The following is a 57,671-nucleotide window of genomic DNA, read 5'->3' as shown; positions in this document are numbered from 1 at the left end:
GCAAGGCATTCAGCAAGGTGCCATCCGCATGGCCAGCAGCCGGGTGCACGACCAAGCCTGCGGGCTTGTCGATCACCAGAATCTGCTCGTCTTCGTAGACGATATTCAGCGCGATATCCTGGGCAACCCACTCACCCTGAGCCTCCTGCTCAGCCTTGAGTAGCAGTTGCGCGCCGCCATGGACAATATCGCGCGGACGCAATACAGCTCCGTCAACCGTCAGCAGCCCCTCTTTAATCCAGGCAGACAGACGCGAACGCGAGTGCTCGGCAAACAGGAGTGCGGCGACTTGGTCGAGGCGTTGACCGCCCATTTCGTAGGGCACCTCGGCGTTCAGTTCAATGATCTGCTTATTAATAGAGGACATGCTCGGCAACAGAGGGGAGTTCAGAGAGGTCTAGCCTTTGGTTTCGGCTACACGCTTGTGGTTAAATACGGCGTCTTTGCCCCAGGGATACCGGGGGCGCTCATCATAACAGGACGGCTTTGCTCAAGACAGCCGCCGTCACAGGGACGCAAGCCGCCATGCAAGTGAAACACCTGCTGCTGATCGCAATCCTCGCCCTCACCGCCGCCTGCTCATCCAAAGAGGTGGTTGATGAAAACCTGAGCGAGACCGAACTCTACCAGCAGGCACAAGCCGACCTGGATAATAGTAGCTACACCAGCGCAGTCGCCAAGCTCAAGGCGCTGGAATCACGCTACCCGTTTGGTCGCTATGCCGAACAAGCGCAGTTGGAGCTGATCTACGCCTACTACAAGAACGTCGAGCCAGAAGCTGCCAAATCCGCAGCCGACCGATTTATCCGCCTACACCCACAGCACGCCAACGTTGACTACGCCTATTACCTCAAGGGGCTCGCATCGTTTGACCAAGATCGCGGCCTGATTGCCCGCTTCGTGCCGCTGGACATGACCAAGCGCGACCCGGGCGCTGCACGCGACTCTTACAACGAATTCGCCCAGCTCACCAGCCGCTACCCCACCAGTCGTTACGCACCAGATGCCAAGCAGCGCATGATTTACCTGCGCAACCTGCTGGCAGCCTATGAGATTCACGTGGCGCACTATTACCTGACCCGCAATGCTTACGTGGCTGCCGCCAACCGCGGCCGTTACGTGGTAGAAAACTTCCAGGAGACGCCAGCCGTAGGCGACGGCCTCGCGGTCATGACAGAAGCCTACCAGCGCCTGACCCTGGATGATCTGGCGGCCACCAGCCTGGAAACACTCAAACTGAACTACCCAGACCATCCGAGCCTGGTTGACGGCCAGTTTGTCCCGCGCGAAGAAGAAGCCGACAGCCGCTCCTGGCTGGCCAAGGCAACGCTGGGCCTGATCGAAACCGATACACCACTGCCACCGGGCGAAACTCGCGCCAGCCAGGATGTGATTCGCCAGTATGAAGATGCTGAAGAACAGATTCCCGATGAACTCAAGGCCGGCACCCAAGAGGAAGAACCAAGTCGTTCCTGGTTCAGCTACCTGACCTTTGGCCTGTTCGACTGAGCACAGGCATCATTCAGTAAGGGAGGCCAACGGCCTCCCTTTTTGTTAGGCCATTCTCGCGCGAACAAACACCTCATACAGCGGCGGCTGCCGTCCCAATGCCAGGCTTGCCCTCACAGGGCTGGGCGCACGCAGACGGCTTAGCTAAACTGCCGCCAACCGATAAAAAGAGAGCACCATGGGCCTGTTTCGCTTGCTGATCTGGATTGCCATCATTGCCGCCGCTGTCTGGCTGTGGCGCCGCTTCAACCGACCGAAAAGCACGCGCCCCACGCCGTCGCCGTCGCCGTCGCAAGCCGCACCGATGGTGCGCTGCCAGCATTGCGACGTACACGTTCCGCGCGAGCATGCGCTAGCCTCAGGCGAACACTGGTTCTGCAGCCAAGCCCACCTCGAACAAGGCCCGCGTAACAATGGGCACTGACTTCGCCCTGAGCGGAGAGCAAAGCTGGCGCATACTGCGTCTTTATCACCTCTACCGACTGATCATCGGCGCAACACTGGTCTTGCTGGTTTCCAGTGACCTGCATACCGAACTGCTGGAAATGGCCCATCCGCAGCTTTTTCATAACGGCAGCTGGCTGTATCTCGGCCTTAATATCCTCATCACTGCCACCGTGCGCCGCCCGAAGCGTCTGGCGCAAGTTTTCAGCCTGGCACTGGTCGACGTCATTCTGCTCTCCGGGCTCTTCTACGCCGGGGGCGGCACGCCCAGCGGCATCGGCAACCTGCTGATCGTTGCGGTGGCTATTGCCAACATCCTGCTGCGCGGTCGTATCGGCCTGCTGATTGCCGCCATCGCCGCCATCGGCATGATTTATCTGACCTTCTACCTCAGCCTCAGCCGTCCGGCTGCCGCCACACAATATGTTCAGGTCGGAGCTTTTGGCGCCCTGTGCTTCGCCGCAGCCCTGTTTGTTCAGGGGCTGACCCGTCGCTTACACGTCAGCGAAAGCCTCGCCGAGCAACGCGCTGCCGACGTGGCCAACCTGGAGGCGCTGAACGCCCTTATCCTTCAGCGCATGCGCACCGGCATTCTGGTACTCGATGAATTGCACCGCGTACTACTGGCCAATCAGGGGGCCAATCACCTGCTGGGACATGCTGACCTGACCGGCAAGATCCTCGATCCGCACTGCCCCGAATTGATCAAACGCATGCAGCAATGGCTGCACAACCCCAGTCTGCGGCCGGCCAGCCTGCAGGCTGCACCCGACGGTCGCGTCCTGCAGCCGAGCTTTATTGCCCTGCAGCGCGGCCCGCACAAACACACCCTGATTTTTCTCGATGACATCTCGCAGATTGCGCAACAGGCACAACAGCTCAAGCTGGCCTCCCTGGGTCGCCTGACAGCCGGTATCGCCCACGAGATTCGCAACCCACTGGGCGCCATCAGCCACGCAGCGCAGCTGCTGCAGGAGTCGGAAGAACTGGAGGGGCCGGACCTGCGCCTGGCGCAGATCATTCAGGACCACTCGCGCCGCATGAACCTGGTGATCGAAAACGTTCTGCAACTGTCGCGACGGCGCCACGCAGAACCACAACTGCTGGACCTGAAATACTGGCTGCACCGCTTCGCCAGCGAGTTCCGCAACAGTGCTGCGCCCAATCAGATTCTGCACCTGGAAACCAGCGGCGGCAGCATCCAGACCCGCATGGACCCGCACCAACTGAACCAGGTGTTAAGCAACCTGGTGGAAAACGGCCTGCGCTACAGCGCACAGAAGCACAAACTCGGGCAGGTCTGGCTGAAACTCTTCCGCGACCCGGACAGCGAACTGCCGGTGCTCGAATTGCTCGACGACGGCCCGGGCGTATCCGAAGAGCAGCTGCACCATCTGTTTGAGCCCTTCTACACCACGGAAAACAAAGGCACAGGGCTGGGCTTGTATATTTCCCGTGAACTGTGCGAAAGCAACCAGGCACGCCTCGACTATAAACTGCGCGAAGGTGGCGGCAGCTGCCTGCGTATCACCTTCGCCCACCCGCGCAAACTGAGCTGACCATGACCCGCCAGAGAGCCCTGATCGTCGATGACGAACCCGATATTCGTGAATTGCTGGAAATCACCCTGGGGCGCATGAAACTCGACACCCGCAGCGCGCGCAACGTCAAGGAAGCCCGCGAATGGCTGGCCAAGGAACCCTTCGACCTGTGCCTGACCGACATGCGCCTGCCGGACGGCACAGGCTTGGAGCTGGTACAGCACATCCTTCAGCGCCACCCGCAAGTACCCGTGGCGATGATCACCGCTTACGGCAGCCTGGACACCGCGATCAACGCGTTGAAAGCTGGCGCATTCGACTTTCTGACCAAGCCCGTAGACCTCGGTCGCCTGCGCGAACTGGTGGCTGCAGCCTTGCGCCTGCGCACTGCCGATGGTGAAGAACTGCCAGTGGACAGCCGCCTGCTCGGCGACTCACCGCCGATGAAGGCCATGCGCAAGCAAATTCTCAAACTCGCCCGCAGCCAGGCGCCGGTGTATATCAGCGGCGAATCCGGCAGTGGCAAGGAACTGGTTGCTCGCCTGATCCATGAGCAAGGCTCACGCGGCGAACAACCCTTCATCCCGGTCAACTGCGGCGCCATCCCCACCGAGCTGATGGAAAGCGAGTTCTTCGGCCACAAGAAAGGCAGCTTCACCGGCGCCATTGAGGACAAACAGGGCCTGTTTCAGGCGGCCAACGGGGGCACGCTGTTCCTCGATGAAGTCGCCGACCTGCCGCTACCGATGCAGGTCAAGCTGCTACGCGCGATTCAGGAAAAAGCCGTGCGTGCAGTCGGCGGCCAACAGGAACTGATCGTCGATGTGCGCATCCTCTGCGCCACCCACAAGGACCTGGCCGGTGAAGTCGCGGCCGGGCGCTTCCGCCAGGATTTGTACTATCGCCTCAACGTGATCGAACTGCGCGTGCCTGCCTTGCGCGAACGTCGCGAAGACATCGCCCTGCTGGCCGACATCATGCTCAAGCGCCTGGCAGACAGCACCGGCCTTAGTCCGGCCAAACTCGACGACGACGCACTGGAGAAACTCAAGAGCTACCGCTTCCCCGGTAACGTGCGCGAACTGGAGAACATGCTCGAACGCGCCTACACCCTGTGTGAAGACGATCGCATCACCGCCAGCGACCTGCGCCTAGCCGACAGCGTGCCGATCAGCGAAAACGGCGGCGCCAACCTCGCGCAGATCGACAATCTGGAAGACTACCTAGAAGCCATCGAACGCAAACTGATCATGCAAGCCCTGGAAGAAACCCGCTGGAACCGCACAGCCGCCGCACAGCGCCTGGGCCTGAGCTTTCGCTCGATGCGCTACCGCTTAAAGAAACTCGGCATCGACTAGCCGCGCACCCATTGCGGGAGGGGCTTAAGCCGCGAGCCCCTCACAAAAACGCCAACCGCCCGGCCGGCGCATAAGGCGCGGGATCAACGATCGGCTCACGGCCCGCCATCAAGTCCGCCAACAACTGACAGGATGCCGGTGCCAACACCAGCCCATTGCGGTAATGCCCGCAGTTCAGCCACAGCCCCTCATGCCCCGGCACAGGCCCGATAAACGGAATACCTTCTGGCGACCCTGGGCGCAAGCCAGCCCAATGCCCCACCACCTCGGCATCTGCCAGCGCCGGTAACAACTCGACTGCGGACGCCTTCAGGCTGGCCAACGCCTCGTCGGTGGGCGTCTTATCGAAGCCTGCATGTTCAAGCGTGCTGCCAATCAGGATATGGCCGTCACGCCGCGGAATCGCATAACGCCCTTTAGCCAAGACAATAGCCGGCAGAAAATTTTCGGCACACTTGTACAGAATCATCTGCCCCTTGACCGGCACCACTGGTAACTCAATGCCCAGGGTTTTCATCAACTCGCCACTCCAGGCACCCGCCGTGAGCACGACCCGATCAGCGAGCATTTCACCTTGCTCCGTACGAACGCCAGTAATGCGCTCCCCCTCACGAATAAATCCACTGACTGCGCAATTCTCATGCAAGGTGACATTCGGCATCTGCTCAAGCGCCGCACGCAACGCCCGGACCAAACGCGGGTTGCGCACATTAGCCACATCCGCCATGCGGACCGCACGCTCGAACCCCTCAGCCAGCGCAGGTACGGCGTACTGAACAGCCGACATATCGACCGACTGCAACGGACGCCCCGCCCGCTCCGCCCAGGCCAGAGCGTCCCCTTCATCCTCAAGGTCCAGCCAATACAAACCCGTGACATGCACTTCAGGGTCTACCTGCGTTTGCACCAACAACTGCTCACCTAGCTTCGGATAAAAATCCTGCGACCAATGCGCTAACGCCGTTACCGCCTGGCTGTAACGCCAAGGGTAAAGCGGCGAAACAATTCCACCACCGGCCCAAGAGGATTCGCGGCCCATGCTTTGGCGATCAAAAACTGAAACGTGCTGAGCAGAGAGAGCAAGTCTCATAGCAGACATCAGCCCAACAACCCCTCCCCCTAGAACCAAAATCTTCGCCGTTTGCAATGATCACGTACCTCGTCTAAATACTAAAGCTGTGCCAGGAAGGCACCTATGCCGTTAAAGGATATAACCATGCACTCCAATACTCAGCAGGCTTTCAGCCTGATGGAATTGCTAATAGTTCTAATCTTGCTGGGCTTAATGTCGCTTATGGCCCTGCCATCTTTGACCTCTTTAACGCTGCAAACGCAAGAAGACACAATCCGTCATGATTTGCATGCGGCACTAAACAATGCCCGGATACAAGCGGTTCTCAACCGAAGAGTCGTGGAGGTCTGCCCATTCGACACTGGAAACACATGTACTCACGACTGGAAAAACGGATGGCAAAGCCACTTTATAGGCAATCCACAGACACCTTTCGCACGCCATCAGCCCAAGCAGCCTTTAACGTTGCACTGGACCGGATTCAGTAAAACCATTCGCTTCAATCCAAACGGCACCAGCCCACTCAGCAATGGCCGCTTCATCCACTGCCGGGCAAGCATCGTTTCATGGCAGCTTGTCATCAATCGTCAGGGACGTATCAGAGTGGCGTCCACTGAAGAAAACCTTGACCAGCAGCAAAGGTGTACGCAGTAGCCCGATCATCGCCCCCGCACTGCCAGCCGTCCTGCTTTAAAAGACAAAAGCAGGCGCACAAGCGACTATGACAGGTATGGTTTCCATAAGGAGCACATCGTGCCTCGAAAGCTGAAGATGCGTGGCTTTACGCTAATAGAGCTGATGATTATTTTGGTTCTGCTCTCCATTGTCGCAGGGATCGCAATACCAAATCTGACTCGCTTGATCACCAACCATCAGATAGAAAACCAAGCTCAAACGCTGAATAGCCTGTTGCAGTTTGCCAGAACCGAGGCGGTTGTTCGTCGCACCTCTGTAGCCGTAGTTAATAACGGCAATGCCTGGGCGGTAAGGCTCGGAGGCCAAACGCTTATACAAGAGACATTCGATCCCGAGCGGGCATCAGTATCTACCCTGCCGAACCCAGCCAACATCACATTTAACTCTAATGGCAGTGCAAACCCTGCAACAACATTCGTTGTGTGCCATGAAGACAATCCGATATTCGCTTACCGCTTGATACTGACTGCAAGCGGCCACAGCCGTCTTTACCCCCGCGGTAAAGCTGAAGACGGCACTGATTTGGGAGACTGCAATCCATGACGTTTTTTAAGCAGCACAAGGGCTTCAGCCTGATTGAAGTCATGGTCACGCTGATCCTTCTTACTGTAGGCCTACTGGGATTGGTAGTGATGCAAAGTCGCGGCATTCAGTACACAACTGATGCCGCACAAAGAAACAACGCACTTATGCTCGCCAATGAGGCCATGGAAATGCTGCGTGTAGCAGGCCCTCAGGCTGCTCAAAATAACTACGCCTTTGTCGAGCTGCCAGAATCTCAAGACTGTGAACCTGAAGTACAGGCGACTGACGTATCTAAACAGTTGGGATGCTGGGCAAGCCGGGTACGCCTGTTATTACCTGATGCAGAAAATTTGAGCGATGAGTTTCGAATCTGCCGCTCAAACGCGCCTAGAACGTGTGCAAACAATGGATCAGCATTCATGGTACAGGTTGCATGGCGCGCCGCAGGCAATGACTGCATGGACGCAAGCCCACAAGCCGGCAATGACCCATCCATATGCCGGCTGCACCTGCAAGGAGAACTCTGATGAACACGAGACAACTAGGCATATCGATGATTGAGCTACTCGTAGCCATGCTAATCAGTAGTTTTCTTATTCTAGGTGTGACACAAGTCTATCTCGACAACAGAAGCAATACCATATTTCAGCAAAACCAAGCGGGCAATATAGAAAACTCTCGATTTACAATACTAATACTTGAGCAAGAGTTAGCTAAAGCGGGTTATAGACGCCGCGCCGACCACACAATGGAGTATGCATTCCCCGCTGAAAATGCTGGCGGCAGATGCGGAATCATGAAAGCCGGACAGGTAACTAAATTTATTAGCGCCACCGAATTTTGCATTCGCTATCAGCCGGCCTTCACTGGAGCTACCGAGTGTAACGGTAACTTAATCGCCAACATCCCAACTAAAGCCTACGGTTTTTCAGCCGACACAGGCCTTGGTTACGCAAGGTTTGCGCTCAACAACAGTGGACTTACGTGTAACGGCACAGAACTTACCACCAACATCGACGGCCTCAGGTTCAACTTTGGAGTAAACAACCTTGAGGACGAAAGAAATATAACTAGATTCACAACAACACCTAATGCCGATGAAAACATAAGAGCCATACAATTTTCAGTGTTAGCAGCGAGCACCACAGAAGTAACAAAAGAGCCTGCCAGCACTATTTATGAATACTGGTTTGATGCAGAACCCACAAACAAGAAACTTTATAGCTTATTTTCAACCAGTACCAGCATGAGGAATCAAATGCCATGAGCGCCAAAAGAATCATTCAATTCCCCCACAGGCAACACGGCGCAGCACTGGTTATTGCTTTGGTTTTTCTGCTGATCATCACCATGGTAACCATCTCTAATATGCGAGAAGTATCCCTGGAGAGCCGTATTACGGGAAACACGATCGAAAGCAAACGCCTTCTTAACGTTGCAGAATCCGCCGTACGCGATGGGGAGCGAAGCTTGCAGCTAGTAGACAGCGAAGGCGAAAAGTTCTTCTCCCCTCCCACACTTCGAGCAAACTGTAATGGCTTGAGCGATGAAAAGGCCTGCGTCCTCAGTCGTGAGCCAGGCTATAACTTAGACCTGACCGAAAAAAGAGCTTACTCGGCTGCTGGAACAAAACTGGAAGGTGAAGCGGCTTATTACGTATTACTGGCTCCAGCGGGCGAAGGCCTAGGCGAAAGTGAAAATCCAGAGTACGGGAATAGGCATTCGGGCATCGGTCCTTTTCGTTATGAGGTGAATGGCACAGCCGAAAGAAACGGCATGACTACAGCCATTCGCACCAACGTCGCTTTCAACAGCGAAGGTAAGATTGAAGAAGAATGATCCGCATTAAACTCACTGCGACGACCCCACCGAAACGCTTCGGGGAGAAAAATATGAACGCAAAAAAACAACTCAGCAAAATTATCGGCAGCATGCTGATATCTGGCTTCTACTTTTTCGGCATACACAGTGCAACAGCTGCATCACTTAACATCAGCCAAAAGCCACTTATGCTGTCTGAAAGCGTTTCGCCCAATATGCTGCTTTCAATTGATGACTCCGGCAGTATGCGCTGGGCTTTTGCACCGGACAATTTAAATGGAACAGGCCCTACACGACGCGCAAAATCCAACTCATTTAATCCAATTCACTACAACCCAAATGCAACCTATACAGCCCCTAAGGTATTTAACACTTTAGGTAGCGAAGTTCAGCTGTCTACAACTTTCAACGCTGCTTGGCACAATGGATTCTCCACCGCGCGAGGCTCCGTAAACCTGTCTAACAACTACCGAGTGCATTGGACATACGACCCTAACGCCAACGCCCCCACAACCTATGGCTATAACAATACAAATATCAGACTTGCTGAAAACCCCAGCGCTGACTTTAATGCAAGCATTGTTAGAAACTCAAACGGAGCATCAACGGTTACTTCACCCGGCGGCATTACGTTTTCAATTAGACGCATAAGTAGCACCAGCTGTTCGGCCACTGCCAGTTACCCTGGAATTTTTTCGAATTTAACTGCAAACTGCACAAACACTGCAGCAAACACCTACACTGCCGCTTTAAATCAAAGCGGGGTTCCCGCTTACTACTACGCCTATGACGCCAGTAAAAAAGTGAATTGCGTGACAGGTGACGAGGATTGCTACAACCTCAGATTTGTTACGGCCTCTGAACAACAAAACTTCGCTAACTGGTACTCTTTCTATCGCAACCGTGCGCTTGCAACTATTTCCGCAGCCTCTTTGGCCTTCTATGACTTATCTTCAGAAGTCCGCCTGAGCTGGCAGGGGCTGTCTACATGCACAACGTTCGCCAGTACAGATACCGCTGGCGCATGCCGTAGGAATTTGTTTCAACCCTACAGTGCAGCACATAAAGGTCAATTATACTCATGGCTGCAGAGCCTGACTTTTAATGGCGGGACTCCCTTACCTGACGCAATGATTCGTGCAGGTGAATTTTATCGCACGAATGCCCGGGCCTGGGAAAAGAACCCTGGCGGCACGGGCAACACCACTGCTAATACCTATGCATGCCGCCCAAGCTATCACATCATGATGACTGACGGCATTTGGGGTACAGCTGCCAGCAGCACGCCAGCAAACTTCCGCGACGATAACTCAACGTTCACGCTACCTGACAATACAAGTTACAGTGGCCGCGCGCCCTACCAAGACAGCCAGAACAATACGTTAGCGGACTTGGCCATGCACTATTGGGCAACTGATTTACGGCCAACAATGGCTGACAGTCTAAAGCCCTACACCCCCTATAAAAGCGGTAATACCACAACTGACTATTGGGACCCGCGCAACAACCCAGCCACATGGCAGCACATGAGCAACTTCATCATGGGTCTGGGGCTAACCCAATCGCTGACTAACCCTACTATTCCATGGGCTGGCGGTACTCACGATGGCAGCGGGTATCAGGCACTACTCAATGGCACAGCTACTTGGCCACCAGCAAGCGCAACAGGCGGTAATAATAACGTTTATGACCTATGGCACGCCGCTATTAACTCGCGTGGCGAGTTTTTCAGCGTTGACAGCCCTGAGGCCATGGTTCAAGCCTTTAGAGAAATCCTAAACCGCATCGCAGATCGCTCTGCAACAGCCGCTCGTCCAGCGGTATCCGCATCGTTCGTATCGGACAATATCAATCAACTGCAAAGCCGCGTCTTCGCCACTCAGTTCTCGAGTGAAGACTGGAGTGGTGAAGTAACTAAACGCACTATTACTAAAACCGGAGAGGCCATTCCGGGCCAAAGTTGGAGCACCCGCACAGCAAACGCCAACCTTGACCCAGCTCTAAGAAAAATCCTGATAAAGGACCCGAGCAACAGCACGACTGGCCTGAAGAATTTCTTATGGAGTAACTTAACTGCGGCGCAGCAAGGCTTCCTGAACGTGAACCCCGAGGGCACCGGCGTTAGCAGTGACAACCGCGGCACGGATCGCCTTAACTATATTCGTGGAGACAGAACCAATGAAGGCGAGAACTCGCCCCAGTTCCGCCAACGCAGTACTATTTTAGGCGACATCATTAACTCCAGCCCCGCACTCGTTGGCACACCAGCTTATCTAAGCTACCTTGCAGATGACATAGAAAAGCCCGATCGCGGTGCTGGCTATAAGAACTACACCGACTTCCGTGAAAACAACAAACGATCTGCACGAAAGGAAATGCTCTATGTAGGCGGCAATGACGGCATGCTGCACGGATTCGAAAGCGATACGGGCAAAGAAATCTTCGCCTTTATCCCCTCAGCGGTCATACAAAATCTTAACAAACTAAGCGGCCAAAATTATAAAGGTGGGGAACATCGCTATTTTGTTGATGGCAGCCCAATCGTACGAGATGTCTATTTTGATAATACGCTCGGCTGGCGCACAGTCCTGATCGGCACGCTACGCGCCGGCGGAAAAGCCATGTTCGCACTCGACATAACGGACCCGGACAACATTAAGCTACTGTGGGAATTTGACTCCAGCAACGACGTAGACTTGGGTTATACCTTTGCTCAGCCTGAAATTGTACGACTGCACACTGGCCAATGGGCCGTACTGCAAGGCAATGGTTATAACAGCGAAAACGATAAAGCTGCGCTTATGGTAATTGATATAAAAACCGGCGCTCTCCTCAAGAAAATTGTTGTACCGCCTGTTGTCGAAGCGAATGTTACGCTCCCTAATGGACTATCAAGTGTGCGCGCAGCTGACAATAATGGTGACGGCCTTGCCGACTATGCCTACGCTGGTGATATTCAGGGCAATATTTGGCGTTTTGATCTGGTGCCCACTACAACAGCTGCGATTGCCGCCACAGAGGATCCATTCAATCGAAATCAAAGTATCTTCAACAGTAATAGCTTCACCCCCGCTCAATTCAAATTGGCGTATAACAACGAGCCTCTTTTTGTTGCACGCGACGCTCAAGGCTTGAGACAACCAATAACAATCCAACCGTCACTCGTAAGGCATCCAACAACCCTTGGCTACCTTGTACTGGTTGGTACAGGTAAGTACTTTGAGAATGGCGATGCCAATGTTGATACAAGTCGCGCGATGAGCCTTTATGGAATATGGGATCGCAAGACACGCAGACAGACGACTCAAGCACTGCAGGCAAATACTAGAGTTCGCGCCAATCTACAGAAACAGCAATTTGAACTGCAGCAGAATTCCGTGCAGTTTGATAACAACGGGACACCAATCAGCAATGATATTCGCCTCCTCAGTCAAAACACTGTCAAGTGGTACAGAGATCTTAATAGCGGCGAAACGTTTGACCCTACAAACGATGGCTTTGTCGAGAAGTGGGGCTGGCGCTTAGATCTGGCTGTTGAAAAAAACGGCTCTCAAGCTTTAGCAGGAGAAATGATTGTTAACAGTATGGCAGCCCGTGGCTCGACATTATTGGCCAGTAGCTTGACGCCAAATGACGACCCCTGCCAGGCAGGAGCCATCACATGGTTCTATGGTATAAATGCCCATACTGGTGGTCGCACACTGAAAAACATACTTGATCTGAATAATGACCGGCGCTTTGATAGCAAAGATCAGTACAAGAACCAAGTCGTAACGGGGCGTAAATATAGTGCACCTGGCGGCTTTACAATGTCTCCTGGCGGTATATTTGGTGAGGGCGGCGAACCCCCAATGACACTACCACCCATTATCGGAGCACCTCGCCAAAGCTGGCAAATCATTCCTGAGGACTTCCAATGACCGCTCTGAAGATGAATAGCTCGGGCTTTACCCTGCTCGAGCTGATGATAGTGGTGGCTATAATGGGCCTCATAGCCGCCATTGCCATCCCTAATTATTCTGAATATTTAGGCAGGACGAAGCGATCGGAGGGTCAGGCCGTATTAGCCAATGCTGCCGCGCTTCAGGAAAGATTTTTTGCGCAAAATAACCGTTACGTGATTACGAACGCGGAGATCAACCGATTAACGAGTAATTCAGCTCAACTCGTTGGGGCCGGCGTCAATCAAAGAGTGAGATCTGAGAACGACTACTACCGCGTTTCGGTATCAACATTGGCCGGTGACGGTGGCTACACACTCACTGCGACACCCAATGAACCTACATTCAGCGACCCAACTTGCGGAGGCCTGATCTTAAATGCGATTGGCGCAAAAAACCGTACTGCGGTTGGTGCAGGTGCCAAGACTGTTAATGAGTGCTGGAAATAAAAGGTGAGCGGTGGTGGCAGCCAACTACTGCCACCCGCTACACTTTAAACCTGCCTCACCCGTAATTCCTTCGGCATCGAAAACGTCACATTCTCCGGGCGCCCCAACAACTCTTGGGCGCCCGTTGCGCCCCACTCGCTCAGTTGCTGAATAACGCCCTGCACCAGGACTTCTGGTGCAGACGCGCCAGCTGTGATGCCAATACCGGTCACGCCATCAAACCACTCACGCTTTAAATCTTCGGCACCGTCGATCAGGAACGCGGGCGTGCCCATGCGTTCAGCCAGCTCGCGCAGGCGGTTGGAGTTGGAGCTGTTAGGGCTACCGACAACCAGCAGCACATCGCACTCGGCGGCGAGTTGTTTGACTGCGTCCTGACGGTTTTGGGTGGCGTAGCAGATGTCGTCTTTGCGCGGGCCACCGATAGCGGGGAATTTAGCGCGCAGGGCGTCGATCACTTTACTGGTGTCGTCCATCGACAGCGTGGTCTGGGTGACAAAGGCCAGTGCTTCAGGATTGCGCACCTGCAGTTCGGCAACATCGGTTTCGTCCTCGACCAAGTAGATCGTGCCGCCGTTGCTGGCGTCGTACTGCCCCATGGTACCTTCAACTTCCGGGTGACCTTCATGGCCAATCAGGATGCATTCGCGGCCCTCGCGGCTGTAACGGACGACTTCCATATGCACCTTGGTCACCAGTGGACAGGTGGCATCAAAGACTTTCAGGCCGCGTCGATCAGCTTCGCTGCGCACGGCCTGAGAGACGCCGTGCGCACTGAAAATGACGATCACGTCATCCGGCACCTGATCCAGCTCCTCGACAAAAACTGCACCGCGAGAGCGCAGGTCTTCGACCACAAACTTGTTGTGCACCACTTCATGCCGCACATAGATGGGCGGGCCGAAGACTTCGAGCGCGCGATTGACGATTTCAATGGCGCGGTCAACACCGGCACAGAAGCCACGGGGATTGGCGAGTTTGATATGCATGCTGGTTATCTCGGCGCGCGTAAACGAAAGTTGCCGTCGGTTGAGTTTGCGGCACATGCGGTCTAAGCCACGAATGCCGTGTAGCCCAGCACTGTGCCCGACATAGGAATCATGGTGGGTTGCGGCGCGCCAAACAACCTGTGCAGGCTAAAGCGGCGCCTGTATGCCTAACCCACCCTACGAAAATATTGCGCTGTTCAGAGCGCTTTGACCTCAATAATCTCCACCTCGAAGCTCAGCACTTTGCCGGCCAACGGGTGGTTGAAGTCGATGGTCACCTGGTTATCATCAAAGGCTTTGACTACACCCGGCAACTCGGCGTTGGCGGCATCATTGAAGATCACCAGCAAACCTTCCGACAACTCCATATCCTGAAACTGGCTGCGCGGCATAACCTGGATATTCTGCGGATTACCCTGACCGAAGCCCTGCTCCGGACTGATCGACAGGCTGCGCTTGTCGCCCGCTTTCAAGCCATAAATGGCCTGCTCAAAGCCTGGCAGCAGGTTGCCGTCACCGACCTTGAAGGTGGCGGGCTGTTTATCGAAGGTACTGTCCACCACATCGCCGTTGTCCAATTTGAGGGCGAAATGCAGGGTCACTTCCCTGCCCGGACCGATACGCACGTCAGTCATTTGCCTGCCTCCCCGGACTTTTCACTTTTGAACATATCCAGCGCCAGCAGGATGGCACCACCGGTAATCGCCATATCGGCCACGTTGAAGGCTGGGAAGTACCACTGCTGATGCCAATGCAACAGGATGAAGTCGACCACATGACCAAATACCACGCGATCCACAAGGTTACCCAGTGCACCACCCAGAACTAATGCCAACGCCACCGCCAGCCAGGTTTCGTCTGACTTGAGGCGTTTGAGCCAGACCACCAGCACCCCGCTCACCACCACGGCAATTGCGGCAAAGAACCAGCGCTGCCAGCCGGCGGCATCGGCCAGAAAGCTGAATGCCGCGCCGGTGTTGTAAGCCAGGGTCCAGCTGAAGTAATCGGGAATTATCACGATCTGCTGGTACATGCTCAGGTTGTTGTCGAACCAGAACTTGCTCGCCTGATCGACCACAAACACCAGCAGACTCAGCCACAGCCAGGACAAACGGCCGAAACGACTGCCATTAAGCATAATGACGAACCTCACCCGCGCCTTCAATGTTGTCCACGCAGCGACCGCAGATCTCCGGGTGGGCCGGGTTGATGCCAACATCTTCACGGTGGTGCCAGCAACGTCCGCATTTGGCATGGGCGGATTTCAGCACTTTCAGCTTGAGCCCGCTCACTTCGGTGTCTACTGCGTCGCTCGGGGCACTGGCCAGCGGGGCCAGGGTGGCAGTCGAGGTGATCAGCACAAAGCGCAGCTCGTTACCCAGTTTGTTCAGATCGGCAATCAGGCTGTCTTCGGCATACAGGGTCACTTCCGCCTGCAGGTTGCCGCCAATGGCCTTGGCCGCACGGAGGTTCTCCATCTCCTTATTCACCGCGACCTTGACCGCCATCACGCGCTCCCAGAAGGCACGATCCAGCTCGAAGCCTTTCGGCAATTCACCCAGGCCCTGATACCAACCATTGAGCATCACCGACTCGTTGCGCGCACCCGGCAGGTATTCCCACAGCTCATCAGCGGTGAACGAAAGTACCGGGGCGATCCAGCGCACCAGGGCTTCGGCGATATGGAACAGCGCCGTCTGGCAGGAACGTCGCGCCACGCTGTCGGCTGCAGTGGTGTACTGGCGGTCCTTGATGATATCGAGATAGAAACCACCCAACTCCTGCACGCAGAAGTTGTGCACCTTCTGGTAGACGTTCCAGAAGCGGTAGCTGTCATAAGCTTCGACAATTTCGCGCTGCAGCAGCAGGGCGCGATCTACAGCCCAGCGGTCCAGCGCCAGCATGTCCTGAGCCGGCAGCAGGTGCTGCGCCGGATCGAAACCGCTGAGGTTGGAGAGCAGGAAACGCGCGGTGTTGCGGATGCGCCGGTAGGAATCGGCGCTGCGCTGCAGGATGACCTTGGACACGGCCATCTCGCCGGAATAGTCGGTGGACGACACCCACAGGCGCAGGATATCGGCGCCCAGGCTGTCATTCACTTCCTGCGGGGCGACTACGTTGCCCAGCGACTTGGACATTTTGCGGCCGTTCTCATCGACCACAAAGCCGTGGGTCAGCAGCTCTTTGTACGGCGCATGGCCGTCGATTGCTGCGCCTGTTAGCAGGGAGGAATGGAACCAGCCACGGTGCTGATCGGAGCCTTCCAGGTACAGATCGGCGCGCGGGCCTTCGGCATGACCGAGCGGGTGCGAACCGCGCAATACGTGCCAGTGGGTGGTGCCGGAGTCAAACCAGACGTCGAGGGTATCGCTGATCTTGTCGTAGTCGGCGGCTTCATCGCCCAGCAGCTCGGCGGCGTCCAGCTTGAACCAGGCTTCGATGCCCTCGTGCTCGACACGTTTGGCCACCTCTTCCATCAGCTCGACACTACGCGGGTGCAACTCGCCCGTGGCTTTGTGCAGGAAGAACGGGATTGGCACACCCCAGTTGCGCTGACGCGAGATGCACCAGTCCGGACGCCCGGCAATCATGCTGTGCAGGCGCGCCTGGCCCCAGGCTGGGACGAACTGCGTTTGCTCGATGGCGGCCAGCGCGCGCTCACGCAGGGTGCCGCCTTCGTTCGGCTGCTTGTCCATGCCGACGAACCACTGCGCGGTGGCGCGGTAGATCAGCGGGGTCTTGTGGCGCCAGCAATGCATGTAGCTGTGCTGGATGGCTTCGTACTTGAGCAGCGCGCCAACTTCTTCCAGCTTGGCGACGATGGCCGGGTTGGCCTTCCAGATAAACTGGCCGCCAAAGAACGGCAGATCGCTGACATACACGCCGTTGCTCTGTACCGGGCTGAGGATGTCATCGTTGCTCATGCCGTAGCCTTTGCAAGAACGGAAGTCGTCCTCGCCGTAGGCCGGGGCCGAGTGCACCACACCAGTACCGGCACCCAGCTCGACGTAGTCGGCCAGATAAACCGGTGCGAAGCGCTCATAGAACGGATGACGGAAGCGGATCAGTTCCAGCGCCGCGCCTGGCGCGGTGGCGATCACGTCGCCCTGCAGGCCATAACGGGCCAGGCAGCCTTCCACCAGCTCTTCGGCCAACAGCAGCAGGCGCTCGCCGGCATCGACCAGCGCGTAGGTAAATTCAGGATGGACGTTAAGCGCCTGGTTAGCCGGGATGGTCCAAGGCGTAGTGGTCCAGATTACGATGGAGGCTGGCTTGGGCAAGCTCGCCAAGCCGAATGCGGCGGCCAATTTTCCGGCATCTTCAACCACAAAGGCGACGTCGATGGCATCGGACTTTTTGTCCTGATATTCGACTTCCGCCTCAGCCAGCGCCGAGCCGCAATCGAAGCACCAGTTGACCGGCTTCAAGCCCTTGAACACAAACCCTTGCTTGACCATTTCAGCCAGCGCGCGGATCTCGCCGGCTTCGTTGGCAAAATCCATGGTTTTGTACGGATTATCCCAATCACCCAACACACCCAGGCGCACAAAGTCAGCCTTTTGCCCTTCAATCTGCTCTCCGGCATAGGTGCGGCAGCGCTCGCGGGTCAGGTCAGACGGCTGGTTCTTGCCGAAGGTGGTTTCCACCTTGTGCTCAATCGGCAAACCGTGACAATCCCAGCCCGGCACATAGGGCGCGTCAAAGCCGGCCAGGGTTTTCGAGCGGGTGATGATGTCCTTGAGGATCTTGTTGACCGCATGACCTATGTGGATGCTGCCGTTGGCATAGGGCGGACCGTCGTGCAGAACAAACTTCGGCCGACCTTCGCCTTGCGCGCGCAGCTTCTGATACAGGCCAATCTCGTTCCAGCGCTGCAGAATCTGCGGCTCGCGCTGCGGTAGGCCGGCCTTCATCGGAAATTGGGTGTCAGGCAGATTAAGCGTGGCTTTGTAATCGGTCATGTCAGGCTCTTCGTAAGCGATTGGCACCCAGCCAATGAAGCTGGGGGCTTAAACGCGCCAATGGGCACGGGCGGCAGCAATATCGGCAGCAATGGCCGTCTTCAATGCCTCAAGGGAGGCGAAACGCTGCTCATCGCGCAGCTTGTGGTGGAAAGCCACCGTCAAACGCCGGCCATATAAATCACCGGCAAAGTCCAGCAAATGCACTTCCAGATGAGCGCTACCATCACCGGCCACGCTCGGGCGCACACCAATGTTGGCCACACCCGGCCAGGTTTGGCCGTCAACCTCGGTGCTGACCAGGTACACGCCCTTGAGCGGCACCCGCTTGCGCTTGAGCTGCACATTGGCAGTCGGCGCATTCAGCTGACGCCCCAGCTTCTGCCCGTGCAACACCCGCCCAGCGATCTGGAAGGGGCGCCCGAGCAGGTGCTGCGCCAAGGCGAAATCACCGGCATCAAGGGCTTCACGTACGCGCGTACTGCTGACGCGAATACCGTCCAGTTCAACCGTGCTAGCAGCCTCGACGCTGAAGCCTTCGCGCTCACCGGCCTCAGCCAGAAAAGCAAAGTCACCGGCGCGGTCACAGCCAAAGCGGAAGTCGTCACCCACCTCCAAGTGCTGCACCCCTAGCCCTTCAACCAGCACCCTATGCACGAACTCGGCAGCGCTGAGTTCCCGCAGGCGCCGGTTGAAACTCAGGCACAGAACCCGATCAACACCTTCAGCCGCCAGCAATGCAACCTTGTCACGTAACCGCGCCAGGCGCGCCGGCGCAACCTCAGGGGCAAAAAACTCGCGCGGCTGCGGCTCGAAAATCAACACGCAACTGGGTACGCCAAGCTCGGCAGAACGCTCACGCAGACGCGCCAAAATGGCCTGATGACCACGATGGACGCCGTCGAAATTCCCGATGGTGGCAACACAGCCCCGATGCAGGGGCCGCAAGTTGTGTAGGCCTCGAACCAGCTGCATAACGCGCTTCTTGCTCATAAAGTGGCCGATTATACGCACACCGGACAGCGGACAACAGGCAGCAAATCAGCTGCCTGTAGAATCGGCTTACAGCCTTGCGAGCTAGAGTCCTGTAAGGCAAAAACAGGCGAGATACGGAGCGCAGCGGAGCAACAGCCAACGGCTGGCCCGCAGGGTGAGCGCAGCGAATCAAGCGAAGTGTACGGGCTGTACAGGAGCATGAGTCGTTTCACTCGCCCTTCGGGCCGCACTAAAGCGCGCTAGCCGCAAGCGGCTTTACGAACCTGCTTTTAACGCAGCAGGGCCGACGCGCAGCAGATCGTAAACCGATGCTCAGAGTGCGCTGCGCCGCGCAAAGTCCTTCAAACGGAACCCCAGCAGCGCCAACACGACCAAATAAGCCAGCATGCCCACGCCAACCAACCCACCCAGGCGCAGCAAACGCCAGAGCATGGTGCCGTCCGCCCAGCCTGGCAGGTACTGCATGGCCAGCAGCAGCACGCCCACCATCGTCAACAACGCCAATAACAACTTGCCGAGGAACAGCACCCAGCCCGGCTGCGGCTGGAACATGTCACGTTTGCGTAGCTGCCAGTACAACAGCCCAGCATTCAGACAGGCGGCCAAGCCAATGGCCAGCGCCAGTCCGGCATGCGCCAGGGGAATCACAAAGATAAACAGCACATTCATCACCTGGGTCGCCAACAGCGTCACCAGCCCGATACGCACCGGGGTTTTGATGTTCTGCTGGGCGTAGAAGGCCGGCGCGAGAATTTTCACCAGAATGATGCCAACCAAACCCAGCGAATAAGCGATCAAGGCGCGCTGGGTCATCAAGGTATCGGCTGCGGTGAACTTGCCGTACTGGAACAACGAGGCAATCAGCGGCTCGGAGATAATCGCCAACGCCACCGCACTGGGCAGCGCCAACACCAGACACAGGCGCAAACCCCAGTCGAGCAGTTTAGAGTAGTCCTCGCGACTGGCGCCGGCATGGGTTTTCGACAAAGCCGGCAGCAGAATGGTGCCCAACGCCACGCCGAGCACACCAGCCGGCAACTCCATCAAGCGGTCGGCGTAGTACATCCAGGAAACAGAGCCTGCGACCAGAAAGGAAGCGAAGATGGTGTTGATGATCAGCGAAATCTGGCTGACCGACACCCCGAATATCGCCGGCCCCATCTGCCTGAGTACGCGCCAAACGCCCGAGTCTTTGAGATTCAGGCGAGGCAGCACCAGCATGCCGATCTTGTGCAGATGCGGCAGCTGGAACAGCAGCTGTGCCAGACCGCCCACCAGTACCGCCCAGCCCAGCGCCATGATTGGCGGATCGAAATAAGGGCTCAGAAAAAGCGCAAAAACGATCATGCTGATATTCAGCAGTGTCGGCACAAAGGCCGGCACCGAGAAGCGGTTCCAGGTGTTGAGCACAGCCCCTGCCAAGGATGAGAGGGAAATCAGCAAAATATAAGGAAAGGTGATGCGCAGCAGATCGGTGGTTAGCGCAAAGCGCTCCGCCTCATCAGCAAAACCCGGCGCAGACGCCCAAACAATCCAGGGCGCCGCGAGAACCCCGATCAAGGTCACCAACGCCAACACCAGTGTCAGCAAGCCAGTGACATAAGCCAAAAATGTGCGCGCTGCTTCATCACCCTGCTGGGTTTTATATTCGGCCAAGATCGGCACAAAGGCTTGGGAAAATGCACCCTCGGCAAAAATTCGACGCAACAGATTCGGTAATTTGAACGCCACCACAAAGGCGTCAGAAGCCACGCCAGCCCCGAAAGTGCGGGCAATAATGGTATCGCGCACAAACCCCAGAACCCGCGAGAGCATGGTCATGGAGCTGACAGCAGCCAACGACTTGAGCAAATTCATGTAGTATCCCTGCTCCACAAACGAGCACTGGCGCGCAAAAGCGACGAGTGTAACGGCCCGCCACTGGTCAGGCCAGCACGGGGAAAAGCCAATAGGCTTGACAGTACTCCCTCACATCGGCATGATTCGCGGCCTTATTTGTTTGTAACCCCCCAGTTTTTTTCGAGGAGCTTGACGGTGGCCAATACACCTTCTGCCAAAAAACGCGCAAAACAGGCTGAGAAGCGTCGTAGCCATAACGCCAGCCAGCGCTCCATGGTTCGTACCTACATCAAGAACGTGGTCAAGGCTATCGAAGCCAAAGATCTCGATCTGGCTAAAAACGCTTACACCCTGGCTGTGCCAGTAATCGACCGCATGGCCGATAAAGGCATCATCCACAAGAATAAAGCCGCTCGTCACAAGAGCCGCCTGAATGGCCACATCAAGGCCTTGGGCGAAGCTGCAGCAGCTTAAGCTGCAAAGCTGAACACTGGGGATCACTCAATCGAGAAAATCCCAACAGAAAAACCGATACTTTGTATCGGTTTTTTTGTGCCCGCGTTTTACCCCCCCACCACACAACAAACCCTGGCACCACGACGAAAGGCAGCGATAAGTACTTGCTATTAATTTAATAGGAATTATTCTCATCTGACCATTTAAAGGGAGATGAGCTATGACGTACTTGATTGATGCTTGGCTGGACCGCCCACACCCCTACCTGCGCATTCTCAATCGCAACACCGGCGAAGTCTGCGCCCTGCTTCAGGAAGATGCGCTGGATGAGCTGCGTGACCAGGGTGACCTGGATCTGCACGAACTGAACTCCAGTGAGCCGCTGGTGCTCAAGGAGCTGGTGCGCAGCCTGTTTCTCTACTGCTATGCCCGGGCATTGCGCCCCTGAAATGCATCACGGGCATGACCCGCTCCTACACAAGTAAGAGCGCAGCATGCCCGTGAAGGAAACCGACTAGGCGTTAGAGAACGTCCAGCAGCTCCACATCAAACACCAGCACACTGTGCGGCGGGATGCTGCCCACGCCTTGCGCGCCGTAAGCCAGCTCGCTCGGCACGTACAGGCGCCACTTGCTACCGGCATTCATCAGTTGCAGGGCTTCGGTCCAACCGGCGATCACGCCGCCAACAGGAAACTCAGCCGGCTCGCCGCGCTCATAGGAGCTGTCGAACACCGTGCCGTCGATCAGGGTGCCGTGGTAGTGAGTACGCACGCTGTCCTCACGGGAAGGCTTGGCGCCTTCGCCAGCAGTCAGCACTTCATACTGCAGACCGGAAGCCAGCACGGTGATGCCGTCACGTTTGCCGTTCTCAGCCAGGAAAGCCAGACCAGCACCCGCAGCGGCTTCAGCCTTGGCGGCTGCTTCGGCTTGCATGATGTCGCGAATGACCTTGAAGCTGGCCGACAGCTCGGCCTCGCTGACGCGACTTGGCTGGCCACTGAAGGCGTCAGTCAGCCCCGCCAGGATGGCGTCCAGGCTCACGCCCGGCGGTGGATTGTCACGCAGCTGACCACCCAGTTGACGGCCGATGCCGTAGCTGACACGGGTTTCGTCAGTCGAGAGATTGATATCGGACATAGCACGGCTCCGCTAGGGGCTAAAAAAGGTCGGCCAGCCTAGCACAAAGCATCCGCCTGCTCTAACCGCCAGCACTCGCCGAACGGTGGCGACGGCAGCGTTCCGAGCAGTACTTAACCTCATCCCAACACCGCGTCCATTTCTTGCGCCAGGCGAAGGGTAAGCCGCACACCTGACAGGTCTTGACCGGCAGTTCGGCCTTTTTCATATCACCTCACCGGCATCCAGCCGCGCCAGCAGTTGCTCGCCGCGCGCCCACAACCCCTGCTGCTTGACCTCCCCCATCTTGTCCAACCCCCGATAGATCATGCCCAACCGAGGGTTACCGGACAGCTGCTCGCGGTGACGCATAAGGAAATGCCAGTACAGCGCATTGAACGGGCAGGCCTGCTCACCCACGCTTTCCGTGACCTTGTAGGCGCAGTCACCGCAGTAGTTGGACATGCGCTTGATGTACTGACCACTGGCGCAATAAGGCTTGGAGCCCAGGTAGCCACCATCAGCGTGCATCACCATACCCAGGGTATTGGGCAGCTCGACCCAATCGAAGGCATCCATGTACACCGCCAGGTACCAGTCGCAAACCTGGCGGGGCTGGATACCTGCCAGCAGGGCGAAGTTGCCGGTGACCATCAGCCGCTGGATGTGGTGGGCATAGGCATGTTCCAACGTCTGGCCGATGGCCTGACTCATGCATTTCATGCGGCTCTTGCCGGTCCAGTAGAACGCCGGTAACGGCCGAGTGTTGCCGAAGGCATTGCGCTCGGCATACTCCGGCATGTGCATCCAGTAAATGCCACGCACGTATTCGCGCCAGCCAATCAACTGCCGGATAAAGCCTTCCGCGGCGTTCAACGGCACCTGACCGCGCCAGTAAGCCGCCTCAACATCGGCACACAGGCGGCGCACGTCCAGCAGACCAACGTTCAGCGCCGCGCTGATCCGCGCATGGAACAGAAACGGCTCACCCACCGCCATAGCGTCCTGATAATCGCCAAAAGCCGGCAAAGCGAAATCGAGAAAGTGCTGCCACAGCGCCTCGGCCTCGGCATGGGTCACCGGGTAATCGAAAGACGCCAGACTGCCGTAATGATGACTAAAGCGCTCGGCCACCTGCTTCAGCACGTCCTGGGTAATGGCGTCCGCCGGGAAGCGCGCCGCCATCGGCGCCTTAATGTGCTTGGGCAGCGCCTTGCGGTTTTCCGCATCGAAGTTCCACGCACCGCCCACTGGCGTGCCGTCGCCATTCATCAATAAACCGGTCTTACGCCGCATTTCGCGGTAGAAGAACTCCATGCGCAACTGCTTACGCCCTTCGGCCCAGCAAGCGAACTCGTCACGAGCGCAGATAAAACGGCTATCAGCATGCCAGGTGATCGGTAAGCCACAAACCTGCAGAGCCTGCTCCAGCCGCCACTCTCCGCATTCTGTGAGATGCACCTCGGCCGCCTGCAACTGCGTAGCCCAGCGCTGCAACTCACCTGGCAGCGAGCCGCTATTCTGTGCGTCATCCAGCTTGACGTAGTGCACGCGCCAACCGCGCTCGCGCAGGGCCTCAGCAAAGTGGCGCATGGCACTGAAAATCAGCGCGATCTTCTGCGGATGGTGCGGCACATAGTCGGTCTCTGCCGCCACTTCAGCCAGCAGCACAGCATCCTGCTGCGGATCGAGGGCCTGCAGACTGGGCAGATCGAAGGACAACTGATCACCCAGCACCAGGGCAAGCCGGCGAATAGCCATAGGCAGAGTCGTTACCAGGAGGAATTGAAGGAAATCGGCACGCGCAAGGTGTCTTGGCTGCCATCCTGCATGCCGCACATCTCGTCATGCACCACGGCATGCACCAGATGAAAAGGCAGGCGTGGGAGATCATGCAGCAGATCTCGAGCATGCTCGACTGAGCGCAGGTGCAAGGTCTTGCCATGGCCATCGCTAAGCGGATGAGCGCGTCCTTCCATATGCGCCTCCAACAGATAGATACCACCCTCAATAGAAATCAGGTTAAGGGCATCGATATGCCCGGCATGGGCGTGCAGCGAAAGATCTTGAAGGTTCATGGCATATCCTCATGCAAGCAAAGTTATACAGAATTCCATACAAATACAATTCTTGTACAACACAGCAAAAGCACAAGGCACAAAGCAAACCGCCCGTCCGTTTTACAACGGCCGGGCGGTGAGTCGCACAGGTCATGGATCAGTGGTCGTGCTTGGTCAACTTGTCCAGATAGCCCATGGCGAAGGCTGAAAGCACAAAGGCCATGTGAATGATCACATACCACATCAGTTTGCTGTCTTCGATGTTCTGCGCATTCATGAAGACCTTGAGCAGATGAATCGAGGAAATCGCCACGATGGACGCCGCCACTTTCATCTTCAGCGAGCTGGAGTCCATCTTGCCCAGCCAGCTGAGTTTTTCAGTGCCTTCCTCAATATCCAGCTGGGACACAAAGTTTTCGTAACCAGAGATCATCACCATCACCAGCAGACCGCCGACCAACGCCATGTCAATCAACGACAGCAGCACCAGGATCAAGTCGGCTTCAGCCATGGCAAACACGTTCGGCAGGATATGGAAGACTTCCTGGAAGAACTTCAGCGCCAGGGCCAACAAGGCCAGCGACAGGCCGAAATAGATGGGAGCCAGCAGCCAGCGGGAGGCGTACATGGCGTTTTCGATAAAGCGTTCCATAAAGGGCTCACTCAGGGGTTCAAAACTGCCGGCGAGTATACCCAGCGTACTGGGCCAGACAAGACTGACATAGCACAGAGCATGCACTTGCCGGAGCTATCCCCGCCAACTGTGGATAACCTTGTTCATGGGGTCAGGATTAATGACTGCAGGCCCGCCCGAGCAAGGCTTTACAAGGGCTGTACACGTCAGCGCCAGACTGCCACTCAGGTTTCTGGGCGGAACTGACAATGGCTAAGCGGATGCCCGCGTTCACCATTCAGCTGCCGCAGCCGGGCCTGGATATGCAGGCGCCAGATGGGCACGTCAACACAGGGCTCATAGCCCATGCCGCGAAGGTTATCGGCAATGTCAGCGAGGATGCTTTCTGCCTCACAAGCCCCGTGGAACGGGCCTTGCGCCTTGATGGCAGAGGGTTGCGAACCGGACATGCCGGCCGCGCAGATCAGCGTCCAGAGACCGTTGTTGCCGGCCAGTGGCAGTACCGCACACTCAATCCGGGTATCCAGGCCCAGGCAATGGCGGGTGAGATTGAGGTTGCGCGACATGGCGACGACCCTCTCGGAAGCAGGCATTCAGCCTACACCCGAGCACGCACCAGTGGGAAGCCAGCAGTTATCCCCACAAGCTGTGGATAACTGTGTGGATGAAGTGAGGAAAAGGCGAGCAGAGCCAGTCGCCCTGCCCGCCCGAACCATTCGTTCAATGACTGACCAGCCACCGGACGAATGGTGCATATACACCTGTCATTCCGCTGTTGGCTTTTTCGCCCGCGGCTTCTTCTCCTTGGCCGCAGCCGCCGGCTCCTCTTTCTTAGGCTCCTCCTTATCCTCGTCCTCCATCCCCATGGCGGCGATATCGCGCAGGCGCTCAACCACCCGGGCATTGACGCTGCCCGCGGGGAATTGCCCCTGCTCATTGGGCGACCCGGCCTCTTCACCGACCAGCAGGCCCAACGCCTCGTCGACATGACGCACAGCATAGATATGGAACTGCCCGGCACGCACCGCCTGCAGCACCCGCTCATCAAGCATCAGGGTGGTGACGTTGGAGTGCGGGATGATCGCCCCCTGCTCACCGGTCAAACCGCGTGCTTCGCAAAGGCGGAAGAAGCCTTCGATCTTCTCGTTGACCCCACCCACCGCCTGCACTTCACCAAACTGGTTGATCGAGCCGGTAATGGCGAAGCACTGCTTGAGCGGCGTGCGCGACAAGGCCGAGATCAATGTGCAGACCTCACCCAGCGAGGCGCTGTCACCGTCGACATAGCCGTAGGACTGCTCCAGGGCGATGCTCGCGGAAATCTCCAGGGGGAATTCCTGGGCATAGCGGCTGCCGAGGTAGCCGGTGAGGATCATCACGCCCTTGGAGTGGATCGGCTGACCCAGATTGACCTCACGCTCGATGTCGACGATGCCGCTGCCACCCGGATAGACCGTGGCGGAAATCCGCGCTGGCACACCGAAAGCCGAGTCGCCGACTTCCAGCACAGTCAGGCCGTTGCACTTGCCCACGGCCGCGCCGGCGGTGTCGATCAAGATGATACCGGCCAGCATGTCGTCGATGATCCGCGCCGACACGCGACCGGTGCGGGTGGCCTTGGCCTTTAGCGCGCGCTCGATATGCCCGGCGTCGGTCACCTCATCCCCAGCCAGGCTGCGGATAAAATCGGCTTCGCTGACCAGTTGAAACAGATCACCAATACGCGCCGACAAACGCCCCTGATGCTCGGCCAGGCGCGCGCTGTAGGTCGCCACCCGCGCCACAGCAGCAGCGGTCAGCGGCGCCATGCCCTCTTCCGAGGTGCGGGTTTTCATCAGCTGGGCGAACTGCTCCAGGCTGTCGTCGGCCAGCGGGATGTCTTCATCGAAGTCGACCAGCACACGGAACATCTCCTGGAAGTCCGGATCGAGGTCCTGCAGCGTGTAATACAGCTGACGCGAGCCGATGATCACCACCTTGAGGTGCAGCGGAATCATCTGCGGGGTCAGGGTCACCGTGGCGATGCGGCCGAGATCGCCCAGCGGCGACTCCATTTTCAACTGGCGCGATTGCAGGGCGCGCTTTAGCGCATCCCAGACAAACGGCTCACCAAGCATCTTCTCCGCTTCAAGAATCAGAAAGCCGCCGTTGGCGCGGTGCAATGCGCCTGGGCGCAGCTGGCGGTAACTGGTGTAGAGCGCGCCCTGATCGGTGTTGTATTCGATACGACCAAACAGGTTGTCGTAGGTCGGGTGCGGCTCGAAGACCACCGGTGCGCCGCCCTGGGCGTGATGACCGACCACCAGGCTCGGGCAGTACTGCTCTTCGAGCAGCTTGCGGGTCTGGGCGTCGGCCTTTTCCACTTCGACCAGTTGATCGACCACGGTCTTCAGCAGATTGACCTGCACCGCCTGCAGGTAGGCGCAGACCCCGGCGTTTTCCGCGTACTTCTGCGACAGCGGCGCCAGCAGCGGTTGCAGGGCAATGGTGATGGTTTCTTCATTGAGCTGACGCAGCAGGTTGCTCGACTCGCGCTTCCACTGCGGCAGGCTGGACAGCTCCTCGTTGAGGCGTTCTTCCAGGGTGGCGATATCGGCATGGAAGCGCTCGCGCTCGGCTTCCGGCAGCTGGGCAAACTCGGCCTCATCCAGCGCCTTGCCATCGAGCATCGGGGTGAAGGCGATGTTGCTGCTGTCACGGTATAGCGCGACGCTCTTTTCCAGCGACAGGCGCTCGACCACATCCAGGGCCTGGTCGTAGCGCTTGTTGAAGTCGCGGTCGATGGCGTTTTTCTTCTGCTGGAACGAGGGGTGCTCGAACACCGCCGGGAAAGTCGCCAGCAGGTTATCGATCAGGCCGTTGATGTCAGCGAGAAATTCGCCGGCAGTGCCGGACGGCAGCTCCAGCGCGCGCGGCTCGCGGGGCTCGTCAAAATGGTTGACGTACACCCGGTCAGCCGGGGTCTCCAGGCGCTTGGCTTCAGCCTTGAGGTAGCGTTTGACGAAGGAGAAACGCCCGGTACCGGGCTCGCCCATGACAAACACGTTATAACCGGGGCGCGGCATCGCCACGCCGAACTGCAGTGCCTCGACGGCGCGCTCCTGACCCAATACGCCACGGAAGGGCTCCAGGTCTGCGGTGCTGGTGAAATTGAACTGCTCGGGAGCAAAAGGGCGGGTCAGGGATTCAGGCGCAAGGCGCAAATGGGCTGCGACGGAGTCTGGCATTGGAAATCCTTGGACAGAGGGGCTGGCGAAATAATCACCCCATCAGCCTTCATCCACAAGCCGTATGCTTGACGCAACGCAAGCGCAGCCTCGATGGAGGCTCCTACAATCACGCCCAACTACCGAGGAGTGCTGCATGAATCTGTTTCAGGAGGTCGCCATCCTGCTGGCCCTGTCCGCGGTGGTTGGGGGCATCGCGGTCAAATTGCGCCAGCCACTGATCATCGCTTATATCCTGGTGGGCATTCTGGCTGGGCCTGCCGTGCTGGGCCTGAGCAGTGAGAACGAACCCCTGCAGCTATTGGCGGAAATCGGCATCACCGTACTGCTGTTCGTGGTCGGCCTCAAACTGGACATGCGCCTGGTCCGCACCCTCGGCCCGGTAGCCTTGGCCACCGGGCTGGGTCAGCTGAGTTTTACCATCGTCTTCGGTTTCATCCTCTGTTACCTGCTGGGTCTGGAATGGCTGACCGCCTTGTATGTGGCCGTTGCCCTGACGTTCTCCAGCACCATCATCATCGTCAAGCTGCTCTCTGACAAAGGCGAGATCGACTCGCTGCACGGGCGCATCGCCATGGGCTTTCTGATTGTTCAGGACATTGCCGTGGTGCTGGCCATGCTGGGCCTCAACCTGTACCAGCCGGGCACCGCCGAGCAACCGGCGATGTCGCCATGGCTACTCAGCCTCACGCTGCTGGGCAGCCTGGCGGTGTTGTTTCTACTAATGCGCTACGCCCTGCCCCGGCTGCTGAACATGATGGCGGACTCCCCGGAGCTGCTCATGCTGATGGCCATTGCCTGGGGCACCCTGCTGGCAGCCGGGGCGGACTCGCTGGGCCTGTCCAAGGAAATTGGCGCCTTTCTGGCCGGGTTTTCCCTGGCCTCCACGTCACTGCGCGAAGCCGTGGCCAGCCGCCTGACCAGCTTGCGCGACTTCCTTCTGCTGTTCTTCTTTCTGCACCTGGGTTTGCAGCTGGACTTTGCCTATATCCACGGTCAAGTCGGCAGCGCGCTGATCCTCTCGGCCTTTGTCCTGATCGGTAACCCGTTGATCGTCATGGCGATCATGGGCTGGATGGGCTACCGCAAACGCACAGGATTCATGGCCGGACTAACCGTGGCGCAGATCAGCGAGTTCTCCATCATTTTCGTGGCCATGGGCATCGGCCTTGGACATATCGGCCAGCCGGCGCTGGGCCTGACGACGCTGGTCGGGCTGATTACCATCACCCTGTCGACTTATATGATTCTCTACGCACAACCGCTGTTTGTGCGCTTCTCGCCCTGGCTGGGCGTATTTGAACGCGCCATCGCCCACCGCGAGAACGCTGACGACACGGCAGCCCCCGGCGACCAGCCGGATATCATCGTATATGGCATGGGCCGTTATGGCCGCAACCTGGCCAGCCAGTTACAGCAAGGCGGAAGGCGGGTACTGGGGGTGGACTTCGACCCACAGGCGCTGGCACAAGCCCGCGAGGAAGGCCTGACCGTGTGCTATGGCGACGCCGAAGATGCGGACTTTCTCAGCCATATGCCACTCAGCCACGCCCAGGCCCTGATCAGCACCATTCCTCAGCGCGAGGTCAACGCCATTCTCCTGCGCGCCTTGCGCAGCGCCGCATTCAAGGGCCAGATCACCCTCAGCGCCTTTCGTGCCGGCGACGCCGAGGCGTTGCATCACGCCGGAGCCGCCAGCGTCCTGCGGCCATACAGCGATGCCGCCGAAACGGCAGCGCGTCGTCTGCTGGCAGAAATCCGGCAGCGCTGAATTCAATACCGTTCAGCGCAAACCAGGCAGTACTCCGCAATCGGTAACGCTTCGAGTCGTTCCGGGCTGATGCGTGATCCACAGCCCAGGCACAGTCCGTAGCGCCCTTCAGCCAGACGCAGTTTGGCCAGGCCGACCTGGCGCAATGCATCCTCGGCTTCTAACAACAATGCCTGCAGAACGTCATCGTTCTGCCGCAGCTGAGCTTGGTCGCCGGCGGCCATCGCGTGGCGATTCGCCAGGTCGCGCCGAATCGCATGGGCACGTGCAGTGTATTCATTAAGCAGACGGTAAAGCGTTATCTGAGGATCGAAACGGGTCATGGCAGTATTCCTCGCAATACAGCCTGAACAGTTTGCGCCGGCCTATCACCGGAAAACTGCCGCAGATCAGTGAAAGAACACTCTCTGCCTGTGCGCCACAAACAAAAACGGAGCCTTGCGGCTCCGTTTAATAACGAACTGGCTTATTGGGCCAGCTTCTTGTACCGCACGCGGTGCGGCTGCGCGGCAGCATCACCCAGGCGCTTCTTGCGGTCCGCTTCGTACTCGGTGTAGTTGCCTTCGAAGAACTCGATGTGCGAGTCATCTTCGTACGCCAGAATGTGCGTCGCCACACGGTCCAGGAACCAGCGATCGTGAGAGATCACAATGGCCGCGCCGGGGAAGTCGAGCAGCGCTTCTTCCAGCGAACGCAGGGTTTCCACGTCGAGGTCGTTGGACGGTTCGTCCAGCAGCAGCACGTTGGCGCCCTCTTTCAGGGTCAGCGCCAGGTGCAGACGGCCACGCTCACCACCGGAAAGGTCTTTGACGAACTTCTGCTGGTCAGCGCCTTTGAAGTTGAAACGACCGACGTAACCGCGCGACGGCATCTCGTAGTTGCCGACCTTGATCATGTCGAAGCCATCGGATACGGCTTCCCACACGGTCTTGCCGCCGTCGAGGTCGTCGCGGCTCTGATCAACACAGGCCATCTGCACGGTGTCACCGATTTCGATGCTGCCCGCGTCCGGCTGCTCTTTGCCCATGAGCATGCGGAACAGGGTCGACTTACCGGCACCGTTACCGCCGATCACGCCGACGATGGCACCTTTGGGCATGCTGAACGACAGGTTGTCGATCAACATGCGGTCGCCGTAGCCCTTGCTGACGTTGACGAAATCGATGACCTTGTCGCCCAGTCGCGGGCCAACCGGGATATAGATTTCGTTGGTCTCGCTGCGCTTCTGGAATTCCTGCGACTGCATTTCCTCGAAGCGCTGCAAGCGGGCCTTGGATTTGGACTGGCGGGCTTTGGCGCCTTTGCGCACCCACTCCAGCTCTTCCTTCATGGCCTTTTCATGGGCTGACTGCTGCTTGGACTCCTGAGCCAGACGATCCGACTTGGCTTCAAGCCAGCCGGAGTAGTTGCCCTCGTATGGAATGCCCGCGCCGCGGTCGAGTTCGAGAATCCAGCCGGCGACGTTATCCAGGAAGTAACGGTCGTGGGTAATCGCCACGACGGTGCCCTGGAAGTCGTGCAGGAAGTGCTCCAGCCAGGCCACCGAGTCGGCGTCCAGGTGGTTGGTCGGTTCGTCCAGCAGCAGCATGTCGGGCGCCGACAGCAGCAAGCGGCACAGCGCCACACGGCGCTTCTCACCACCGGACAAGTGCTCAACCTTGGCATCCCAGGCCGGCAGACGCAGGGCATCCGCCGCCACTTCCAGCTGACGCTCCAGGTTGTGGCCGTCGCTGGTCTGCAGGATGGCTTCCAGTTTGGCCTGCTCGGCGGCCAGCTTGTCGAAGTCGGCGTCCGGTTCGGCATACGCGGCGTACACCTGATCCAGGCGTGCCTGCGCATCTTTAATGTGGCTAACCGCCTCTTCCACCACGTCCCGCACCGTCTTGCTCGGGTCGAGTTGCGGCTCTTGCGGCAGGTAGCCCACGTTCAAACCGGGCATCGGCCGCGCTTCACCGTCGAACTCGGTGTCTACACCGGCCATGATTTTCAGCAGGGTGGATTTACCCGAGCCGTTGAGGCCGAGTACGCCGATCTTCGCGCCTGGGAAGAACGACAGGGAGATGTTCTTGAGGATTTCCCGCTTCGGCGGTACGACTTTGCCGAGCCGATGCATGGTGTAGACGTATTGAGCCATGATGACCTTGGTTCTGGGTTGAAACGAAAGAGAAGCCGCCAACTGATGCGTGCAGCCTGAGGCTACACGGCGGGGACGGTGCCGCCAGGCGCACAGCGTCGTTCGTACAGTCGCGCGCGCGTGCGGCAAAGCTACCGGAATGCGCGATACAGGGCAAACAACGCTCGTCGGCTGCGCTGGCACTTTGCCACGGTTATGGCATGCTACCCGCCCCCTGCAGTTAGCCCATGCGAGCATCCTCAGGGGTCAGTCCTATCGCGCAGTCCCAGGATGCCTTCGTTGTCAGCAGCCACGCCCCCTTCCCATCCTCGTACGCCCGGCGTCTTATCGGCCGAAGCGATGCGTGGACCGACCCGCGGCGCGGTGGTGGTGCTGGTGTTAAGCATGCTGGTGCTGCTGCTCTGGCAGTTGCGCCAGGAGTCCCAGCAACTGCTCGACAACCAGCGTCAGCTGGGCCTGGCCTACAGCTCACAACTGGCCAACCATCTGAGCCTGAACATGGACCTCAAGGCCAGCGCCGGCCAGGCGCTGCTGCAAAACCATAAAGTCCCGACGGGTAACGCCGACGAACTGCTGCAGACCCTGCGCAGCGTATTTCCCACCCTGCGCAGCCTGGCCTGGCTCAATGCCCGAGGTGAGGTGCTCGCCGATAGCCATGCACCGAGTGATGACGCGCTGTACCTGAGCGAGCTGCTGCAGCGCAGCCAGGGCGAAAGCTTTTTCTACGCGTTCAGCGCCAATGATCGCGGGCGTATCTATCTGCTGCTGCGGCACAACCCAGACAGCCCGGCCAGCGGAGTATGGGTGCTGCGCCTGAGCAATCAGGCGTTGAGCGGCTGGCTGCAGAAACATCATCAGAGCCCGCATCAATGGCTGCTGGAAGACCGCAACGTACAGCGGGTGCTTGCCAGCAATACCACCCAACACGATGACATCACCACCATCGCCCCTCCCGTTACCGCCGAGAACCTTGACCAAAGCATGCTGGAAACCCCGCTCAAGGGCAGCGACTGGCAACTGCGCGCACTGTTCAATGAGCGCAAGGTACGTGCCCAGCAACTGCCGCAGCAGGCCAGCAAACTGCTGTTGTTTATTCTCTGCGCCACCCTGACATTGCTGGCACTGTATCGCCTGTTGCGTGAACAACGCGCCTTGCACGCGCTCAACAGCGCCTCGCGGCGCTCCTTGCAACAGGCCGCCAGCGTCCTTGGCGCCATTGAAGAGCGGGTGCTGGTCACTGACAGCAACGGTCAGCTGCAATACCTCAACCCGCAAGCTGAAGCGATGTTCGGGCTGAGTTCCAGCGACGCGCATGACTGGCACCTGCTCGACCTGCTGCCACGCCTCGACCCACTCCTGCTGCACGACACGGCATTGCACAACGACCTGGGCCCGGACCTGGTAGAAATCCAGGAAAATGGCCACACCCATCTGTTCGATATCAGCCGCAGCGACCTCAGCGAAGACAACCGACGTACCGGCTTTGTCTGGGTGCTGCGCGACGTCACCGAAGAGCAGCGCGCCTCACAGGTGCTGCAGGAGACCCGACGGCGCTACCAGGACATCTTTGACGGCACCGGCACCGCGCTCTGTGTACTTGACCTCGCCGAGCTGAGCAGTTACCTGCGGCAAAACCAGGTGCGCAGTTCGAACGAGCTGCAAGGCTGGCTGGAGCGCGACCCACAACAGCACACCGAAATCTGCCAGCGCCTGCGCCTGACCGAAACCAACCAGGTAGCCCTGCAACTGCTGGGTGTAGAGTCCAACCAGCAGGCCTGGCAGCACCTGTTCAACAGTGGCCGCCTGCGCCCGGACGGCTTCCGCATGCAACTACTGGCGGCGCTGCTCAATGGCAGCAGGCAGTTGGAGATGGAGCGCCAGATCCGCACGCCACAAGGTCATGATCGTCACCTCTGGTTGCTCTTGCGCCTGCCGGAAAGCATCGACGATCTGCAAGCGGTGACACTGAGCATCAGCGACATCACCAACCGCAAGCGCATCGAAACCTCACTGATCGAACGCGAGCGCTTCTGGTCGGATGTGGTCAAGGCCGTTCCGGACACCATTTATGTGCACGACATGTGCAGCCAACGGGTGATGTACAGCAACAACCATCTCGGCCCGCAACTGGGTTACAGCAAGGCCGAGGTGCATCAGCTGGGTGAGCGCATGTGGGAGAAAATCCTGCACCCTGATGATGTCGAGCTGTATCAGCGCATGCGCAATATCCAGCAGGTGGTCGGCAACGGTCTGTTGATGCAGTTCGAACTGCGCTGGCGGCACCGTGACGGCAGCTGGCACTGGTTTGACATCCGTGAGCAGGCGCTGGCGCGCGACGAGCAGGGCCGGGTCAGCCGTCTGATCGGCGTGGCCAAGGACATCACCGAGCAGATCACCCACAGTGAATCATTGCGCACCAGCGAACAGCGCTATCGCCTGCTGGCGGAAAGCATCAGCGACGTGATTTTCTCCACCGACAGTCACCTGGAACTCAATTACGTCAGCCCGTCGGTCAAGCCTGTGCTGGGTTACGACAGCGAATGGGTGCTGGCCAACGGCTTTCAAAGCCTGGCGACCAATCCACGCCAGCTGATCGGCGTCTATGAGCTGCTCGATCGAGTGCGCAACGCCCTTGGCGACCCGCAGCGCCTGGCCGAACTGCGTGAGCAATTTCGCCCACAACTCTTCGTGTTCGATGCACTGCGCGCCGACGGCCAGAAAATTCCGGTGGAGCTGCGCCTGGTACCGATGTGGGATGACAGCGGACGCTTCGAAGGCCTGCTCGGCGTCGGTCGCGACATCAGCCTGCAGCGCCGCGCGGAAAAAGATCTGCGCATGGCCGCGACGGTCTTCGAACACTCCACGGCCGCGATCCTGGTCACCGACCCGGCCGGCTATATCGTCCAGGTCAACAACGCCTTCAGCCGCGTCAGTGGCTACAGCTCGCGGCAGATTCTCGACCAACTGCCCAATGTACTGACGGCCGATACCCAGCAGGCCAGCCACCTGGCGTATGTGGTTCGCCAACTCAATCAGCAAGGCAGCTGGGAAGGCGAAGTCTGGCTCAAGCGCAAGAACGGCGAAAAATTCCCGGCCTGGGTCGGCATTACAGCCGTGAAGGACGACGACGGCGACCTGGTCAGTTACGTGTGCTTCTTCAGCGACATCAGTGAACGCAAGGCCAGTGAGCAGCGTATCCACCGTCTGGCCTACTACGACGCCCTCACCCAGCTGCCCAACCGCACGCTGTTTCAGGACCGCCTGCACAACGCTCTGCAACACGGCGAACGGCACCAAGAGTGGGTGGTGCTGATGTTCCTCGACCTCGACCGTTTCAAGCCGATCAACGACTCTCTCGGCCACGCCGCCGGCGACCGCATGCTCAAGGATGTAGCGGTACGCCTGAGCGCCTGCGTGGACAGCGATGACACCGTGGCACGCATGGGCGGTGACGAATTCACCTTGCTGCTGCGCTCCCAGCCTCAGCGAGATACGGCCGTCACGCGCGCCATTCATGTCGGTGAGCAGATTCTCGCCAGCCTGGAGCAGCCATTCATTCTCGAAGGCCGCGAGTTCTTCGTCACCGCCAGCATCGGCATCGCCCTCAGCCCGCAGGATGGCAACGAGCTGAGCCAACTGATGAAGAACGCCGACACCGCCATGTACCATGCCAAGGAGCGTGGCAAAAACAACTTCCAGTTCTACCAGGCCGACATGAACGCCAGCGCCCTGCAACGCCTGGAGCTGGAGAGCGACTTGCGCCACGCCCTTGAACAGGGCGAATTCCGCCTGGACTATCAGCCGCAGTTTTCTGGCGATGGCAAGCGCCTGACGGGTGCCGAAGCGCTGTTGCGTTGGCAGCATCCACTGCGTGGCCTGGTGCCACCTGGGGAGTTCATCCCCGTGCTGGAAGAGCTTGGCCTGGTGGTGCAGGTGGGCGACTGGGTGCTGCGCGAATCCTGCCGCCAGCTGGCGGAATGGCACGCTGCCAAAGTCCGGGTCCCGAAAATCTCCGTCAACCTCTCTGCTCGCCAGTTCGCCGAGGGCAACCTGCACCAGCGCGTGGAGCAAATTATCCAGCACAGCGCAATTCCGGCAGCCTGCCTGGAGCTGGAGTTGACCGAAAGCATCCTCATGGAAGACGTCACCAATGCCATGCAAACCCTCACCAGCCTCAAACAGCTGGGGGTGTGTATCGCCATCGACGACTTCGGCACCGGTTACAGCTCCCTGAACTACCTCAAGCAGTTCCCCATCGACGTGCTGAAAATCGACCGCAGCTTTGTCGACGGCCTGCCCCACGGCGAGCAGGACGGTCAGATCGCCCGGGCGATCATTGCCATGGCCCACAGCCTCAACCTCACAGTGATCGCTGAGGGTGTGGAAACCCTGGCCCAGCTGGACTTCCTGCGCGGCCACGACTGCGACGAGGTGCAGGGCTTCCTGCTCGGCAGGCCCATGCCGGCACACCAGTTCACTGCACTGTTCACCGGCACCGCGCTGTTCATGCTGAGCTGACAGCACATCTGGATGAGCCCCACTTGTCCGCCAGATGATCAAGCTTCATATGCCTGATCGCGCCGTATGGGTTAGAATTCGCCCCCTCTTTCTACCGCCCAGCTGATTTTTCAGGGGAATGCCATGTTCAGCCGTGATTTGACTCTTGCCCGTTATGACGCCGAATTGTTTGCCGCGATGGAGCAGGAAGCCCAACGCCAGGAACATCACATCGAACTGATCGCCTCGGAAAACTACACCAGCCCAGCGGTGATGGAAGCCCAAGGTTCGGTGCTGACCAACAAGTACGCCGAAGGCTACCCAGGCAAGCGTTACTACGGCGGTTGCGAATACGTCGACATCGTTGAGCAACTGGCAATCGACCGCGCCAAGGAACTGTTCGGCGCCGATTACGCCAACGTCCAGCCGCACTCCGGCTCGCAAGCCAACAGCGCCGTGTATTTGGCCCTGCTGGAAACCGGTGACACCGTACTGGGCATGAGCCTGGCACACGGCGGCCACCTGACCCACGGCGCCAGCGTCAGCTTCTCCGGCAAGATGTACAACGCCGTGCAGTACGGCATCACCGATGCCGGCCTGATCGATTACGACGAAGTCGAGCGCCTGGCTGTTGAACACAAGCCGAAGATGATCATTGCCGGCTTCAGCGCCTACTCGCAGGTCCTGGACTTCCCACGCTTCCGCGCCATCGCGGACAAAGTCGGTGCTTACCTGTTCGTTGACATGGCGCACGTAGCCGGTCTGGTTGCCGCTGGCGTGTACCCGAACCCGGTGCCATTCGCTGACGTGGTCACCACCACCACCCACAAAACCCTGCGCGGCCCACGTGGCGGCCTGATCCTGGCACGCGCCAACGAAGCGCTGGAAAAGAAATTCAACTCGGCCGTGTTCCCAGGTGGCCAAGGCGGCCCGCTGGAGCACGTGATTGCCGCCAAGGCCGTGTGCTTCAAGGAAGCCCTGCAGCCTGAGTTCAAGGCCTACCAGCAGCAAGTGATCAAAAACGCCCAGGCCATGGCCAGCGTGTTTATCGAAAACGGCTATGACGTGGTTTCCGGCGGCACTGAAAACCACCTGTTCCTGCTCAGCCTGATCAAGCAGGACATCACCGGTAAAGATGCCGACGCCGCCCTGGGCCGTGCCTTTATCACCGTGAACAAGAACAGCGTGCCGAACGACCCACGCTCGCCGTTCGTCACCTCCGGCCTGCGCATCGGCACCCCAGCCGTGACCACACGCGGCTTCAAGGAAGACGAGTGCCGCGCACTGGCTGGCTGGATCTGTGAGATCCTCGCCAACCTGGGTGACGACGCCGTTGAAGCCCGCGTGCGTGAGCAGGTTAAAGCGGTCTGCGCCAAGTTCCCGGTTTACGGCCACTAAGTATCCGCCGCGCTAAAAAGCCCGCCTCCTGGCGGGCTTTTTTATTGCGAGCCGAACCACGCCCAACACAGATAAAACCAAGCCAGCAGCATCAGCCTTGGCTATAGTGGATAAAACCTCGCAGGAGTTTCTTTGCATGAGCGATACAGCCAATGAGCGTCGCCGCTTTCAACGCATCGCGTTCGACGCACCGACCGAGATTGTGCAAGGTGAGCGCCGCTGGGCGGCCGAACTGCACGATATTTCAATGAAAGGACTGCTGATCAAGCGACCAAACGGCTGGAATGGCGACCCCAATCTATCGTTCGAGGCCAACCTGCACTTGGCCGATGACACCCGCGTAAAGATGGACGTGGTGCTGACTCGCACCCAGGATGACTTGCTCGGTTTCGTCTGCAGGCATATCGATCTCGACTCGATCAGCCACCTACGTCGCTTGGTGGAACTCAATCTTGGCAATGACAGCCTGCTAGAGCGCGAACTCGCCGCCCTCGGCGAAGACGAGTAAACAAACGAGTAACCCAAAAGGAGGCATCGGCCTCCTTTTTAGTGCCCATTGTTCAGCTACTCGAACAGCGCATCCAGCGCCTGCTCCAGGCGCGTTACGGCAATCACCTGCAACCCTGGTGGCGGATCTTTCGGCGCATTGCCCTTGGGCACAATGGCGCGTTTGAAACCGTGCTTGGCGGCCTCCTTGAGACGCTCCTGACCGCTGGGCACCGGGCGAATCTCCCCAGACAGACCGACCTCACCAAACACCAGCAGATCATGCGGCAACGGCTTGTTGCGCAGGCTGGAAATCACCGCAGCCATCAAGGCCAGGTCCGAGGCCGTTTCCAGCACCTTAACCCCACCCACCACGTTGAGAAACACATCCTGATCATAGGTCGGAATACCGCCATGTCGGTGCAATACGGCCAGGAGCATGGCCAGGCGGTTCTGATCCAGGCCCAGGGTGACACGGCGCGGATTGGCCATATGGCTGGTGTCGACCAGCGCCTGCACCTCCACCAGCATAGGGCGGGTGCCTTCCCAAGTGGCCATGACGATACTGCCGGGCACTTCTTCCTGGGCGCGGGTGAGAAAGATCGCCGAGGGGTTGGTGACCTCTTTCAGGCCCTTATCGGTCATGCCGAACACGCCCAGCTCGTTGATCGCGCCAAAGCGATTCTTCACCGCGCGCAGCAAGCGCAGACGGCCATCAGACTCCCCCTCGAAATACAGCACGGTGTCGACCATATGTTCGAGCACCCGCGGCCCGGCCAGCGCGCCCTCCTTGGTCACATGGCCCACCAGGAAGATCGCCGTGCCGCTCTGCTTGGCAAAGCGCACCAGCAACGCGGCACTTTCGCGCACTTGGGCGACGCCACCGGGGGCCGACTGTAGCTGTTCGGTAAAGATGGTCTGGATCGAGTCGATCACCATCACCTTGGGCTTTTCCAGGCGTGCGGTGGCAATGATGCTTTCGATGCAGGTTTCGGTCATCACCTTGAGTTTGTCTTCCGGCAAGCCCAGGCGGCGGGCGCGCATGGCCACCTGCTGCTGGGATTCCTCACCGGTGACATACAGCGCGGGAAAGCGCGTGGCGATATTGCACAGGGTCTGCAGGAGGATGGTCGACTTGCCGATACCGGGGTCGCCACCGATCAACACCACCGAACCGTCCACCAGGCCGCCGCCGAGCACGCGATCCAGCTCGCCAGACGCGGTGGAGAAACGCGGCACCTCCTCGACACTGACCTCGGCCAGGGTCTTGATCTGCGCCTGCTCGCCCGCCCAACCAGCGCGGCCACTAGGAGTGGCCGCATTGGCTTCGAGCAGGGTTTCCACCAGGGTATTCCAGGCACCACATTCGCCGCACTGGCCGGCCCATTTGGGAAAGGTCGCACCACATTCGGTGCAGCCATACATGCGCTTGGCCTTGGCCATGCCGGACTCCTCTGAAAGCTGAGCCCGGATCATACGAAATAGCTGGATATATTTACAGCCTTACGCACTTAGAACCTGTTCACGATCTCGCGAGCTAAAGCCATACAAGGCGCTACGTAGTGCCAGCCTCAGGCTGGACAAAACAGCGAGGACACAGCGTTTACGAGCTGTAAATGAGCAGTCCGAGCCTGTTTTTAACGCAGTAGGGCCGACGCACAGCAGGTCATGAACAAATTCTTATGACTTACAGCCGTTACCACAGCCACAGCACTGTCCGGCAGCGCGCTTTAGTCGGCGCGCGAGGTCGTCCTTGAGGCCTACTCGCTCCTGCTTGAGCGACAGCAAGGCTTCATCGGCCAGCACTTCGTTGCCGGTTTCGATACGGCAAATACGTTTGTCCAGACGTTCATAGGTGTCGGCCAGACGGGCGAAGTCAGAATCACTGACACGCAGTTCGTGCAGCGCGCCGCGCAGTTCGGGGAAATCTTTGATCAGCGGATGATGTTCAACGTGCATGCTGGCACTCCTTGGGGGTAGTCACTGCCTGCAGACTATCCGCCGAACCGGGAGCAGCACTTGATCCTGATCAACCGGGCAACGTTATGAAGCGTTGTGCAGGTAGCCGGCCAATTCATCCTTGAGGGTTACTCGCTGCATTTTCAGGCCCAGCAAGATGAACTCATCCATAGCAATGCGCCCACTCTCCACTTCATAGATACGCTTATCGAGTTCGTCATATTCCTCAGCCAGCCGGGCAAAATGCCCATCGCTGGCCAATAGGCTACGCAGCTGCGCCTGGTATTCGGGAAACTCGCGGCTGAGCGGGTGATGTTCCAACGGCATAGTGACATCCTCATGGCGGTTCTCGCTTGAGACTAGCCCACCCGAGTCGGCTCTGCCGCAGCCCGCGGAAATCAGAGCACAGGGGCAACGTCTGCTATCTTGACCGCGAGTGCTTGCAGCAGAGACAGGGCCATGGATTACAAACCAGCTTGTACGGCTTGCCGTGAGGGGCAGGCATTAGGCTTTCCCATCAGCATGGCCTTTTAGCCCATTATCAACCTGAGCACCGGCACCATATTTGCCCACGAAGCACTGGTCCGCGGCAAAGCGGGTGAGTCAGCGGGCAGCCTGCTGAGCAAACTCAACAAGGACAATCTCTACGCCTTCGACCAGGCCTGCCGGATTACTGCGCTGGAATGGGCGGCCAGGCTACAGGTACCGGCCATGGTCTCGATCAACTTTATGCCCAACGCGGTGTACAAGGCCGAGACCTGCATCCGCGCTACGCTGGAGGCGGCCAAACGCTTCAATTTCCCACTGCAGCGGATCATCTTCGAGGTCACCGAACAGGAGCAGGTGCTGGATATCGACCACCTCACCGGCATCCTGCGCGCGTACCGTAAACAGGGCTTTATGACGGCGATTGATGACTTCGGCGCCGGTTATGCCGGCCTCAATCTGCTGGCCGACTTCCAGCCTGATCTGATCAAGCTGGACATGCAGCTGATCCGCAATATCGAGCAGGACAGCGTACGGCAGATTCTGCTCGAAGCCGCCCTGCAGATGTGCCGAAAACTGAATATCCGGGTGATTGCCGAGGGCATCGAAAGCCTGGGCGAATTGCACGCATTGCGCGACATGGGCGTGGAACTGTTCCAGGGCTACCTGCTGGCTAAACCGGCATTTGAAGCACTGCCAGCCTTTCACCTGCCGAGCTGATAAGTAGCTGGCAAGTAATCAACCCTGGATTACACTCGAGCCAACCTTATCCAACTGGGAATGCAGCATGAGTATCATCAGTGAATTCAAAGCCTTTGCGGTCAAAGGCAATGTGGTCGACATGGCTGTGGGCATCATCATTGGCGCCGCGTTTGGCAAAATCGTCTCGTCCTTTGTCGGTGACGTGGTGATGCCACCGCTGGGCGTGCTGATTGGCGGCGTGGATTTCACTGACCTGGCCATCACCCTGAAGGCTGCCGAAGGCGATCTGCCTGCTGTGGTGTTGGCCTACGGCAAATTTATCCAGACTGTGCTCGACTTCCTGATCGTCGCCTTCGCCATCTTTATGGGCATCAAGGTGCTCAACAAACTCAAGCGCGAAGAAGAAGCGGCACCCGCAGCGCCGGCCCCACCGACCAAGGATCAGGAACTGCTGAGCGAGATCCGCGACCTGCTCAAGGCGCAGCACACCAAGGACTAACGCTGACGAATTGAAAAAGGCACCCGAAGGTGCCTTTTTATTGCGCCGCGTTTAATCAGCCAGAGGCGTGAGCAGCAGCTTGGCCACCCGGCGCTCCTTGACCTCGGTAACCGTCAGACGCCAGTCAGCGTACTCGACCTGATCGCCAATGATCGGCAATCGGTCGAGCAGGCTCATCGCCAGCCCAGCGATGGTCTGATAGTCATCGGTCGGCCTGGCCTTGAAACCCAAACGCTCACGCAGCACCGCAAGGTTAAGCGCGCCGCTGACGCGGTAAGCGCCGTCGAGGTTCTCGATATCCGGCCCATCCACTTCACTGGCATCCGGCAGCTCACCGGCAATGGCCTCAAGGATGTCGGTCAGGGTCAGCAGGCCTTCGAAGCCGCCAAACTCGTTGACCACGAACGCCACGTGGGTCGAGGCCTGACGCATCTGCTCCAGAGCACTGAGTACCGAGGCACTGTCCGGCAGATTGACCGGGGCACGCACCAGGCTTTCGATGTCCGGCTGCTCGCCCTTGAGCAATTCCTTGAACAACTCCTTCTTGTGGATATAGCCCAGCGGCTCATCCACGGCATCGCCACGCGACACCAGCAAGCGCGAGTGCGGTGACTCCAGCAGAGCCTGGTGAATCACCGCCAGCGGGTCATCAAGGTTAATCCGGTCGACCTGCATGCGGTCGGTCATGACCTTCTTGATCGACTGCTCGGCCAGGCTCAGCACCCCACTGATCATGACCCGCTCGCGGCGGTCGAACAGTACGGTTTCACCATCGCCGCCTTCCAGCATGTCGGCAATGTCTTCACCCACTTCATCGGCTTGCACCTTGCCGCCGAGCATACGCATCACCGCATGCGCCGTGCGCTCACGCAGACCACGCTCACCCTGCAGGCTGCGCTTACGGCGCAAACGAGCAAGCTGGTTGAACACCTCGATCAGAATCGAGAAACCAATCGCGGCGTACAGATAGCCCTTGGGTATGTGGAAGCCCAGGCCTTCGGCCGTCAGGCTGAAACCGATCATCATCAGGAAACCCAGACACAGCATGATCACCGTCGGCCGGGCGTTGACGAAGGCCGTCAGCGGCTTGCTCGCCACCATCATCAAGCCCATGGAAATCACCACGGCGATCATCATCACCTGCAGCTCGTCCACCATGCCCACCGCGGTGATCACCGCATCCAGAGAGAACACGGCATCCAACACGATGATCTGCGCCACCACCGGCCAAAAACGCGCATAGGTGCGACTGCCGGGCGCTTTTTGTGTGTGCCCCTCAAGGCGCTCGTGCAGCTCCATGGTGGCCTTGGACAACAGGAACACACCACCGAACAGCATGATCAGGTCACGCCCGCTGAAACTCTTGCCAAACACCTCAATCAGCGGCTCAGTCAAGGTTACCAGCCAGGCAATGCTGGCCAGCAGGCCCAGGCGCATCAGCAGCGCCAGGCTCAAGCCGATCAGGCGCGCACGGTCACGCTGCTCGGGCGGCAGCTTGTCGGCGAGGATGGCGATAAACACCAGGTTGTCGATACCCAGGACGATTTCCAGGACGATGAGGGTGAATAGGCCCAACCAGGCCGTGGGATCAGCGATCCATTCCATTTAGTGTATGGCTCTTGGGTCAGTTGAACGGGCACAGGCGAAGGCAACACGCAGGCACGGGCCGCGCGACAGGTTCATCGTCTGAGAAAAAGGTCGTGCAGCGGGGTGCTGCCGAGGGAGCATGCGCAGGGCTGCGCCGCTTAATTGCAGGGCCGCACTCGACGCGATTGGCGAGGGCGGCTTACATCTCTCACTGTCCATATAGTCCGGAAAAAGCCACAAGAAGGGAGCGATATTAGAGGCTGAGGCAGAAAAGCCTAAGCGCTAAAGCGTTACCAAATTTTCACATACCCCGGCGTCAGCACTGATGTTGCTCACTCACCTACCAGTAGTTCTCCACCGCCACCTGCCCCGGCCGACGACTCAGACTGAGCTGCAAGTCGCGCTGCTTCAGCAGCGCGCGGGTATCATCAATCATCTGTGGGTTGCCGCAGATCATCAGGCGCGAATGCTCAGGTTCCAGGCTAAGCCCTGCCGCCCGCTCCAGCTCGCCACTCGCCAGTAGAGTGGTGATGCGCCCATGCAGGCAATCAGGCACCTGCTCACGGGTGACCAGCGGCAGATAGACGAAACGCTCAGCGTATTCCTGCAGATGTTCCTGCTGCATCAGGCCCTGAATCAGCGGCTGATAGGCCAACTCGCGAGCCGTGCGCGCGCTGTACACCAGCACCACACGGGCAAAGCGCTGCCACACCTCCAAGCCCTGCAGAATCGATAGAAACGGCGCGAGCCCCGTCCCGCTGGCCAGCAGCCAGAGGTCACGGCCATCGGCAAAGCGGTCGAGGGTGAGAAAACCCAGCGCCTGTTTTTCTACCAACAGGCGGTCACCCACCTGCAACCGACTCAGCTCGGCGGTGAACTCGCCACCCGGCACAACGATGGAGAAGAACTCGAGAAACTCATCATGGGGTGCCGAGGCCATCGAATAGGCGCGCCAGACCACCGAGCCATCGGCCTTGGCGACGCCGAGCCGGGCAAACTGCCCCGCTCGGAAGCGAAAGCCCGCATCACGTGTACAGCGCAGGCTGAACAGGCTGGGCGACCAGACCTGAATAGAGGTAAGGGTTTGCTGGGTGTACTTGTCATCACTGGTCATGCGAGTACCGGACCTATGCAGGGTGCACAGGCCCAGTGTGGCGCAACGCTCGCCGAACAAACACCGGTAAAACCTGCGGGCTCTTGGCGTTGCCCTGAGCCCGCGCTTAGCGGCGGTTGACGGCCTGAGCGGCACGCAGCACATCGGCGCCGATTTCCGTTTCGTAGGTCTTCCACAGCGGGCTCAATGCAGCGCGCCAGGCGGCACGTTCATCGTCCGTCAAGGTGACCACTTTGGCATGGCCGGCGGCGATGATGCGCTCGCGGTCATTGTTGTTCAGCGCTTCGGCCTCCTTATTCACCGTAAAGGACACCTCATCGATGATCGCTTCCAGCTCGGTGCGGGTCTTATAGGGAATGCTGGTCCAGAACGCCTTGCTACTGATCAGCATGTAGCTCAGGGCGCCATGGTTAAGCTCGCTGATAAACGGCTGCACAGTGTCGACCTTCTGGCTGGCGATGTTCGACCAAGGCCCTTCGGTGCCCTGGATGGTGCCGGCCTGCAGCGCCTTGAACGCCTCGGCAAACGGCATCTTCACGGTTTTGGCGCCGAGCTGGCCAAACTGTGCCTGCAGCACCGACGAGGGCTGGATACGAAAGGCCAGATCCTTGGCATCCTCGGGCTTGCGCAGCTCGCGACTGGAGGTCAGCTGCTTCATGCCGTTGTTCCAGTAAGCCAGACCATAGATGCCCTGGTTGGACATGGCGTGCAGCAGCTCGCGGCTCTTGTCGCGCTTCTGGAAGCGCTTGACCGCCTCCAGGTCATCGAACAGGAACGGCAGGTCAAACACCTGCAGCTGTTTGGTGTAGGCCTCGAACTTGGACAGCGACGGTGCCAGCATCTGCACCTTGCCATCGCGCAATGCGTTGATCTCCTCGCCATCACCGAACAGCGTCGAGTTCGGGTAGACCTCAACCGCTACCTGGCCGGCCAGACGCTCTTCCACCAGTTTTTTGAACAGCAGCGCACCCTTGCCCTTGGGGGTGTCCTCGGCCACCACATGGGAGAACTTGATCACGATGGGAGCCTTGCCTTCCGCCTGGGCCGGACTTACCGCGACCAGCAACGCAGTGAAGGTTAAAGACAACAGGGACTTGAACATGAACATACCTTTTTGCAAATAGAACGCCGTGAAGCCTGCATAAGCAGGCCTCATTGAGTGGGGGTGTGGGCTATGGATGATTCGGCGGACGCGGCAGAGCAGCGGCGCAGTCCTGATCATCAGGCGCTACCAGATCGCAGCCGGGCGTAATGCTCGGGGCCTGGTTATTATTTGAATGCCGACCTTGCTGACTCATGCTTGCTGACTGATGGGTATCAGACAAGACTGAGCAGATCCGCAAGGGGCCGGCATTTTTCGGCAAAGCCGCGCGCAACACAACCTTGATTTACTGAACCAGCTCTCAGTTCCGAGACTTTTCTGCGACTTGCACCGACAATAGCGACCAACTGCACTTTTTATCGCGCCCTTGCGACCTGCTACCCGAGTAATCCATGCCCCTGCTCAGCACCCCCTTCGCCCAGCTCGACCTGCTTCGCCAACCCGACCAGCCCAACGAGCCGCTGCAGGCGTTCGATGCTGCGGATGAGTACCTGCTCAACCATTTGCATGAACAAGGGCTGACGAGCAGCGCCCGGGTATTGGTGCTGAATGACAGCTTCGGCGCACTGGCCATCAGCCTGGCGAGCCAGGCGCAGGTGACCAGCAGCGGCGACTCGCACCTCGGCCACCTGGGGTTGCAGGTCAACCTGCTGCGCAACCAGCAGCAGGCGGATGCCGTGAGGTTTGTCCCAGCCAGTACCGTCGCGCCGGGACCGTTTGATGGGGTGCTGATTCGCGTACCGAAAACCCTGGCGCTGCTGGAGGAGCAACTGATTCGGCTGCACGGCCAGTTGGCTCCAGGCGCACAGGTGATTGCGGCGGCCATGATCAAGCACCTGCCGCGCGCCGCCGGTGATCTGCTGGAGCAATATATCGGCCCGGTGCAGGCCTCGCTGGCAGTGAAAAAAGCCCGCCTGCTGTTTGCCACACCAAAGGCCAAACCTGCACCCGTATCGCCCTACCCGACGCGTTATCGCCTGGAAAAGCCGGCTATCGAGCTGCTTAACCACGCCAACGTGTTCTGCCGTGAAGACCTGGATATCGGCACCCGCGCCTTTCTCCCGCACTTGCCCAAGCACCTCAGCCGCATGCGCGTGGCCGACCTCGGTTGCGGCAACGGTGTGCTCGGCATTGCCTATGCACTGGGCAGTCCGCAGGCCGAGCTGACGCTGGTGGATGAGTCATATATGGCCGTGCAATCAGCCGAAGAAAACTGGCGTGCGACGCTGGGTGAGCGTCCGGTAGAGATTCGCGCGGGCGATGGTTTAGCCGAGCAGGCGGAGGATTCGTTGGATCTGGTGCTGTGCAACCCGCCGTTCCATCAGCAGCAAGTGGTCGGCGACTTTCTCGCCTGGCGCATGTTCCAACAGGCCCGCGCCGCGCTGGTGACCGGCGGCGAACTGTGGATCGTCGGCAACCGCCACCTGGGTTACCACGCCAAGCTGAAACGGCTGTTCCGCGGTGTCGAACAGGTGGCGGCCACGCCGAAGTTTGTGGTGCTCAAAGCGATCAAATAAACGCGCTGCAAAGCCCGGCGGAGGGGCTTCAGCCGCGACAAGCCGTCAGTAAACGCTCGCCGCTAAAGCGCCTCCTATAGCGATCACCAATATCGCGCTTACGGCGTGCCCATCCCCGCGGCCTGCATAAACAGCCGCAGCAGATAGGACACCGCGCCCAAGGCCAGCACGCTACCAGCCCAGATCAGCACCAGCCAGCCGAGGCGTTGCCACAGCGGCTTTTTCTCATCGACATCATTCATCTTGCGCCCTCATAACTGATCTGAGGTCTCGCGAGCTAGAGTCCTGCAAGGCGCTACGTTAGTAACAACCTCCGGCGGGTCAAAGCAGGCGAGGACAGCGAGCGTACTTTTGTACATGAGCATTACTGGTTTCAGTCGTCCTTCGGGCCGCGCTAAAGCGCGTTAGCCGCAAGCGGCTTGCCGAGCCCGCTTTTAACGCCGCAGGGCCGACACGCAGCAGACCGGAGCCAAACCTCAGTGGTAGCCATCTTCTTCAGTCACCTTGCCGCGGAACACGTAATAACTCCAGGCGGTGTACATCAGGATAAAGGGGATGATGAACAGCGCACCGACCAGGATAAAGCCCTGGCTTTGCGGCGGCGCGGCGGCGTCCCAAATGCTGATCGACGGCGGGATGATATTCGGCCACAGGCTGATACCGAGGCCGCTGTAGCCGAGGAAGATCAGCGTCAGCGTCAGCAGGAACGGTGAGTAGTTGGCGTTGCGCGCCACCGCGCGCAGCAGCGCCCAGGTGCACAGCAGCACCAGCAGCGGCACCGGCATAAACCAGAAGATATTCGGCAGGCTGAACCAGCGCTCGGCGATGTCAGCATGGGCCAGCGGCGTCCACAGGCTGACGATGCCGGTGACGCCGAGCAGGACGAACACCAGCGGCCGTGCCAGGTCGTGCATCTGCTGTTGCAGACGGCCTTCGGTCTTCATGATCAGCCAGGTGCAGCCGAGCAAGGCGTAAGCGGCAATCAGCGCCAGGCCGCAGAACAGCGAGAACGGCGTCAGCCAGTCCAGTGCGCCACCGACATACACCCGATCGACCACCTTGAAGCCATCGATATAGGCCCCAAGCGCCACGCCCTGGAAGAAGGTTGCAGTCAGCGAGCCACCGATAAACGCCTTGTCCCAAAGGTGCCGCTTGGCGGCCTTGGCCTTGAAGCGAAATTCGAAGGCCACGCCGCGAAAGATCAGCCCCAGCAGCATAAAGATCAGCGGCAGGTAAAGCGCGCTGAGCACCACCGCGTAGGCCAGCGGAAAAGCGCCAAACAACGCCGCGCCACCGAGCACCAGCCAGGTTTCGTTGCCGTCCCAAACCGGTGCCACGGTGTTCATCATCACATCGCGCTCACCTTCGCTTTTGACGAAGGGAAAGAGGATGCCGATGCCCAGGTCGAAACCGTCCATGACCACATACATCATCACCCCGAAGGCGATAATCACGGCCCAGATCAGCGAGAGATCAATGCCCATGTTCAATTCCTCTCAGCCAGTGAGTCGGTTTCGCCCTCGTCCAAGCCCTCTTCGGGTGCGGACAGCGGACGGGACGGCGTGCGTTTCTGGCCTGGGCCGCCTTCGGCGGGCTCCTTGCCTTCGTCGGTGATCGGGCCCTTGCGCACCAGGCGCATCATGTAGCTGATACCCGCGCCGAACAGGGCGAAATACACCACCACGAACAGCACCAGGGTCAGGCTCATCTGCGCAAAACTGTGCCCGGACGAGGCATCGGCGGTGCGCATCAGCCCCTGGATAATCCAGGGCTGACGACCGATTTCCGTGGTGTACCAGCCGGCGAGGATGGCGATGATCCCCGACGGGCCCATCCACACCGCCAGATGGAGGAACGGCCGGCTCTGGAACAACATGCCGCGGCTGCGTAGCCACAGGCCCCAGAGGCCGGTGAGGATCATCAGCATGCCCAGGCCAACCATGATCCGGAAGGTCCAGAACACGATGGTTGAGTTAGGTCGATCTTCCTTGGCGAACTCCTTGAGCGCCGGCACCTGCTTGTCCAGGCTGTGGGTCAGGATCAGGCTGCCGAGCGCGGGAATCTCGATCTTGAAGCGGGTTTCTTCACGCTGCATATCCGGCCAGCCGAACAGGATCAGCGGTGTCGGCTCATCGCCATGGTTTTCCCAGTGGCCTTCGATGGCAGCGATCTTCGCCGGCTGGTACTTGAGGGTATTCAGGCCGTGGAAGTCGCCAATCACCGCCTGGATCGGCGCCACGATCAAGGCCATCCACATGGCCATCGACAGCATCTTGCGGATCGCCGGGTTGTCGCGCCCGCGCAGCAGGTGCCAGGCCGCCGACGCGCCAACAAAAAACGCCGTGGCAAGGAACGCCGCCGTGGCCATGTGCAGCAGGCGATAAGGGAACGAGGGGTTGAACACCACGGCGAACCAGTCCACCGGAATCACCCGCCCGTCGATGATCTCGAAGCCCTGCGGGGTGTGCATCCAGCTGTTGGAAGCGAGAATCCAGAAGGTCGAGATCAGCGTGCCGATCGCCACCATCACCGTGGAGAAGAAGTGCAGGCCCGGGCCGACCCGGTTCCAGCCGAACAGCATGACGCCAAGAAAGCCCGCCTCAAGGAAGAACGCGGTAAGCACTTCATAGGTCAGCAGCGGCCCGGTGACCGCCCCGGCAAAGTCGGAGAAGGCGCTCCAGTTGGTGCCGAACTGATAGGCCATGACCAGGCCAGACACCACGCCCATGCCGAAGTTGACCGCAAAGATTTTCGCCCAGAAGTGGTACAGATCGCGGTACACCTCCTCCCCGGTCTTCAGCCACAGACCTTCGAGCACCGCCAGGTAACTGGCCAGGCCGATGGTGATGGCCGGAAAGATGATGTGAAAGGAAATAGTAAAAGCGAACTGGATTCGGGCGAGATCGAGAGCCTCTAATCCAAACATGGCGTTTCCTCAGTCAGGTGATACGGGGCACGGCCACGGGCGCGCATGCCAGCCACAAGCAATCAGTCAGGGGATTATTGTTCTGGGTCGGTAGCCATCACGCGGGGCCAAGCGCCCGCACAACCACGCACGTTGAGCATTGATGCGGGTCAAGACATGCGCAGAGAGTAGCGCCTGGGGCGCCAAATTCGGCTGTGGTCGATTGTCACGCGACGGGCTGCCACACGGGCAAAAGAGCGCCTAGAGCGTAAACAGCGCCGGCGGCCGATCGACGTCGCGCAGCACACCCGGATCAGCCAGCGCGATGCCCTGGCACGCGGCAGCATGCGCCTGCAGCAACGCGCGCGCACCTTCATCACCCCGCAAGGTCTGCAGCGACGGCCAGAAGGCGCGGCCAAACAGCACCGGATGGCCACGCTGACCGTCATATAGCGGACACACGATGCGCTCGGCTGCGGCCTGCTGGCACAGTTGCCACAGGCTGTCGGCGGCCACCCAGGGCATGTCGCCGAGCAGCACGGCGATGGCGTCGGCCTCGCAACCGGCCAAGGCCTGCACACCGGCCGCCAGGCTGTGGCCCATGCCCTGATCAGCGTCGCGGCAACGGATCACCCGGCACGCCGCAGGCAGCCCCAGCGCCTGCGCATCGTCCTCGTCGCGCAGCAGTACATGCACCTCAGCGAACACCTGCAACGCCCGCTCGGCACTGGCCGCCAGTAGGCCGCGACCGTCCGGCAAACGCGCTAGGCGCTTGTCGCTGCCGAAGCGCCGGCCACGCCCGGCCGCCAGCAACAAGGCCACGACGCGCGGCATGCTAGAGCGCATCCCGTGCCAGACCGTTGCGCACCCGCAGAATATCGGCGAGTACCGCCAGGGCGATTTCCGCCGGGGTCTTGCTGCCCAGGTTCAGCCCGATTGGCGCAATGATCCGTGCCAACTGCGCATCATCCAGACCGCCAACCCGACGCAGGCGCTCGAAACGTTTGGCGCTGGTCACGCGTGAGCCCATCACGCCGATATAAAAGGCCTCGGTGCGCACGGCCTCGATCATCGCCAGGTCATCGATACGCGGATCATGGGTCAGCGCCACCACGGCAGTGTCGGCATGGCAGCCGCCCAGGCGGATCACCTCGGACGGCAGCTCACGGCGGATCTCCACCCCCGGCAAATTGATGCCCTGCAGCACCTCCTCGCGTGGTTCGCAGAGCACCACCTCGAAGCCCAGCCCCTGGGCAAACTGCGCACAGACCTGCGCTACCGAGGAGTAACCCGCCAGCAGCAAGCGCTGGGCTGCACCGACGCGCAGGCGCAGCCGATTTGGCTGACGCTCCACCCGCGGCCCCTGCGTGTTGTCGGCCAGCAAGTCGCGGGCACCGCTGGGTAGCGCCACGTCGCGGATCAGCCGGCGCTGGCCCGCCAAAGCGCTTTCCAGCTCACGCAGGTGCGCCTGTACCGCGCAGTCGGCGGGTAGGTTTTCCACCAGCACGTCCAGCACGCCACCGCAGGGCAGGCTGATCTGCGAGTGTGGGTCGCTGCCATCGCCGTAGCGCACCAGGTGCACAGGCTCAGGAAAGGCCCCAGCGGCCAGGCGTTCAAGAAACTCATCCTCGACGCAACCACCGGACAACGAGCCGATCCATTCGCCACCAGCCGTGGCGGCCAGCAGCGAACCCGGCGCGCGCGGTGCCGAGCCGTAGGTGCTCAGCACCGTGCACAGCCACACGCACTGCCCCGCAACGGACCATTGCAGCGCCTGGCGGACGACCAGTAGATCAAGGTGCTGCATCAGGATTCACCCAGCCTCAATGGCCTTTCTCGCTGCGCAACTGGCTGACCTGTTGCGGGCTCAGCTCAGCAGCCTGGCCACCCCAAGCCTGACGCAGGTAATGCAGCAGGTCGCGCATCTGCCCGTCATCCAGCTTGTCGCTGAAGCCCGGCATCGGCTGCATGCGCTCGAAACCGGTGAACTGCTGCTCCTTGATGCCGTCATCGATCACCCGCAACAGGTTGCGGGCATCGTTCAAGCGCAGGGTGGTGTTGCCATCCATCGCCACAGCCACATGCGGCACGCCATCGCCCGCCACGCCATGGCAACCGGCGCACAGGTTGAGGTAGTGCTGACGGCCTTGCTGGGCGCTGGCGTCAAGCTGTTCGAAGACCACCGCGCTCACCTTGCGCGGTGCTGGCGGTTGATCGCCGAGCAGGTAGGTGGCCATGGCTTTGTGGTCGTCCAGAGGCAGGTACTGAGTGCTGTGGTGCAGCACCGGGTACATCTCGTTGAACATCGAACCCTGAGCGCTGATGCCGTGCTTGAGGAAGGTCGCCAGGTCGTCGGTGCTCCAGCCGCGCGCGGCCAGATCCTCGGCGAGCAGGCTGGGGGCCTCGTAACCGAGCAGCACGCCACCTTGCAGACGCTGATCCTGCTGCAACGCGCCGAGGGCATTACGCGGCGTATGGCACTCACCGCAATGACCCAACGCCTCGACCAGGTACTGGCCGCGCTGCCAAGTCTCGCTTTTGCCGTCGGCCGGCAGCATTTGCACGCGGCTCTTGTAGAGCATGTTCCAGAAGCTCAGGCCGAAACGCACATTGAACGGGAAGCTCAGGCTGGTTTGCGGACTGGGTTTGGCGATCGGTTCCAGGCTCATCAGGTAGGCGTAGATGGCATCGGAGTCTTCGCGCTTAAGCAGGTGATAGGAGGTGTACGGCATGGCCGGATAGAGCTTGCTGCCATCACGCCGCTCACCTTCAGCCACTGCGCGGTAGAAATCATCGGCGCTGTACTCGCCAATACCGTACTGCTTGTCCGGGGTGATGTTGGTGCCGTAGATGGTGCCGAACGGCGACTCCAGCGGCAGACCGCCGGCGTATTCGGCACCGCCCTCGACGCTGTGACAGGCCACACAGTCGGCGGCGCGCGCCAGGTACTTGCCGCGTTCGATCAGTTGTTGATCGGCCGCCTGGGCAGCCAGCGGCAGGAGCATGGTCAGGGCAATCAGAATGGTTTTCATGCTTAGCCTTCCTTGACCAGGCCGAGGGACTCGACCACATCGCGCGCGGCGTTGTAGTAGCGCACGTAGCCGGTGCAGCGGCAGATGTGCTTGCCCAGAGCGCCTTCGATCTCGCCTTCCAGCTCGCTGCGCTTGACCGGCTGACGCTGGAGTCTTTCCACCAGCACGGTGGCGGCGTTGACGTAGCCCGGCGTGCAGTAGCTGCACTGAAAGGCAAACTGGTCGACGAACTTCTGCTGGATCGGGTTGAGCTGGCTGACTTCGCCCTGGGCATCACGCTTGGCGTGGCCTTCGATGGTGCGAATGCGCTTGCCGTCGAAGAAATGCGCGCCAGTGATGCAGGTGCGGATTTCCTCACTGGTGCCGTCGGGCTTGTCGAGGATCGCCACACAGGCGTGGCACACGCCCTGTCCGCAGCCTAGGCGCGAGCCGGTGAGGTTCAGGTATTCGTGCAGAAAGTCGATCATCATCAGGTCATCAGCCACTTCCATCGGGCCGACGGCCTGGCTGTTGATAATCATGCTGAGCAGGCGCTTAGCCATGGAGGGCCTCCTTGATGCGGGCCGGAGTCAGGGGAAGGTCGCGCAAGCGCTTGCCGGTAGCGTGGGCCACCGCGTTGACGATGGCGCCGACCACCGGAATCATCACCACTTCGGCGATGCCCTTGGCAGGGTCGCTGGGTGATAAGGGCGGCAAAATCTCCGCGCTTTGCGACCACACCGCGCAATCCTTGGCGCGCGGCAGCTGGTAACGGTTGAAGTTCCAGGTGCCGTCGCCGGGGCCGCCTTCATACAGCGGCATTTCTTCCAGTAGCGCGTGGCCGATGCCCATGGCGATACCGCCTTCGAGCTGACCGAGCACCAGTTGCTCGACGATCACCCGGCCGCATTCGAGCCAGGAGTGATGGTTGATCACCCGCGCCTCGCCGCTACCCTTGTTGACTTTGACCTCGACCAGGGTGGCCACTGGGCTGTAGTAGGTGACCATGGCGTTGTTCAGCTGGGTCACCGGGTAATTGATGCTGATGCGGTCAAGCAGGTGGAAACCCTTGCGGCTCATCTGCGCCTTCTTCGCAGCGGTTGCACCGTCGCCGTATTTCACCGCCAGCGCATCCAGCGGCACATGCTCGCGCTGGCCGTTGATCTCGAACTCGCCCTCGGCCCAGCTCCAGCGGTTGAACCCGTGCACGCTGATACCGGTGACCAATCCCAGCTCATGGGCTTTGTGCGCCAGCAATTTGAAGGGAATCGGCGGCATGCCATCAGCCGTCAGCTTGCCCTCGACCCAGTGCGCATTCTCGCGGCGCACCACATAAGGGTTGGCCAGCCCGCCGTGCTCGCCCCGCCCCCAAATGGCCAGGGCAGCCGGCCACAGGCCGTGGATAAACAGCAAACGTGCCGCCTCGCGGGTGGCGTGCCCGCTGTAATAGGACGAGTTGGTCGCCGACGACGGCGAGGCCAGCTTGCCGACCCAGCGCGGGTTGCGCAGCGCGGCGTCCTGCTCGGCCTGGCTGATGATGTAGGGGTTGCCACTGGTGATCAGGGCCAGCTCGCTCCACTCGGTTTCGCCCGTCTTGATTTCATCAGCGGGCTGACCGAGGTAATCGGCGACCAGCAAGGCCTGCGAGGTGGCCATGCCGGTGCCCATGTCGATGGCAATCTGGCGCAGGCTGACGCGGCCATCGGCACTGAACTCCAGGCTGGCCATCGGTGCTTCGGAGCCGGTGCCGAAATCCTTCTGGCAGATGGCAAAGCCGACGCCGTACAGATTGTCCGGGTCGTCGGCATCGAAGCGCTGCTTGCGTGCGACGCGGTTCTTCCAGATTTCGTGCTGCGCGGCCTTGTCGAGGATTTCGTCGAGACGCAGAGCGCCGGCCGGGATCGCGCCCTGGGTGTTCTTCATGCCGGACTGGAACACGTTCTTCTTGCGCAGCTCGATGGCATCGAGGCTCAACCGCTCGGCCACTTCGTCCACCATCATCTCGGTGGCCGCCATGGTCTGCAGGGTGCCGTATCCGCGCATCGAGCCCGCTTCGACACCGCGCGAATAGTAGGCGGTGGCCGCCAGGTCGCTGCGCGGCAGGTAGTAGATCGATTGCGCCGCCGTGGCGCCGACCGCCGCCACCGAGGAGCTGTAGTTGGCGCGCCCACCGCCGTCGACATCCATGTGCGCGCGGAAGATCTGGAAGCTGTGATCCTGCTTGTTCACCGCCAGCTGGTAATGCATATCGAAGGAATGGCGCTTGATGCCGCTCTGGAACTGCTCATAGCGGTCATTGGCCAGGCGCACCGGCACACCGTCGCCGTAAATTGCGGCCAGGGCAGCGTAGAAGACGAAGATGTTGTTGTCCTTGGAACCGTAACCGACGGTATAACCGGGGTGCATGTTCAGCGTCTTCACGGCGAAACGTGACGGCGCGAGCATGTGCGCGGTCTGCTCGGCCACTTCGAACGGGCATTGGGTGGCGACCACAAAATGCAGGGTGCCGCTGGCCACGTCAAACCAGCCGTTGCCATTGTCGGCTTCCAGCGCGGCCGGTTCGATGGACTGGGTGGTGAAGCGCTCATCGAACACCAGCCAGTCGTCCGGAGGAGTCTGCAGCTGGTTGAGCATCTGTTCGGCGTGGTACAGGCCCTGCTGAGTCAGGTCGCCACTGACCTTACCCTCGCCCCAGGCCGGTTTGCGGTTGTGGATCAGCGGGAACAGCATGCTGTCCTTGAGGCTGGAAAACTTGTCGACTTCAAACGGCGTGGCGCCGCCGACCCGCACGAAGCGGAAGCTACCGTATGGGTCACTCTGGAACGCCGGCGCCTGCTCGCCGTAGCGGATCACCTTGTCGTTGAACTTGAGAATGCTCTTGGCCTGACGATAGCGCTCGAAGTCATGCCAGATCAGCAGTGCCACCGGGTGACCGATAAACATCGGCACCTGGCCTTCGGGCAGCAGCGGGTCGAGGTTGTGGCCATCCGGGAAGCTGATGCCGTCCTTGCGCAGGTCACTGGCGGTGACCACCCGCTGCGGCTGCAACTCGGCCGGCAGTACCGACAGGTCGAAGCCCTGGTACAGCTGCTCGGTGCGCGTGGCCTTGAGCAGCAGCGCATGTCCTTGCTGCTGCGGCCAGCCGGGCATGTCCTTGGCGCGGATATCGCGGGCAAACACCTTGGCCCCACAGGCCTTGGACACCCCGTCGATGCGCGCCACGGCTTTGCCACTGGCGTCATACCAGGGCTGCGGCAAGCGCGTGACGCGCTCTTCGAACAATGCTGCAAAAGCCTTGCTGCCCAGCGGGGCGAAGCTGATGCCGATACCGGCGATGACGCTGCCTTGCAGAAAGGCGCGGCGGGATAACTCAGGAGTGGACATGTCCGTTCCTCGGGGCCAGGCCAGCCTGGCCGCTTGCGTGAACAAAAGAGAGACAGGCGCGCCGCTTACAAGCACGGAGCATAATCAGCGTAGACGACAGATTTATTGACCTGGAAGTCAGATTCTACTCAAGTCATGGCCACAACAGAATAAAAACCTGCCCTTGAAGTCAGATAAGTTTGCAACAGCGTCTCTAAAACGGGCGTCATCATGCCGCCAAGCCGGCTCGATAGACGGAATAACGCGAACCGCCCAGCAAGGGCTGCGCAAAGGCCGTCGAAAGCGGAGGTTGCCGCGTCAACCCACCAGCATGGCGTCGGCGACCTGCTTGCGCACGGCCTTGCCACACAGCTGTTCAACCAGGGTCAGGGCAAACGCCAGGGCCGTGCCAGGGCCCTGGCTGGTGATGCAGTTGCCATCGACCACCACCGGCTGATCGACAAACACACAACCGCTCAAGCGATCACTGAACGCCGGATAGC

The 57,671-nt window shown here is 59.4% G+C and carries 52 protein-coding genes (2 of these 52 only partly in view); 20 read left to right on the top strand and 32 right to left on the bottom strand.

Going from position 1 to position 57,671, the window contains the following annotated elements:
* Positions 1–367: the beginning of a 23S rRNA pseudouridine(1911/1915/1917) synthase RluD gene (gene rluD, locus DBR00_RS06065; protein WP_108486922.1), read on the bottom strand. It extends 608 nt beyond the left edge of the window; 367 of the gene's 975 nt are visible here — the first part of the coding sequence; it begins with the start codon at positions 365–367; the stop codon falls past the left edge of the window.
* A 158-nt stretch (positions 368–525) separates the two neighbouring features.
* On the opposite strand from rluD, the gene DBR00_RS06060 reads away from it, so the two are divergent.
* The 4 genes from DBR00_RS06060 (at position 526) to DBR00_RS06045 (ending at position 4,852) form a co-directional block, all read left to right on the top strand.
* Positions 526–1,509, top strand: a complete 984-nt coding sequence (locus DBR00_RS06060) for an outer membrane protein assembly factor BamD (RefSeq protein WP_108486921.1) — start codon at positions 526–528, stop codon at positions 1,507–1,509.
* A gap of 178 nt (positions 1,510–1,687) precedes the next feature.
* Positions 1,688–1,933, top strand: a complete 246-nt coding sequence (locus DBR00_RS06055) for a PP0621 family protein (RefSeq protein WP_108486920.1) — start codon at positions 1,688–1,690, stop codon at positions 1,931–1,933.
* Positions 1,923–3,512 carry a PAS domain-containing sensor histidine kinase gene (locus tag DBR00_RS06050; protein ID WP_108486919.1) on the top strand — a complete coding sequence of 530 codons (1,590 nt, stop codon included), beginning with the start codon at positions 1,923–1,925 and terminating at the stop codon, positions 3,510–3,512. Before DBR00_RS06055 ends, DBR00_RS06050 begins: the two co-directional genes overlap by 11 nt.
* 2 nt (positions 3,513–3,514) lie before the next feature.
* The gene (locus tag DBR00_RS06045; protein WP_108486918.1) at positions 3,515–4,852 is read left to right on the top strand and encodes a sigma-54 dependent transcriptional regulator; all 1,338 of its coding nucleotides are present in this window, start codon (positions 3,515–3,517) and stop codon (positions 4,850–4,852) included.
* Positions 4,853–4,892: 40 nt separating this feature from the next.
* Here the strand turns inward: DBR00_RS06045 and thiO are convergent, their stop codons facing one another.
* Positions 4,893–5,999 carry a glycine oxidase ThiO gene (gene thiO, locus DBR00_RS06040; protein ID WP_256582938.1) on the bottom strand — a complete coding sequence of 369 codons (1,107 nt, stop codon included), beginning with the start codon at positions 5,997–5,999 and terminating at the stop codon, positions 4,893–4,895.
* Positions 6,000–6,068: 69 nt separating this feature from the next.
* Between thiO and DBR00_RS06035 the strand changes: the two genes are divergently transcribed.
* From DBR00_RS06035 to DBR00_RS06005, 7 genes are all read left to right on the top strand, one after another.
* Positions 6,069–6,578: a GspH/FimT family pseudopilin gene (locus tag DBR00_RS06035; RefSeq protein ID WP_158271548.1), complete on the top strand. Its 510-nt coding sequence runs from the start codon at positions 6,069–6,071 to the stop codon at positions 6,576–6,578.
* A gap of 99 nt (positions 6,579–6,677) precedes the next feature.
* The gene (locus DBR00_RS06030) at positions 6,678–7,163 is read left to right on the top strand and encodes a GspH/FimT family pseudopilin (protein ID WP_256582937.1); all 486 of its coding nucleotides are present in this window, start codon (positions 6,678–6,680) and stop codon (positions 7,161–7,163) included.
* Entirely contained in the window at positions 7,160–7,672 is a 513-nt protein-coding gene (gene pilV, locus DBR00_RS06025) for a type IV pilus modification protein PilV (RefSeq protein WP_108486915.1), read from the top strand. The genes DBR00_RS06030 and pilV overlap by 4 nt, the downstream gene beginning before the upstream one ends.
* The gene (locus DBR00_RS06020) at positions 7,672–8,412 is read left to right on the top strand and encodes a PilW family protein (RefSeq protein WP_108486914.1); all 741 of its coding nucleotides are present in this window, start codon (positions 7,672–7,674) and stop codon (positions 8,410–8,412) included. The genes pilV and DBR00_RS06020 overlap by 1 nt, the downstream gene beginning before the upstream one ends.
* A complete protein-coding gene (locus tag DBR00_RS06015; RefSeq protein WP_108486913.1) occupies positions 8,409–8,984 on the top strand; it encodes a PilX N-terminal domain-containing pilus assembly protein in 576 nt (191 codons plus the stop codon). The genes DBR00_RS06020 and DBR00_RS06015 overlap by 4 nt, the downstream gene beginning before the upstream one ends.
* Positions 8,981–12,886, top strand: a complete 3,906-nt coding sequence (locus tag DBR00_RS06010) for a pilus assembly protein (RefSeq protein ID WP_256582936.1) — start codon at positions 8,981–8,983, stop codon at positions 12,884–12,886. Before DBR00_RS06015 ends, DBR00_RS06010 begins: the two co-directional genes overlap by 4 nt.
* A complete protein-coding gene (locus DBR00_RS06005) occupies positions 12,883–13,356 on the top strand; it encodes a type IV pilin protein (RefSeq protein ID WP_108486912.1) in 474 nt (157 codons plus the stop codon). The genes DBR00_RS06010 and DBR00_RS06005 overlap by 4 nt, the downstream gene beginning before the upstream one ends.
* A 44-nt stretch (positions 13,357–13,400) precedes the next feature.
* Here the strand turns inward: DBR00_RS06005 and ispH are convergent, their stop codons facing one another.
* The 6 genes from ispH to murJ all read right to left on the bottom strand — a co-directional run bounded on the left by ispH (position 13,401) and on the right by murJ (position 21,160).
* Positions 13,401–14,345, bottom strand: a complete 945-nt coding sequence (gene ispH / locus DBR00_RS06000; RefSeq protein WP_108486911.1) for a 4-hydroxy-3-methylbut-2-enyl diphosphate reductase — start codon at positions 14,343–14,345, stop codon at positions 13,401–13,403.
* Positions 14,346–14,542: 197 nt separating this feature from the next.
* Positions 14,543–14,980, bottom strand: coding sequence for a peptidylprolyl isomerase (locus DBR00_RS05995; protein WP_108486910.1), 438 nt, complete (start codon positions 14,978–14,980; stop codon positions 14,543–14,545).
* A complete protein-coding gene (gene lspA / locus DBR00_RS05990) occupies positions 14,977–15,483 on the bottom strand; it encodes a signal peptidase II (protein ID WP_108486909.1) in 507 nt (168 codons plus the stop codon). Before lspA ends, DBR00_RS05995 begins: the two co-directional genes overlap by 4 nt.
* Complete coding sequence (gene ileS / locus DBR00_RS05985) at positions 15,476–18,307, bottom strand: isoleucine--tRNA ligase (RefSeq protein ID WP_108486908.1); 2,832 nt, start codon at positions 18,305–18,307, stop codon at positions 15,476–15,478. Before ileS ends, lspA begins: the two co-directional genes overlap by 8 nt.
* A 48-nt stretch (positions 18,308–18,355) precedes the next feature.
* The gene (ribF, locus tag DBR00_RS05980; protein ID WP_177479915.1) at positions 18,356–19,282 is read right to left on the bottom strand and encodes a bifunctional riboflavin kinase/FAD synthetase; all 927 of its coding nucleotides are present in this window, start codon (positions 19,280–19,282) and stop codon (positions 18,356–18,358) included.
* 333 nt (positions 19,283–19,615) lie between these two features.
* Entirely contained in the window at positions 19,616–21,160 is a 1,545-nt protein-coding gene (gene murJ, locus DBR00_RS05975) for a murein biosynthesis integral membrane protein MurJ (protein ID WP_108486906.1), read from the bottom strand.
* 177 nt (positions 21,161–21,337) lie between these two features.
* On the opposite strand from murJ, the gene rpsT reads away from it, so the two are divergent.
* A complete protein-coding gene (gene rpsT, locus DBR00_RS05970; protein WP_108486905.1) occupies positions 21,338–21,616 on the top strand; it encodes a 30S ribosomal protein S20 in 279 nt (92 codons plus the stop codon).
* A 202-nt stretch (positions 21,617–21,818) separates the two neighbouring features.
* Positions 21,819–22,046, top strand: coding sequence for a hypothetical protein (locus DBR00_RS05965; protein WP_108486904.1), 228 nt, complete (start codon positions 21,819–21,821; stop codon positions 22,044–22,046).
* Positions 22,047–22,119: 73 nt separating this feature from the next.
* On the opposite strand, the gene DBR00_RS05960 is transcribed toward DBR00_RS05965, so the two are convergent.
* The 7 genes from DBR00_RS05960 to DBR00_RS05930 form a co-directional block, all read right to left on the bottom strand.
* Positions 22,120–22,737 (bottom strand): FKBP-type peptidyl-prolyl cis-trans isomerase, encoded by a 618-nt coding sequence (locus tag DBR00_RS05960; protein ID WP_108486903.1) that lies wholly within the window; start codon positions 22,735–22,737, stop codon positions 22,120–22,122.
* 61 nt (positions 22,738–22,798) lie between these two features.
* Entirely contained in the window at positions 22,799–22,945 is a 147-nt protein-coding gene (locus DBR00_RS05955; protein ID WP_108486902.1) for a DUF2256 domain-containing protein, read from the bottom strand.
* Positions 22,942–24,477, bottom strand: a complete 1,536-nt coding sequence (locus tag DBR00_RS05950; RefSeq protein ID WP_108486901.1) for a cryptochrome/photolyase family protein — start codon at positions 24,475–24,477, stop codon at positions 22,942–22,944. The genes DBR00_RS05955 and DBR00_RS05950 overlap by 4 nt, the downstream gene beginning before the upstream one ends.
* Before the next feature lie 11 nt (positions 24,478–24,488).
* A complete protein-coding gene (locus DBR00_RS05945; RefSeq protein WP_108486900.1) occupies positions 24,489–24,794 on the bottom strand; it encodes a DUF6482 family protein in 306 nt (101 codons plus the stop codon).
* 139 nt (positions 24,795–24,933) lie between these two features.
* Entirely contained in the window at positions 24,934–25,428 is a 495-nt protein-coding gene (locus DBR00_RS05940) for a TIGR00645 family protein (RefSeq protein WP_108486899.1), read from the bottom strand.
* Between the two features lie 206 nt (positions 25,429–25,634).
* Entirely contained in the window at positions 25,635–25,976 is a 342-nt protein-coding gene (locus DBR00_RS05935; protein WP_108486898.1) for a hypothetical protein, read from the bottom strand.
* Positions 25,977–26,174: 198 nt separating this feature from the next.
* On the bottom strand, positions 26,175–28,637 hold the full coding sequence (locus DBR00_RS05930) for a Lon protease family protein (protein ID WP_108486897.1): 2,463 nt from the start codon (positions 28,635–28,637) through the stop codon (positions 26,175–26,177).
* 136 nt (positions 28,638–28,773) lie between these two features.
* On the opposite strand from DBR00_RS05930, the gene DBR00_RS05925 reads away from it, so the two are divergent.
* Positions 28,774–30,408: a cation:proton antiporter gene (locus DBR00_RS05925; RefSeq protein WP_108486896.1), complete on the top strand. Its 1,635-nt coding sequence runs from the start codon at positions 28,774–28,776 to the stop codon at positions 30,406–30,408.
* 2 nt (positions 30,409–30,410) lie between these two features.
* On the opposite strand, the gene DBR00_RS05920 is transcribed toward DBR00_RS05925, so the two are convergent.
* Together DBR00_RS05920 and ettA are read right to left on the bottom strand one after the other, a co-directional pair.
* Positions 30,411–30,731, bottom strand: a complete 321-nt coding sequence (locus DBR00_RS05920; protein ID WP_108486895.1) for a TraR/DksA C4-type zinc finger protein — start codon at positions 30,729–30,731, stop codon at positions 30,411–30,413.
* A 143-nt stretch (positions 30,732–30,874) separates the two neighbouring features.
* Complete coding sequence (ettA, locus tag DBR00_RS05915) at positions 30,875–32,542, bottom strand: energy-dependent translational throttle protein EttA (protein WP_108486894.1); 1,668 nt, start codon at positions 32,540–32,542, stop codon at positions 30,875–30,877.
* A gap of 339 nt (positions 32,543–32,881) precedes the next feature.
* Here ettA and DBR00_RS05910 point away from each other — a divergent pair, with 339 nt between their 5' ends.
* From DBR00_RS05910 to DBR00_RS05900, 3 genes are all read left to right on the top strand, one after another.
* The gene (locus DBR00_RS05910; protein ID WP_256582935.1) at positions 32,882–37,060 is read left to right on the top strand and encodes a bifunctional diguanylate cyclase/phosphodiesterase; all 4,179 of its coding nucleotides are present in this window, start codon (positions 32,882–32,884) and stop codon (positions 37,058–37,060) included.
* Between the two features lie 123 nt (positions 37,061–37,183).
* Positions 37,184–38,437 (top strand): serine hydroxymethyltransferase, encoded by a 1,254-nt coding sequence (glyA, locus tag DBR00_RS05905; RefSeq protein WP_108486892.1) that lies wholly within the window; start codon positions 37,184–37,186, stop codon positions 38,435–38,437.
* 136 nt (positions 38,438–38,573) lie between these two features.
* Positions 38,574–38,945, top strand: coding sequence for a PilZ domain-containing protein (locus DBR00_RS05900; protein WP_108486891.1), 372 nt, complete (start codon positions 38,574–38,576; stop codon positions 38,943–38,945).
* Positions 38,946–39,001: 56 nt separating this feature from the next.
* On the opposite strand, the gene radA is transcribed toward DBR00_RS05900, so the two are convergent.
* The 3 genes from radA to DBR00_RS05885 all read right to left on the bottom strand — a co-directional run bounded on the left by radA (position 39,002) and on the right by DBR00_RS05885 (position 41,209).
* Positions 39,002–40,366, bottom strand: a complete 1,365-nt coding sequence (radA, locus tag DBR00_RS05895; RefSeq protein WP_108486890.1) for a DNA repair protein RadA — start codon at positions 40,364–40,366, stop codon at positions 39,002–39,004.
* Between the two features lie 237 nt (positions 40,367–40,603).
* A complete protein-coding gene (locus tag DBR00_RS05890; RefSeq protein ID WP_108486889.1) occupies positions 40,604–40,882 on the bottom strand; it encodes a YdcH family protein in 279 nt (92 codons plus the stop codon).
* A gap of 84 nt (positions 40,883–40,966) precedes the next feature.
* A complete protein-coding gene (locus DBR00_RS05885) occupies positions 40,967–41,209 on the bottom strand; it encodes a YdcH family protein (RefSeq protein WP_108486888.1) in 243 nt (80 codons plus the stop codon).
* A gap of 210 nt (positions 41,210–41,419) precedes the next feature.
* Between DBR00_RS05885 and DBR00_RS05880 the strand changes: the two genes are divergently transcribed.
* Positions 41,420–42,088 carry an EAL domain-containing protein gene (locus DBR00_RS05880; RefSeq protein WP_371920633.1) on the top strand — a complete coding sequence of 223 codons (669 nt, stop codon included), beginning with the start codon at positions 41,420–41,422 and terminating at the stop codon, positions 42,086–42,088.
* A gap of 67 nt (positions 42,089–42,155) precedes the next feature.
* On the top strand, positions 42,156–42,569 hold the full coding sequence (gene mscL / locus DBR00_RS05875; RefSeq protein ID WP_108486887.1) for a large-conductance mechanosensitive channel protein MscL: 414 nt from the start codon (positions 42,156–42,158) through the stop codon (positions 42,567–42,569).
* 51 nt (positions 42,570–42,620) lie between these two features.
* On the opposite strand, the gene DBR00_RS05870 is transcribed toward mscL, so the two are convergent.
* The 3 genes from DBR00_RS05870 to DBR00_RS05860 all read right to left on the bottom strand — a co-directional run bounded on the left by DBR00_RS05870 (position 42,621) and on the right by DBR00_RS05860 (position 46,372).
* Entirely contained in the window at positions 42,621–44,174 is a 1,554-nt protein-coding gene (locus DBR00_RS05870; RefSeq protein WP_108486886.1) for a TerC family protein, read from the bottom strand.
* Between the two features lie 322 nt (positions 44,175–44,496).
* Positions 44,497–45,270, bottom strand: a complete 774-nt coding sequence (locus tag DBR00_RS05865) for a ferredoxin--NADP reductase (protein ID WP_108486885.1) — start codon at positions 45,268–45,270, stop codon at positions 44,497–44,499.
* Between the two features lie 106 nt (positions 45,271–45,376).
* Positions 45,377–46,372 (bottom strand): DctP family TRAP transporter solute-binding subunit, encoded by a 996-nt coding sequence (locus DBR00_RS05860; RefSeq protein WP_108486977.1) that lies wholly within the window; start codon positions 46,370–46,372, stop codon positions 45,377–45,379.
* A 392-nt stretch (positions 46,373–46,764) separates the two neighbouring features.
* Between DBR00_RS05860 and DBR00_RS05855 the strand changes: the two genes are divergently transcribed.
* Positions 46,765–47,889 carry a class I SAM-dependent methyltransferase gene (locus DBR00_RS05855; RefSeq protein WP_108486884.1) on the top strand — a complete coding sequence of 375 codons (1,125 nt, stop codon included), beginning with the start codon at positions 46,765–46,767 and terminating at the stop codon, positions 47,887–47,889.
* Positions 47,890–47,987: 98 nt separating this feature from the next.
* Here DBR00_RS05855 and DBR00_RS05850 read toward each other — a convergent pair whose 3' ends face one another.
* The 9 genes from DBR00_RS05850 to DBR00_RS05810 all read right to left on the bottom strand — a co-directional run.
* Positions 47,988–48,131, bottom strand: a complete 144-nt coding sequence (locus tag DBR00_RS05850) for a DUF2474 domain-containing protein (RefSeq protein WP_108486883.1) — start codon at positions 48,129–48,131, stop codon at positions 47,988–47,990.
* A 234-nt stretch (positions 48,132–48,365) separates the two neighbouring features.
* The gene (gene cydB / locus DBR00_RS05845; RefSeq protein ID WP_108486882.1) at positions 48,366–49,373 is read right to left on the bottom strand and encodes a cytochrome d ubiquinol oxidase subunit II; all 1,008 of its coding nucleotides are present in this window, start codon (positions 49,371–49,373) and stop codon (positions 48,366–48,368) included.
* Between the two features lie 2 nt (positions 49,374–49,375).
* On the bottom strand, positions 49,376–50,815 hold the full coding sequence (locus DBR00_RS05840; RefSeq protein WP_108486881.1) for a cytochrome ubiquinol oxidase subunit I: 1,440 nt from the start codon (positions 50,813–50,815) through the stop codon (positions 49,376–49,378).
* Positions 50,816–51,055: 240 nt separating this feature from the next.
* Complete coding sequence (locus DBR00_RS05835) at positions 51,056–51,628, bottom strand: NTP transferase domain-containing protein (protein WP_108486880.1); 573 nt, start codon at positions 51,626–51,628, stop codon at positions 51,056–51,058.
* 1 nt (position 51,629) lies between these two features.
* Positions 51,630–52,601 (bottom strand): XdhC family protein, encoded by a 972-nt coding sequence (locus tag DBR00_RS05830; RefSeq protein WP_108486879.1) that lies wholly within the window; start codon positions 52,599–52,601, stop codon positions 51,630–51,632.
* Between the two features lie 16 nt (positions 52,602–52,617).
* Positions 52,618–53,826 carry a cytochrome c gene (locus DBR00_RS05825; RefSeq protein WP_108486878.1) on the bottom strand — a complete coding sequence of 403 codons (1,209 nt, stop codon included), beginning with the start codon at positions 53,824–53,826 and terminating at the stop codon, positions 52,618–52,620.
* A 2-nt stretch (positions 53,827–53,828) separates the two neighbouring features.
* The gene (locus DBR00_RS05820; protein ID WP_108486877.1) at positions 53,829–54,368 is read right to left on the bottom strand and encodes a (2Fe-2S)-binding protein; all 540 of its coding nucleotides are present in this window, start codon (positions 54,366–54,368) and stop codon (positions 53,829–53,831) included.
* Positions 54,361–57,189 carry a xanthine dehydrogenase family protein molybdopterin-binding subunit gene (locus DBR00_RS05815; RefSeq protein WP_108486876.1) on the bottom strand — a complete coding sequence of 943 codons (2,829 nt, stop codon included), beginning with the start codon at positions 57,187–57,189 and terminating at the stop codon, positions 54,361–54,363. The genes DBR00_RS05820 and DBR00_RS05815 overlap by 8 nt, the downstream gene beginning before the upstream one ends.
* A 297-nt stretch (positions 57,190–57,486) precedes the next feature.
* Positions 57,487–57,671, bottom strand: the 3' end of a protein-coding gene (locus DBR00_RS05810; protein WP_108486875.1) for a DJ-1 family glyoxalase III. 370 nt of this gene lie beyond the right edge of the window; 185 of the gene's 555 nt are visible here — the last part of the coding sequence; the start codon falls outside the window, past its right edge; its stop codon occupies positions 57,487–57,489.

Source organism: Pseudomonas sp. HMWF032, assembly GCF_003060885.1.
In the GTDB taxonomy this organism is placed as follows: domain Bacteria; phylum Pseudomonadota; class Gammaproteobacteria; order Pseudomonadales; family Pseudomonadaceae; genus Aquipseudomonas.
The sequence above is the reverse complement of the archived record's forward strand: the minus strand, read 5'-3'. Positions and strand labels throughout refer to the sequence as shown.

Bases quoted from the DNA above. Each gene is read 5' to 3' on its own strand.
- DBR00_RS05840 (WP_108486881.1), bottom strand. From the start codon at position 50,815: ATGTTTGGATTAGAGGCTCTCGATCTCGCCCGAATCCAGTTCGCTTTT.
- DBR00_RS05830 (WP_108486879.1), bottom strand. From the start codon at position 52,601: ATGCAGCACCTTGATCTACTGGTCGTCCGCCAGGCGCTGCAATGGTCC.
- DBR00_RS05920 (WP_108486895.1), bottom strand. From the start codon at position 30,731: ATGACCCGTTTCGATCCTCAGATAACGCTTTACCGTCTGCTTAATGAA.
- DBR00_RS05890 (WP_108486889.1), bottom strand. From the start codon at position 40,882: ATGCACGTTGAACATCATCCGCTGATCAAAGATTTCCCCGAACTGCGC.
- glyA (WP_108486892.1), top strand. From the start codon at position 37,184: ATGTTCAGCCGTGATTTGACTCTTGCCCGTTATGACGCCGAATTGTTT.
- ettA (WP_108486894.1), bottom strand. From the start codon at position 32,542: ATGGCTCAATACGTCTACACCATGCATCGGCTCGGCAAAGTCGTACCG.
- radA (WP_108486890.1), bottom strand. From the start codon at position 40,366: ATGGCCAAGGCCAAGCGCATGTATGGCTGCACCGAATGTGGTGCGACC.
- DBR00_RS06050 (WP_108486919.1), top strand. From the start codon at position 1,923: ATGGGCACTGACTTCGCCCTGAGCGGAGAGCAAAGCTGGCGCATACTG.
- lspA (WP_108486909.1), bottom strand. From the start codon at position 15,483: ATGCTTAATGGCAGTCGTTTCGGCCGTTTGTCCTGGCTGTGGCTGAGT.
- DBR00_RS06005 (WP_108486912.1), top strand. From the start codon at position 12,883: ATGACCGCTCTGAAGATGAATAGCTCGGGCTTTACCCTGCTCGAGCTG.
- ribF (WP_177479915.1), bottom strand. From the start codon at position 19,282: ATGCAGCTGGTTCGAGGCCTACACAACTTGCGGCCCCTGCATCGGGGC.
- mscL (WP_108486887.1), top strand. From the start codon at position 42,156: ATGAGTATCATCAGTGAATTCAAAGCCTTTGCGGTCAAAGGCAATGTG.
- DBR00_RS05820 (WP_108486877.1), bottom strand. From the start codon at position 54,368: ATGGCTAAGCGCCTGCTCAGCATGATTATCAACAGCCAGGCCGTCGGC.
- DBR00_RS06035 (WP_158271548.1), top strand. From the start codon at position 6,069: ATGCACTCCAATACTCAGCAGGCTTTCAGCCTGATGGAATTGCTAATA.
- murJ (WP_108486906.1), bottom strand. From the start codon at position 21,160: ATGAATTTGCTCAAGTCGTTGGCTGCTGTCAGCTCCATGACCATGCTC.
- DBR00_RS05835 (WP_108486880.1), bottom strand. From the start codon at position 51,628: ATGCCGCGCGTCGTGGCCTTGTTGCTGGCGGCCGGGCGTGGCCGGCGC.
- ispH (WP_108486911.1), bottom strand. From the start codon at position 14,345: ATGCATATCAAACTCGCCAATCCCCGTGGCTTCTGTGCCGGTGTTGAC.
- ileS (WP_108486908.1), bottom strand. From the start codon at position 18,307: ATGACCGATTACAAAGCCACGCTTAATCTGCCTGACACCCAATTTCCG.
- DBR00_RS05955 (WP_108486902.1), bottom strand. From the start codon at position 22,945: ATGAAAAAGGCCGAACTGCCGGTCAAGACCTGTCAGGTGTGCGGCTTA.
- DBR00_RS05860 (WP_108486977.1), bottom strand. From the start codon at position 46,372: ATGTTCAAGTCCCTGTTGTCTTTAACCTTCACTGCGTTGCTGGTCGCG.
- DBR00_RS05925 (WP_108486896.1), top strand. From the start codon at position 28,774: ATGAATCTGTTTCAGGAGGTCGCCATCCTGCTGGCCCTGTCCGCGGTG.
- DBR00_RS05965 (WP_108486904.1), top strand. From the start codon at position 21,819: ATGACGTACTTGATTGATGCTTGGCTGGACCGCCCACACCCCTACCTG.
- DBR00_RS06055 (WP_108486920.1), top strand. From the start codon at position 1,688: ATGGGCCTGTTTCGCTTGCTGATCTGGATTGCCATCATTGCCGCCGCT.
- cydB (WP_108486882.1), bottom strand. From the start codon at position 49,373: ATGGGCATTGATCTCTCGCTGATCTGGGCCGTGATTATCGCCTTCGGG.
- DBR00_RS05945 (WP_108486900.1), bottom strand. From the start codon at position 24,794: ATGAACCTTCAAGATCTTTCGCTGCACGCCCATGCCGGGCATATCGAT.
- DBR00_RS05850 (WP_108486883.1), bottom strand. From the start codon at position 48,131: ATGAATGATGTCGATGAGAAAAAGCCGCTGTGGCAACGCCTCGGCTGG.
- DBR00_RS05950 (WP_108486901.1), bottom strand. From the start codon at position 24,477: ATGGCTATTCGCCGGCTTGCCCTGGTGCTGGGTGATCAGTTGTCCTTC.
- DBR00_RS05825 (WP_108486878.1), bottom strand. From the start codon at position 53,826: ATGAAAACCATTCTGATTGCCCTGACCATGCTCCTGCCGCTGGCTGCC.
- DBR00_RS05940 (WP_108486899.1), bottom strand. From the start codon at position 25,428: ATGGAACGCTTTATCGAAAACGCCATGTACGCCTCCCGCTGGCTGCTG.
- DBR00_RS05865 (WP_108486885.1), bottom strand. From the start codon at position 45,270: ATGACCAGTGATGACAAGTACACCCAGCAAACCCTTACCTCTATTCAG.
- DBR00_RS05930 (WP_108486897.1), bottom strand. From the start codon at position 28,637: ATGCCAGACTCCGTCGCAGCCCATTTGCGCCTTGCGCCTGAATCCCTG.
- DBR00_RS06045 (WP_108486918.1), top strand. From the start codon at position 3,515: ATGACCCGCCAGAGAGCCCTGATCGTCGATGACGAACCCGATATTCGT.
- DBR00_RS05900 (WP_108486891.1), top strand. From the start codon at position 38,574: ATGAGCGATACAGCCAATGAGCGTCGCCGCTTTCAACGCATCGCGTTC.
- DBR00_RS05855 (WP_108486884.1), top strand. From the start codon at position 46,765: ATGCCCCTGCTCAGCACCCCCTTCGCCCAGCTCGACCTGCTTCGCCAA.
- DBR00_RS05815 (WP_108486876.1), bottom strand. From the start codon at position 57,189: ATGTCCACTCCTGAGTTATCCCGCCGCGCCTTTCTGCAAGGCAGCGTC.
- DBR00_RS05995 (WP_108486910.1), bottom strand. From the start codon at position 14,980: ATGACTGACGTGCGTATCGGTCCGGGCAGGGAAGTGACCCTGCATTTC.
- DBR00_RS05935 (WP_108486898.1), bottom strand. From the start codon at position 25,976: ATGTCGCGCAACCTCAATCTCACCCGCCATTGCCTGGGCCTGGATACC.
- pilV (WP_108486915.1), top strand. From the start codon at position 7,160: ATGACGTTTTTTAAGCAGCACAAGGGCTTCAGCCTGATTGAAGTCATG.
- DBR00_RS06060 (WP_108486921.1), top strand. From the start codon at position 526: ATGCAAGTGAAACACCTGCTGCTGATCGCAATCCTCGCCCTCACCGCC.
- DBR00_RS06010 (WP_256582936.1), top strand. From the start codon at position 8,981: ATGATCCGCATTAAACTCACTGCGACGACCCCACCGAAACGCTTCGGG.
- DBR00_RS05870 (WP_108486886.1), bottom strand. From the start codon at position 44,174: ATGGAATGGATCGCTGATCCCACGGCCTGGTTGGGCCTATTCACCCTC.
- DBR00_RS05885 (WP_108486888.1), bottom strand. From the start codon at position 41,209: ATGCCGTTGGAACATCACCCGCTCAGCCGCGAGTTTCCCGAATACCAG.
- DBR00_RS06020 (WP_108486914.1), top strand. From the start codon at position 7,672: ATGAACACGAGACAACTAGGCATATCGATGATTGAGCTACTCGTAGCC.
- DBR00_RS05910 (WP_256582935.1), top strand. From the start codon at position 32,882: ATGCGTGGACCGACCCGCGGCGCGGTGGTGGTGCTGGTGTTAAGCATG.
- DBR00_RS06015 (WP_108486913.1), top strand. From the start codon at position 8,409: ATGAGCGCCAAAAGAATCATTCAATTCCCCCACAGGCAACACGGCGCA.
- DBR00_RS05960 (WP_108486903.1), bottom strand. From the start codon at position 22,737: ATGTCCGATATCAATCTCTCGACTGACGAAACCCGTGTCAGCTACGGC.